This window comes from Leptolyngbya sp. BL0902 (assembly GCF_016403105.1).
Classification (GTDB): Bacteria; Cyanobacteriota; Cyanobacteriia; order Phormidesmidales; family Phormidesmidaceae; genus Nodosilinea.
The window spans coordinates 57,672-115,342 of record NZ_CP046156.1 but is presented as its reverse complement, the minus strand read 5'-3'; the positions used below and the strand labels follow the sequence as shown (position 1 = coordinate 115,342).

The 57,671-nt window shown below is 55.1% G+C and carries 47 protein-coding genes, 1 pseudogene and 1 CRISPR repeat array (2 of these 49 cut by a window edge); of the genes and pseudogenes, 39 read left to right on the top strand and 9 right to left on the bottom strand.

The genetic code is table 11. The annotated features are described in order from the left end of the window. From GFS31_RS19585 to GFS31_RS19570, 4 genes are all read left to right on the top strand, one after another. Nucleotides 1-103 carry the end of a hypothetical protein gene (locus GFS31_RS19585; RefSeq protein ID WP_198808358.1) on the top strand. The gene continues 236 nt to the left of window position 1, outside the view, so 103 of the gene's 339 nt are visible here — the last part of the coding sequence; the start codon falls outside the window, past its left edge; it ends in the stop codon at nt 101-103. Nucleotides 104-235: 132 nt separating this feature from the next. Then, nucleotides 236-379 (top strand): hypothetical protein, encoded by a 144-nt coding sequence (locus GFS31_RS19580; RefSeq protein WP_198808357.1) that lies wholly within the window; start codon nt 236-238, stop codon nt 377-379. Between the two features lie 147 nt (nt 380-526). Further along, nucleotides 527-883, top strand: a complete 357-nt coding sequence (locus GFS31_RS19575) for a hypothetical protein (RefSeq protein WP_198808356.1) — start codon at nt 527-529, stop codon at nt 881-883. Nucleotides 884-1,006: 123 nt separating this feature from the next. Beyond that, nucleotides 1,007-1,198: a hypothetical protein gene (locus GFS31_RS19570; protein WP_198808355.1), complete on the top strand. Its 192-nt coding sequence runs from the start codon at nt 1,007-1,009 to the stop codon at nt 1,196-1,198. 443 nt (nt 1,199-1,641) lie between these two features. Here GFS31_RS19570 and GFS31_RS19565 read toward each other — a convergent pair whose 3' ends face one another. Then, a complete protein-coding gene (locus GFS31_RS19565) occupies nt 1,642-1,782 on the bottom strand; it encodes a hypothetical protein (protein ID WP_198808354.1) in 141 nt (46 codons plus the stop codon). Nucleotides 1,783-2,165: 383 nt separating this feature from the next. On the opposite strand from GFS31_RS19565, the gene GFS31_RS19560 reads away from it, so the two are divergent. From GFS31_RS19560 to GFS31_RS19480, 17 genes are all read left to right on the top strand, one after another. After that, entirely contained in the window at nt 2,166-2,792 is a 627-nt protein-coding gene (locus GFS31_RS19560) for a hypothetical protein (protein ID WP_198808353.1), read from the top strand. A gap of 175 nt (nt 2,793-2,967) precedes the next feature. Further along, nucleotides 2,968-3,384, top strand: a complete 417-nt coding sequence (locus GFS31_RS19555) for a hypothetical protein (protein ID WP_198808352.1) — start codon at nt 2,968-2,970, stop codon at nt 3,382-3,384. Further along, nucleotides 3,374-4,435 carry a relaxase/mobilization nuclease domain-containing protein gene (locus GFS31_RS19550; protein ID WP_198808351.1) on the top strand — a complete coding sequence of 354 codons (1,062 nt, stop codon included), beginning with the start codon at nt 3,374-3,376 and terminating at the stop codon, nt 4,433-4,435. Before GFS31_RS19555 ends, GFS31_RS19550 begins: the two co-directional genes overlap by 11 nt. A 49-nt stretch (nt 4,436-4,484) precedes the next feature. Beyond that, nucleotides 4,485-5,897 carry a hypothetical protein gene (locus tag GFS31_RS19545; RefSeq protein ID WP_198808350.1) on the top strand — a complete coding sequence of 471 codons (1,413 nt, stop codon included), beginning with the start codon at nt 4,485-4,487 and terminating at the stop codon, nt 5,895-5,897. Beyond that, entirely contained in the window at nt 5,884-7,437 is a 1,554-nt protein-coding gene (locus GFS31_RS19540) for a DEAD/DEAH box helicase family protein (protein WP_198808349.1), read from the top strand. The genes GFS31_RS19545 and GFS31_RS19540 overlap by 14 nt, the downstream gene beginning before the upstream one ends. A gap of 124 nt (nt 7,438-7,561) precedes the next feature. Further along, on the top strand, nt 7,562-8,494 hold the full coding sequence (locus tag GFS31_RS19535) for a DUF3560 domain-containing protein (RefSeq protein WP_198808348.1): 933 nt from the start codon (nt 7,562-7,564) through the stop codon (nt 8,492-8,494). Between the two features lie 46 nt (nt 8,495-8,540). Beyond that, nucleotides 8,541-10,625, top strand: a complete 2,085-nt coding sequence (gene recG / locus GFS31_RS19530; RefSeq protein ID WP_198808347.1) for an ATP-dependent DNA helicase RecG — start codon at nt 8,541-8,543, stop codon at nt 10,623-10,625. Between the two features lie 75 nt (nt 10,626-10,700). Beyond that, complete coding sequence (locus tag GFS31_RS19525; RefSeq protein WP_198808346.1) at nt 10,701-10,961, top strand: hypothetical protein; 261 nt, start codon at nt 10,701-10,703, stop codon at nt 10,959-10,961. A gap of 3 nt (nt 10,962-10,964) precedes the next feature. After that, a complete protein-coding gene (locus tag GFS31_RS19520) occupies nt 10,965-12,554 on the top strand; it encodes a hypothetical protein (protein ID WP_198808345.1) in 1,590 nt (529 codons plus the stop codon). Between the two features lie 64 nt (nt 12,555-12,618). After that, nucleotides 12,619-13,263 (top strand): siphovirus Gp157 family protein, encoded by a 645-nt coding sequence (locus GFS31_RS19515; protein ID WP_198808344.1) that lies wholly within the window; start codon nt 12,619-12,621, stop codon nt 13,261-13,263. 70 nt (nt 13,264-13,333) lie between these two features. Next, complete coding sequence (locus GFS31_RS19510; RefSeq protein ID WP_198808343.1) at nt 13,334-13,696, top strand: hypothetical protein; 363 nt, start codon at nt 13,334-13,336, stop codon at nt 13,694-13,696. A 2-nt stretch (nt 13,697-13,698) separates the two neighbouring features. Beyond that, nucleotides 13,699-14,115, top strand: a complete 417-nt coding sequence (locus GFS31_RS19505) for a hypothetical protein (RefSeq protein WP_198808342.1) — start codon at nt 13,699-13,701, stop codon at nt 14,113-14,115. A gap of 2 nt (nt 14,116-14,117) precedes the next feature. Then, nucleotides 14,118-14,969, top strand: coding sequence for a hypothetical protein (locus GFS31_RS19500; RefSeq protein ID WP_198808341.1), 852 nt, complete (start codon nt 14,118-14,120; stop codon nt 14,967-14,969). Beyond that, entirely contained in the window at nt 14,957-15,712 is a 756-nt protein-coding gene (locus tag GFS31_RS19495) for a hypothetical protein (protein ID WP_198808340.1), read from the top strand. Before GFS31_RS19500 ends, GFS31_RS19495 begins: the two co-directional genes overlap by 13 nt. Continuing rightward, complete coding sequence (locus GFS31_RS19490) at nt 15,709-16,377, top strand: Mov34/MPN/PAD-1 family protein (protein ID WP_198808339.1); 669 nt, start codon at nt 15,709-15,711, stop codon at nt 16,375-16,377. Before GFS31_RS19495 ends, GFS31_RS19490 begins: the two co-directional genes overlap by 4 nt. Beyond that, entirely contained in the window at nt 16,361-17,206 is an 846-nt protein-coding gene (locus tag GFS31_RS19485; protein ID WP_198808338.1) for a ThiF family adenylyltransferase, read from the top strand. The genes GFS31_RS19490 and GFS31_RS19485 overlap by 17 nt, the downstream gene beginning before the upstream one ends. A gap of 113 nt (nt 17,207-17,319) precedes the next feature. Beyond that, nucleotides 17,320-20,658, top strand: coding sequence for a hypothetical protein (locus GFS31_RS19480; protein ID WP_198808337.1), 3,339 nt, complete (start codon nt 17,320-17,322; stop codon nt 20,656-20,658). Nucleotides 20,659-20,831: 173 nt separating this feature from the next. Here the strand turns inward: GFS31_RS19480 and GFS31_RS19475 are convergent, their stop codons facing one another. Then, nucleotides 20,832-22,238 carry an amidase gene (locus tag GFS31_RS19475; RefSeq protein ID WP_198808336.1) on the bottom strand — a complete coding sequence of 469 codons (1,407 nt, stop codon included), beginning with the start codon at nt 22,236-22,238 and terminating at the stop codon, nt 20,832-20,834. Nucleotides 22,239-22,449: 211 nt separating this feature from the next. Here GFS31_RS19475 and GFS31_RS19470 point away from each other — a divergent pair, with 211 nt between their 5' ends. The 3 genes from GFS31_RS19470 (at nt 22,450) to GFS31_RS19460 (ending at nt 30,986) form a co-directional block, all read left to right on the top strand. Continuing rightward, the gene (locus GFS31_RS19470; RefSeq protein ID WP_198808335.1) at nt 22,450-23,178 is read left to right on the top strand and encodes an aspartate/glutamate racemase family protein; all 729 of its coding nucleotides are present in this window, start codon (nt 22,450-22,452) and stop codon (nt 23,176-23,178) included. A gap of 15 nt (nt 23,179-23,193) precedes the next feature. After that, the gene (locus GFS31_RS19465) at nt 23,194-24,738 is read left to right on the top strand and encodes an amidohydrolase family protein (protein WP_198808334.1); all 1,545 of its coding nucleotides are present in this window, start codon (nt 23,194-23,196) and stop codon (nt 24,736-24,738) included. A 521-nt stretch (nt 24,739-25,259) separates the two neighbouring features. Beyond that, nucleotides 25,260-30,986 carry a PAS domain-containing protein gene (locus GFS31_RS19460; protein ID WP_198808333.1) on the top strand — a complete coding sequence of 1,909 codons (5,727 nt, stop codon included), beginning with the start codon at nt 25,260-25,262 and terminating at the stop codon, nt 30,984-30,986. 9 nt (nt 30,987-30,995) lie between these two features. Here GFS31_RS19460 and GFS31_RS19455 read toward each other — a convergent pair whose 3' ends face one another. Genes GFS31_RS19455 through GFS31_RS19430 form a run of 6 tightly spaced genes read right to left on the bottom strand, consistent with a single transcriptional unit; the run spans nt 30,996 to nt 36,823 of the window. Next, complete coding sequence (locus GFS31_RS19455; RefSeq protein ID WP_198808332.1) at nt 30,996-31,748, bottom strand: hypothetical protein; 753 nt, start codon at nt 31,746-31,748, stop codon at nt 30,996-30,998. A 58-nt stretch (nt 31,749-31,806) separates the two neighbouring features. Continuing rightward, complete coding sequence (locus tag GFS31_RS19450) at nt 31,807-32,436, bottom strand: ABC transporter ATP-binding protein (protein ID WP_198808331.1); 630 nt, start codon at nt 32,434-32,436, stop codon at nt 31,807-31,809. Then, a complete protein-coding gene (locus tag GFS31_RS19445; RefSeq protein WP_198808330.1) occupies nt 32,423-33,352 on the bottom strand; it encodes an ABC transporter ATP-binding protein in 930 nt (309 codons plus the stop codon). Before GFS31_RS19445 ends, GFS31_RS19450 begins: the two co-directional genes overlap by 14 nt. 2 nt (nt 33,353-33,354) lie before the next feature. After that, nucleotides 33,355-34,215, bottom strand: coding sequence for an ABC transporter permease (locus GFS31_RS19440; protein WP_198808329.1), 861 nt, complete (start codon nt 34,213-34,215; stop codon nt 33,355-33,357). Further along, on the bottom strand, nt 34,212-35,213 hold the full coding sequence (locus GFS31_RS19435) for an ABC transporter permease (protein ID WP_198808328.1): 1,002 nt from the start codon (nt 35,211-35,213) through the stop codon (nt 34,212-34,214). Before GFS31_RS19435 ends, GFS31_RS19440 begins: the two co-directional genes overlap by 4 nt. After that, entirely contained in the window at nt 35,198-36,823 is a 1,626-nt protein-coding gene (locus tag GFS31_RS19430) for an ABC transporter substrate-binding protein (protein WP_198808476.1), read from the bottom strand. Before GFS31_RS19430 ends, GFS31_RS19435 begins: the two co-directional genes overlap by 16 nt. 972 nt (nt 36,824-37,795) lie before the next feature. Between GFS31_RS19430 and GFS31_RS19425 the strand changes: the two genes are divergently transcribed. After that, nucleotides 37,796-38,542, top strand: a complete 747-nt coding sequence (locus tag GFS31_RS19425) for an SIMPL domain-containing protein (RefSeq protein WP_198808475.1) — start codon at nt 37,796-37,798, stop codon at nt 38,540-38,542. After that, nucleotides 38,542-38,628 (top strand): annotated as a pseudogene (locus GFS31_RS19420) (histidine kinase dimerization/phospho-acceptor domain-containing protein); the annotation flags it as partial. The gene GFS31_RS19425 and the pseudogene GFS31_RS19420, both read left to right, overlap by 1 nt. A 116-nt stretch (nt 38,629-38,744) precedes the next feature. Here GFS31_RS19420 and GFS31_RS19415 read toward each other — a convergent pair. Further along, entirely contained in the window at nt 38,745-40,811 is a 2,067-nt protein-coding gene (locus GFS31_RS19415) for an ATP-binding protein (RefSeq protein WP_198808474.1), read from the bottom strand. Between the two features lie 315 nt (nt 40,812-41,126). Between GFS31_RS19415 and cas10 the strand changes: the two genes are divergently transcribed. From cas10 to cas2, 13 genes are all read left to right on the top strand, one after another. Continuing rightward, nucleotides 41,127-44,312, top strand: coding sequence for a type III-B CRISPR-associated protein Cas10/Cmr2 (gene cas10, locus GFS31_RS19410; RefSeq protein ID WP_198808473.1), 3,186 nt, complete (start codon nt 41,127-41,129; stop codon nt 44,310-44,312). Between the two features lie 41 nt (nt 44,313-44,353). Beyond that, nucleotides 44,354-45,499, top strand: coding sequence for a type III-B CRISPR module-associated Cmr3 family protein (locus tag GFS31_RS19405; RefSeq protein WP_225907734.1), 1,146 nt, complete (start codon nt 44,354-44,356; stop codon nt 45,497-45,499). Next, nucleotides 45,492-46,295 (top strand): type III-B CRISPR module RAMP protein Cmr4, encoded by an 804-nt coding sequence (gene cmr4 / locus GFS31_RS19400; RefSeq protein ID WP_198808471.1) that lies wholly within the window; start codon nt 45,492-45,494, stop codon nt 46,293-46,295. Before GFS31_RS19405 ends, cmr4 begins: the two co-directional genes overlap by 8 nt. Before the next feature lie 26 nt (nt 46,296-46,321). Further along, entirely contained in the window at nt 46,322-46,534 is a 213-nt protein-coding gene (locus GFS31_RS19395) for a hypothetical protein (protein ID WP_198808470.1), read from the top strand. Next, nucleotides 46,531-46,785: a type II toxin-antitoxin system RelE family toxin gene (locus tag GFS31_RS19390; RefSeq protein WP_198808469.1), complete on the top strand. Its 255-nt coding sequence runs from the start codon at nt 46,531-46,533 to the stop codon at nt 46,783-46,785. Before GFS31_RS19395 ends, GFS31_RS19390 begins: the two co-directional genes overlap by 4 nt. A gap of 23 nt (nt 46,786-46,808) precedes the next feature. Next, on the top strand, nt 46,809-47,201 hold the full coding sequence (locus GFS31_RS19385) for a hypothetical protein (RefSeq protein ID WP_198808468.1): 393 nt from the start codon (nt 46,809-46,811) through the stop codon (nt 47,199-47,201). 6 nt (nt 47,202-47,207) lie between these two features. Continuing rightward, nucleotides 47,208-49,214: an RAMP superfamily CRISPR-associated protein gene (locus tag GFS31_RS19380; RefSeq protein WP_198808467.1), complete on the top strand. Its 2,007-nt coding sequence runs from the start codon at nt 47,208-47,210 to the stop codon at nt 49,212-49,214. Between the two features lie 89 nt (nt 49,215-49,303). Continuing rightward, nucleotides 49,304-50,839 carry a hypothetical protein gene (locus GFS31_RS19375; RefSeq protein WP_198808466.1) on the top strand — a complete coding sequence of 512 codons (1,536 nt, stop codon included), beginning with the start codon at nt 49,304-49,306 and terminating at the stop codon, nt 50,837-50,839. Between the two features lie 39 nt (nt 50,840-50,878). After that, nucleotides 50,879-51,310, top strand: coding sequence for a hypothetical protein (locus GFS31_RS19370; RefSeq protein WP_198808465.1), 432 nt, complete (start codon nt 50,879-50,881; stop codon nt 51,308-51,310). 41 nt (nt 51,311-51,351) lie between these two features. After that, nucleotides 51,352-52,641 (top strand): hypothetical protein, encoded by a 1,290-nt coding sequence (locus GFS31_RS19365; protein WP_198808464.1) that lies wholly within the window; start codon nt 51,352-51,354, stop codon nt 52,639-52,641. 104 nt (nt 52,642-52,745) lie between these two features. Then, a complete protein-coding gene (gene csx18 / locus GFS31_RS19360) occupies nt 52,746-53,030 on the top strand; it encodes a CRISPR-associated protein Csx18 (protein ID WP_225907735.1) in 285 nt (94 codons plus the stop codon). Beyond that, nucleotides 53,030-54,025: a CRISPR-associated endonuclease Cas1 gene (gene cas1 / locus GFS31_RS19355; protein WP_198808462.1), complete on the top strand. Its 996-nt coding sequence runs from the start codon at nt 53,030-53,032 to the stop codon at nt 54,023-54,025. Before csx18 ends, cas1 begins: the two co-directional genes overlap by 1 nt. Before the next feature lie 6 nt (nt 54,026-54,031). Beyond that, nucleotides 54,032-54,310, top strand: a complete 279-nt coding sequence (gene cas2 / locus GFS31_RS19350) for a CRISPR-associated endonuclease Cas2 (RefSeq protein WP_198808461.1) — start codon at nt 54,032-54,034, stop codon at nt 54,308-54,310. Between the two features lie 203 nt (nt 54,311-54,513). Beyond that, nucleotides 54,514-57,671: a CRISPR direct-repeat array (repeat unit 36 nt; unit sequence CTCTCTACTCGCTAGAGAACTCATTTGAATGGAAAC) (it continues 543 nt past the right edge of the window).

The window sequence follows — 57,671 nt, the reverse complement described above, 5'->3', positions numbered from 1 at the left end:
CCTGAAGACCTACTACGGATTCAGCAACGCTCAGGACGTGGCCGATGCCTACGACAAGATGCAGGAATTGCGACGGGCTCGCCAAGCCCAACGCGGCTACTAAGGCCGAAGGCTGACCCAGACCCTAAACGGGAGTTGGGTTGGCCTTTGGCCTTAGCCCACCCACCGTCCCCCAAGCCCAGCGTGGTATCAACCGCTTGCGCTGGGCCGGGGTGATGCATTCAAGGGTTACATCGTGGTCAATCTCATCGAACAACTGAAACAGTTTGACGGACGTGAGACAACCAATCCACAGTTCGAGCGTTTGGTAGACCAACTGTCAACGCTCATCGAAGCGGCCAACCTGTCGGTGGACGACATTCTCGACGCCATCGACTAGCGTAACGGACTCTGCTTAGCCCCCTGGGGTTGGGCAGAGTGCCTGTTAAGCCCACCCACCGCACCCAAGCTCCACCCACCTGAGCCTGGACGGATGCGACTGACGCCAACGTTCGTTGGGCCAGGGGGATGAATCGTGTGAACTGGCATGGAATTCAAACCCTACGGAAACCTGGATATTGCCAGGGTCAAGCGGCCCAGCCTGCATGGATGTCCGCCCACGGTCTCGGCTATCGTGCTGACCCGTGGTGCGGCAGACGCCCTGGCCCAGGTCATGCGCGATTGGCCCGATGCATGGCACCAGCGCTGGCAGGAGGCGTTGCTGGATCTGGTCTATGACTGTCCGTTCAACGTATGGGCAAAGCGGGTTGAGGTCGAGCATCCTGAGTTGGCTCCGGCGGTGGACGTTCTGAATGATTATCGGCTCCCCACCCTGGGCCTGGTCTTTGATGCGGCTGAACTCTCATTGATGCAGCAAATCACCGAAGCCCTTCGCTCTGCCTAACGATTTCTGGCCCGTACCTTGAGGGGTATGGGCCGGGGTCTTTTCCCCACCCACCGCACCCCAACTGGCACATACCCCTTAGTGACCTCACCTTGGCCCCATCGCATTCCCGGACAGAGCACCTTGACTTCAACAGACTCCATCCTCGACCGTCATGTTCAAGTCATCACGGACGCTGACCCCAACCTAAACCCAACCTTGAGTGAAGCCCAACCTAAGCCCGACCTGTCAGCGCACCGTCAGGCCCAACCTGGTACTCCCTTAGCCCCCACCCTGACCCTAGATGGCCCCCAGCTTGCACCTCACGTTCTGTGACTGAACCGTGGATGGCCCTAAGCGTACCGATGCGGGACTGAGTGGGTCAGACCTGAGTCGGGTCGGGACAGTACGGTTCCGCCAACGTACCCTTCGATGCGCTTCTGAGATGAAACGATTTTCAAAGGCCCTTTTCAAGCCAAAATCTGCCTCAAAGTGAGGCCAAAACGAGGCCAAAGTGAGGCCAAGGTGAGGCAGGTCAACCTCAGTGCTAGGCCCAAATCAGGCCCAAATCAGGCCATTTTCGCCATGGGGGTAGGGGTCAAAACCCTGCAAGCCATTTTCTAGGCAAGCAATGCGTTCCTGTGACACCCCCACCCCAAGGGTGCCCCAAGACATGAAAATTCCATTCGAGATCCATTCCGTACCGATAAGTACTGCATAGGAACCCGTTAGGGACAATCCCGACCCCCTAGGGGCAGGCTAGGAACGCTCTCGAACCGCTAGGGGCCATCCTGGGACAGGCTGAGAACGTACTGGGTGAAGCGAGGGGCTGACTCAGGGAGGGTGGGACTGACAATGTCGCTCATCGGGTCTGGGTTGAGTCGGTGGTGATGACCCTCTAGGCCATGGGTTAGCGTCATAGGTCTGGTGCTAACGCTGACTATGGCCAAGACCAGGTGGCGGCAAGAGGGTGCTTTGGCCCTGGCCCTAGTCGAGGTGATGCTGTTGGTGATGATCCGCTTCGACTCGGCCCAGACTCGATGGAGCAGAACAAGGTTCGTTTGGGTCAACTGTCACATCGTACAGAGGTTCGCTTGAGTCGTGCATGACGGCACTCCGCCTCGACCTGGATGAGCCGAATCTGAGGGTAATCTCATTCAACTTGAATGAAATAGAACCCCTATCGGGGTTTGGAGGTGTGGAGTGTTGCTCCACCCTAGACCCAGAGCGTGACCTGACGGGGGCTTGAACCCGGTCAGGGGCGTGGGTCTAGGCTCAATCTGTCCTTAACCCTTGGAACCCTATGCCAACGAAAACGACAACACGGAGTGCCCGTACCGCTACGGCCTCGCCTAAAGACCGGGTGAAGGCCTACTGCAAAAAGCAAGGCTTTGCTGCCCTAGGCGGTAAGCGAGTGGTGCTGGTGCAAGCCTATTACGCTCTGCGGGAACTGCTGGGCCAGCAACTCCAGTCCCAAGCCTACCTGTCGAAAAACAAGCAGGCCAACCTGGACTGGGGCACCTGGAACAAGAGCGCCTTTGACCAGATGATTGGCGGCAACCCGGTCACTGCCGCTGCCGATACCCTCGACGCTATCGGTGAGGCGATGACGGAGATTGCCAGCTTCTACCTCGCGCCCCACTTTAGCAAGGAGGTGAATGCCTGCTTGAAGGAACTGGCGGCGAAGAACCTGGAGAGCGTGCAGTCTCGTAACAACGCTCGGCGCGACCAGGCCGCTCTTGCTGAAGCCGTCACCCAAGCCATGGGTGCAACCGACTCGCTGGAAGCGGATGATGACCTGAGCGATGAGGACGACGACGACTTCACCACGCTAGACGATGACGAATCGGAGGACGACCTGGACGACGAGGAAGCGGCTGAGGCCAGCGAATCGGAGGACGACCTGGACGACGACGACCTCGACGACTAATCGCTTGGACTGAACGCTCTACGAATCGCTCCCACCGAAGGGGCTTAGCTTGCCAGCAGGCAGGTTAAGCCTTTTTTTTGTGCGGCGCAGGCCGTCTCAAAATCTCACTTCAGACAGAGTCAGCCTCTTGAGCCCATTTGCCAAGATTCGAGTAACGTGAACCGACAGCGTAGCGATGTCTAGTACTCATCAACTCAGAATTAGGCTTCCAGAACCCACCTACGCCAGGGTGATGGCAGAGGCCGAACGCAGAGAGACGGATCCGAGTTCGGTGATTGAGAGCTGTCTCAACACCGTTCGGATTGCCGAACGCGGGTCAGAGCGGATCTATGGTGCGGTCTTAGCGATGAAGACACTCCTCAATCGCATGGAAGCCCAGGCTCGCCTTCAAGGAATTGACCTCAAGGCGATGGGCCTGCCCGTAGCATCCCTAGCAGACCAACTTAATGCCCTTCACCGCCTGATCTTGGAACTGAACGACGTTGACCTAGATCTTGACCCCCAGGCCGACCTAGAGCCGCTGACGTTGGAGCGAGAACTGAGGCTCGAAATCGAACATGAACGGTTTCTAGGCCAAGACGATGTTGGTTAAGCACAGCAAACGCCACGACCCCCTCGGTATCGTCCAGTACGTTCTCGGTAAGCCAGGGGCCGAGGTGATTGGTAGCACCTTGGCCTGTCCCGATGACCCCCACGCCATTGCGGCTGAGATTCGCTTTAGCTGTGCCGCGTCGAAGCGCCTCAGGCTTACCACCTACCATGCCTCTCTAGCGGTTGCCCCACCCGAACGGCTTTCAGATGCCCTGTGGCATCAGATTGCTCAGGATTACCTAGCCAAAATGCAGTACGGCCTGTGCCCCTATCTGGTGGTGCGCCATACCGATGCTGACCATGATCACATTCATATTGTGGCGGGTCGGTTGGATCTGAATCGAGGGAAGCGGGTGCCCGATAGCTGGGATCATTACAAAGCGGAAACGGCGGCCCGAGAACTGGAAGTCGAGTATGGCCTGACCCCAACCCTCTCAAGCTGGCAGACGGAACGAAAACCGCCCACCGTCGGCATGATTCGCCATGAACGAGAGACAGGCCAACCTGCCGTTAAGCCTGAACTTCAGGATTTGATTGACGACCTCTCAGGCCAAGTCGATAGCCTGGACGAGTTTATGGATCATCTAGAAGAAGCTGGGGTTGAGCTGAGTCTTAAACCCATCAACGAGACCACGGTTGGCTTGACCTATCACTTCAAAGGACTCTATTTCAGTGCTTCTCAGCTCGGTCGTGCCTACACCCTGAATGGTCTTCACCAGTTTCGAGGGATTGAGTCACCCCAGGACAGCGCCGCCGTGATGGCTTGGTGGGAGCAACGGCAGCGGGGGCAGGAATCTGTACAGGTTGAGCCAGAGCTAGCCCAAGTTCAGGATGAGGATCACGGTCAACCTGAATCCGAACCTGAAGCCCAGGCCCAGGGCAAACCTGAACGTGAACCTGTGCCTCAACCTAAAGCTCAGGATCCGAAGCCCGTAGACGTTGACCCAGCCCTAAACCTACGTGAAGCCCAGCCGCACCCAGCCCAGGACGCTGAAGACCGGACACGGAAACCGCAGCGGCAGAAGCGACGCCATCGTCAGATGGAGCGATGAGCTATCGCCCCCAGGGGCGGCACTGTGACCCTCAGGAGTTCATGAACCCATGGTTTGTCATCCCCAGCCCAGCCCACCCCTGACCCTAGGCGACCTGCGCCGCTCAACGGTTCAGTTCTTGAAACGCATTGGTTTTGAACGGGGTCAACGCATCTGGCTGAAGCTCAGCTGGGACTTACCCCTAGACCTGGCCCCAGACTGGGAGTGCTATCTCCGCAAAGGCCAGCGAATTCCTAAGCACAGAGTCTTGCAAGGCACGATCACCCACCTCGGATTCAAGTTGAGGCGGTGTCGGCCCAAAGGCAAACGTCGCAACCGGACGCGCTGGGTGCCTGACGGCCCGGTCTATCAAGACGGGTGGAAATGGGTCTACCGATGGTCACAGCAAGGCGCAACGGTGTCGTTCTATCCCAACCAACCCCAGGCGGGCATCAGCAACCTCGACGTGAAACGGTGTCGCTGTCTGTTCTATGAGATTGACGATGCTAGCTTTAAGGAGCAAAAAGCACGACTGCGTCGGTTGTGCCGCACCTTGAAGGTCAAACCTGCGGCGGCCCTATTTAGCGGCAACAAGTCGCTCCATGTTTATTTCAGAATCAGCCATGACCTGGAACCGGAGGACTGGATTCGGCTGAACCGAAAGCTGTGCATTGTCCAAAACGCTGACCCCCAGATCTGTAACCTGGGACGGGCGATGCGCCTACCGGGAATGCTCAGACGAAGCGTGGTTGATGGCGAACTGTCTAGGCCCAAGATGATTAAGGTCATGTCTACCTTTGGTGAGTCGTACAGCGCCATGGACTTCGAGGCCAAACTGGATAGCACGGGCTTGTTTCCCTACGGTCTCGACGATGCCCGGTGGCGGCAATGGTTCAAGCTGCGTCTGAAAGCCAGTGCGGGAGAAGCGGTTGACCCCAATGCGGCCCTGCTGGAAGCGCCCCGGCCAGCCCAAGCCAGAGCAACCAGTACAGGTTCAAGCTATCGACTACGTCCTGTCTCGAGAGTCCATCACGCCCATCGCCGCGACAGTACCCCCCTGATTGAATGTCTGACCCAAGATGATGCGGCGCTGATTCGTCAGGGCGTGCCGGAAGGATTTCGGCATCTCTCGGGGTATAAACTGGCCTGCAACTTAGTGGGCACCGCCGGGTTTTTAGAGCGCGAAAATGCCCGCTACTATCCGGCTCCTGAAGCGCTATTTAGAGACTACTGCGCCCGCTGCTCTCCTCCCTTAGATGCCCTAGAGGCGGACTTAATCTGGGCTGATGCCAATCGTGGCTTCCGACAACCGAGCCGTAGCGAAGCTTCCATTCGCAAGACCGTGGACTACTACTACGGCATCGCCCATTCCAATCCCTACGCCCAAGCCGCTCAGACCGATGATTCCGTCGCCCATCCTGAACTCAAGACCCTGATTCGTACCGTCAGACACAAGGTCAAGACCGCCCATGACGCTCTATGACTACCAAGCCCAACTCTGTGACGACCTTCGAGAGGCCATCCGAGCGGGGCACCGTCGGATTCTGGCCTACCTGCCGACGGGGGGCGGGAAAACCTTTGTGGCGGGCAACCTGGCCGCTGGAGCCGTCGGTAAGGGCAACCCGACCTTGTTTCTGGCCCACCGTGACCCCTTAATTGACCAAGCCTACCGCACGTTTAGTCAGGTGTTTGGGCTACGTACCGGAAGGATTAAGTCAGGCATCACCCCCGACCTGAGTGCGCCCGCTCAAATTGCCCAGGTGCAGAGCTTAGCCAGCCAGAATCATACCGTTCCGCCCTGGCGACTGTGCCTGATTGATGAGGCCCACAGCACCACCTTTTTTAAGGTCGTCCAAGCCCTGATTCAAGCGAACCCCACGGGCATCGTGATTGGCCTCACCGCCACCCCCTTCCGCCTGGGCCAGTCATACTTGGCTGACCACTACACCGCTCTGGTGCAGGGGCCATCTCCGGCTCAACTGATTCGGAGGGGTAAGCTGGTGCCGCCTCGCTACTTTGGCTACGACGACCTCGACTTGAGTAAGGTGACGATTTCTAGCCGTACCGGAGACTTCGATGCTCGACAACTTCAGCAGGCCGTCAACCAGAAACCGCTCAACCAGAAGCTGGTGCGGGAATATCAAAAGCTGGCAGGCCATCGCAAAGGGATTGTCTTTGCCACAGGCATCGCTGACTCGAAGGCCATTGCCGAGACCTTCAATGAGGCGGGCATCCCAGCGGCCCATCTGGATGGCTCGGTGCCCACCCGCAAGCGCAAGCAAATCTACCGAGACCATGAATCGGGTCGTATCCAAGTGGTCGTCAATGTCGGTACCCTCACCGAAGGCTATGACTGTCGCTCGATAGAATGCGTGGTGCTGAGGCGACCCAGTATGAGTCGCGCCCTGGTGATTCAGATGATAGGGCGGGGCTTGCGGATCAGTCCTGAAACGGGCAAGACCGACTGCATCATCATCGACTTCGGGACAGGCAACCTGAAGCGCTTTGGCCGCATCGAGGACGAGTTAGACCTGAGCCTAGACAAGCCCCCAGACCCCAAAACCGAAGTCAAACTCGTGCCCTGTCCCCAATGTCGAGCGATGGTGACGGTCTTTCATCACACCTGCCCGGAGTGCAGCTTTAAGCTCAAACCGGAAGCACCCCACCAACCGAAGGTGCTAGAGCCGATTCCCCATGAATGGGCCACAGAACACCTCAGCCCCGAGGAGTTAAAGCAGCAAGCCTACTACCGACGCCAGCTCGCCCTAGCCTACCGTCGTGGCCATAAACCGGGGTTGGCCGTAGTCAAGTTCAAGGCAATGTACCGCATCTATCCCCCGGCCTGGTGGAGCCAGGGCGCGGTGTTTGGGTCTGAACCAACGCCAATGCAACAGGCTGAATACCTCGAACGCATGGTGAGGATTGCTGAACAGGATGGCCTCGATGATGCCTGGATTGCTCGCCAGATTCAGCTTGAGTTTGGCGATGGCTTTCAGGTCGATTCCATTGCCAAGGTGATCTAGGCCAGGGGTCTACCCTACGCCGCTATCGCGGGTCATCTGGGACGCACTTTACACACCGATGACCGAATCCAATCCCCCCCTTCCAACCCCCCAAGACACTCAGGACGATCCAACCGATGCAACCATGACCCTAAAGCAGGCCCAAGCCCTGCTCCACCAGCATGGCCTCACCGTTACGGAATCCATGACCACACCTAAGCGAGCCCATAAGCCGCCCCGTCCCGTCTGGCTGGTATCAGGTCGCCTAGATCCGTTCCGAGCCCTGCTGTATGACCTGGGTGGAAGAACCCGGTATTCAGGCCGCAATACGTTCAGCTTTTGGGACGATCCAACCATCGACATTGCTGAGGGCATCGAAGAACAGGGCGAAGCAACCCTCGAAGCACAAGTGGCGCTCAAAGATGAACGGTCAGCCGAACGCGCTGAGCGCTATAGCCAGCGGGCACAGACTAAGCGCCAACAGCGAGACCAGGCCTATCATCGCTCCCATGCCGCTGTGGCAGGCATCGAACCCGGCCAACCTGTTCTCGTGGGCCACCATAGCGAGACCCATCACCGTCGTGCCCTGGAGCGGTCTCACCGAGCGATGGGCCAATCGGTTCAGGCCGACCGTGCGGCGACCCGACTGAGCGAAAAGGCGGCTGGCAGCCAAGCTCAGGTACAAAAGCGACAGTCCAAAGCCTATCTGGGGAATCGCCTGCGGGACGCCGAAGCCAAGAAACGACAGGCTGAGCGGGATTTGGCTCAGTTCCCTGACCACCCAACCTACCTGCTCAACCTACAAGACGCCGAGGCCGCCATTGCCCATTGGAGCCAGGAACTGGACTCTGCGGGAGTCCTGACCCCAGATGACATGGCTAAGGGCGACTTCATTCGGTTCATTGGGCGCTGGTATGAGGTGGTGCGCGTCAACCCCAAGTCTGTGACCATCACCCGCTGGCTCGACATTGAGGGCTGGACGTATCGGGTGCCCTATAGCGAGATCCAAGCCCACAAACCCAAGGCTGAAGCCAAGGCCGAGGCTCAGACCGAGGGTGAAGGGCCACCGCAAGGCTAGGTTCCTCGCTATCGCGTTGAGGGGGAGAACCGTATCCCCCCACGCCATGACCTCAACGCAAACCCAACGCAAAACGCCCACCCCCGACGCAGCCCTGGCCAAACTGGGCCTGACCACGGATCTTGACCTGCTGCACCACTACCCCAAGCAGCACCAGGTGATTCACCGCCGGAAGCTCGCCGACCTCCAGCCCGGAGAGACCGTCATAACGATGGGTCGGGTGGTTCGCCACAGTATCAAAGACGCCAAGGGTGGCCAGCTCATCGTGCAGACGTGGGTCATCCGTGACAAGACAGGTCGCCATCGCCTGGTCTGCACCCAGTTCCACAAAGCCCGTCTGCCCTACACCTCAGCCCAGTGGCGACAGCAGCAGGGCCAAACCTATGCCCAGGGCCAGTTAGTGACGGTCACAGGCCCCGTCCACCACGATAGCTATGTCGGTGGTCTGACTATCAAGGGCGATGTGGTGCCCATCCGGCCCAAGTCGATATCAACCATTCCCAAGCGAGTGCTGAACCCGGTCTACCGTCTCAGCAAAGGACTGGACATGCAGACTCTACAAGGCCGCATCCGAGAGGCACTCCAGCGCACACCCCTTCACGACCCCATCCCGGCCAAGTTTCGGCAGCGACACCACCTGATGGAACTGTCCGAAGCGCTGGCTCACATCCACTTTCCGCCTGACGATGGGCAGCTCGAAGCGGCCCGCCGTCGGCTGGTCTTTGACGAGTTCTTCTACCTCCAGATGGCATTGCTGCTGCGTCGGGGCCAAGTGCCGCAGCGGGTCAAGCCTCAAAACCTATCGCGCTCTCTTGTGGAGCGGTTCAAAGCCAACCTGCCCTTTGCCCTGACCGGAGCGCAACGGTGCACCTTGAGCCAAATCCTTGATGACTTGACCCAAACCTTCCCGATGAACCGTCTGGTGCAGGGCGATGTCGGTTCCGGTAAGACCGTGGTGGCGGTAGCGGCATGTCTGGCGGTGATTGAGCAGGGACACCAGGCGGCGCTGATGGTGCCCACCGAAACCCTGGCTCAGCAGCATTATGCCAAGGTCAAGGCGTGGCTAGAACCCTTGGGCCTCAAAACGGCTTTGCTGACAGGCCACACCTCGACCAAGGAACGACGCATCCTGTTGAGTGAGTTGTGGCTAGGCCGCATCCACCTGATGGTGGGTACCCATGCCCTGAGTAGCACAGCCGTCCAGTATGCCGACCTGGGCCTAGTGGTGATTGATGAACAGCATCGGTTTGGCGTCAAGCAACGCAACGCCCTGCTCAAAAAAGGCCCCAATCCGCACCTGCTGAGCCTGACCGCCACACCCATCCCCCGCACCCTGGCCCTGGCGATGCATCAGGATATGGACGTGAGCCTGATTGACGAGTTGCCCCCCGGTCGCCTGCCCATCGTCACGCAAGTCCTAACCCAAGACCAATCGCACCAGATCCATCGCCTGCTTGACAGTCAACTGGCCCAGGGATTTCAAGCCTACGTGGTGCTGCCCCTGGTCAAAGACACCGACAACAGCGAGATGCGCTCCGTGGAAACGGCTCTGGACACCTATCAGCGAGCCTTTCCTGAGTATCAGGTGGGAATGCTCCATGGCCAGATGAGTTCAGCGGCCCAGACCGAGGCGCTAGAAGCGTTCAGGACAGGGCAGACCGACATCCTCATCGCCACCAGCGTGATTGAGGTCGGGGTCGATGTGCCCAACGCCACGGTGATGGTAGTCGAACAAGCCGAACGGTTTGGCTTAGCCCAACTGCACCAACTGCGGGGCCGGGTGGGGCGGAGTGACCATCCTTCCTATTGCATCCTGGTGGATGGCGCGGAAACCGCTGCCAGTGCCGAACGGCTGCAAGTTCTGGTTCAGCACCAAGACGGCTTCACCATTGCCGAAGCCGACCTGAAACTGAGAGGGGCAGGTGACGTCCTAGGGCACAAGCAGGCCGGGGTTCCCAAGTTTGCCCTAGCTGACCTCATGCGTGACCAAGCCTTGCTCAAACTGGCCCATACCGCCGCCCGCTCTGCGGTCAACCAAGGGGCACGGCTTAAGGGCTGGAACCGGATGGTGACTGAAGCCCAGCGCCGGGAGCATCTCGAAAAAGCGCTTCGCCACACCCATCTGAACTAGGCCGTTATCCCGTCACTCAGAGCTATCCGCTATCGCGTTTGGCAGGGTGACGTTCATTCTCAGACCAGGAAAACCATGACCGACCCAGACCGCAAGTGGTACCTCCACTTCACCCTGTTTCAGCAGCGGGTGTATATCGCCATCCCGGAAGTGACGGGCCTGATTGGCGACAGCCACGACACCCTGACCTACCTGCGAGCCACCATAGGCGCGGCCCTCTACGGCCACGTAGAACCCGGCTCCATCGTGTCGCACCTCAATCACATCGAGGCCGATGCGATGTCCTACGCCAACGTCATTCAAACCCTGAACGAAATCGCCCCCCTCAAAGGCTGAACCATGACCCTCGCTCAACCTGGGGTCGTTCTGATGCACGGTCTTGGGTGTGACAGCACGACCCTTGCCCACCTCTGGGCTACCCAACCCGACACCCGACGACTGCCCAATGGCGACCCCTTTGACCTCAACCAACTGATTGTCCTGACCAGCCAAACCCTGGGGGAGTGGGCGCATACCGCCTACCTCAACGAGACCTATCTGTACCCCGTCTTGGCTGAGAAGGGGATTCGCACCGTACAGATTATGCGGGCAGGTCCCTCCACCCTCGACGGCTACCTCACCCTCGATGACACGCGACAGCCCCAGCGGTGCTGGATACGAGGACGACAAACTGACCTCACCCATGCCCTGCCACCCCTCGACCCACGGGTACTCGATTTCATCAGTGCTGAAGCCCTGGCTCAACGCTTTCCAGGGGTGACGGTGCAGCCGCCTAGTTCCGGTGGGTTTGGCTTGGCCGATGAACTGCTCCGAGGGGCTACCGTACCTCAGTTTGGAGAATCGAGGCGACAATGCTCCCCCAAATTCAAACACCAGGGCCAAGACCAATGGGTGATGGATCATGCGCTGGGCTATGGCCTCAGCCAAGAACTGATGCAGGTCGGGGGGGTGCCGCAGTTTAGTGGCAAGGGCCAACTTTGCCAAAACCACTTTAAGGCAGACCCCGCTAGCCAGTGGCTTGACCACCCTCCCGGCTATGGCCTAGCCCAAGACCTGATCGAGGGCGGCATCGTGCCGCAGTTCGTGCAGAACCGTCGTCGGTGCAGCGCCAAGTTCAAAACCAATGCCTGCGAGCAGTGGCTAGGCTCAGAGCATGGCCCTGTGCCTGAAATCTTTGTCGCCATCGGGTTCACGGTCGGTGAAGAGCGACGACGGGAGCGAGGCGACTTGGCTGACGCCAAACGGGCCAGCCAAGCCAAGCCGTCTTGGGTCAAGCGCACCAACTTCTATCCCCTGATTGACCAGTTCAAGCTCGACCGAACCGGAACCGAAGCCTATGCCCAAAACGTTGTGGCGAAGGGCATCGAACCCTGGTGGCGTTCAGCCTGTGTCTATTGCCCCTTCTCAGGCATCGCTGGCCCCAAGGAAGAGGTGCTGTTTAAGCATCGCCAATGCCCAGAGGAGGCGGGATTTGCGCTGTTGATTGAACATCTCGCTCGACGGCTGAACCCCAAACAGACCCTCTATCCCCAGGGCCGCAGCCTGTTCCAGATGCTCAAAGATGACGGCAATCAAGCGGCTCTAGACCACCTCCAGGCTCACCTTGAAGCCTTGCCCTGGGCTATCTACCGAGTTCAGCGGATCGTCGGCAGCGGCATCCCCTGGCGCAAGGTGGAACTGCTAGCGGTCGAGGGCCACGCTCACATCGAGACTGAGCTGTGGGAGCAAGCCAAGCGGCTAGGCGGTGAACTTTCAAGGGAACCGGACGGCTTCTTGAGAGCCTGGATTGAGCAGCGCCACACCGAGGATTATCGCATCGAAGACCTGCTGACCATGGCTCCGGCCCTGGCCAAGGAAAAGCACCGACCGGGCTGGGAGGCGATGTGGGCCAAGTTCCACGCCCCCTATACCCAGCCAACCTTGTTCTGACGATGCCCGCTATCGCTGGGGTGAGGCGACCCCCTTGACCTTGATCCCTCGGAAAGGAACCCCCATGCCAACGCCCAAACCCAGCCAACCCAAACCCAGCCCAAAACCCACTCCAGCCAAACCCAACCGGACTCGCGCCATCCCTGAGTCGGTGGTGCAACGCTCCCTATCCTTGTCGAGTCGGAAAGCCGCTCGACTTTGGATGCAGCTAGAGTCCGGGATGGCTGACCCCACTGACCTGCTGCCCGCCCTCCAACAGGCCCAAGGACACCAGGAAGATGCGGTTGATATCCATGTCGCCCTACGCCAGCACATTGATGCGGAGATTGCCGCAGCCCAAGCTCGCCTAGATGCCCTAGCAGCGGTGCATGAAGCGGACATTCAACGTCTGAAGCGGTGGGCCAACAGTCTAGACCAAGGCGTGCTTGACCTGCATGAGCAAGGTCTGATGGCCGATGAAGCGGTGGGTCAAACCTACCGCATTCGGGTGAAGCACAATCCGCCCAGTTGCATTGTCTTGGATGAGGCCATGATTCCAGAGCCGTACCTCAAGGCCAAAACGACCTATACGCCTGACAAGTCCGCCATCAAATCGGCCATTCAAGGGGGCGAAGCGGTGCCTGGGGCTGACCTGGTGCGCAAGCGCAAAGTGGTCTATGAAGCAGCCCCCACCAGCCTAGGACGGATGACGGATCAGGCCCAGGTTTAGTCCGTTCGTTCTGTAAATTCAGGGTGCTCGTCCCCTAGGGCTGGCACCCCTGTTGTGTTGCCCCAATGCCATGACTCAAGACTCAATCCAAGACACCTCAGACCGACGCTACGCGTGGGGCGAGGTGCCCATGCAGCTCACCCTCCACTGGTTTGCCCCAGAGCAACCCGGCCAACCCCGGCCCGTGATGCTTTCCGTCACCACCTATGACGATGCTCCCATTGCTCGCCTGGTTTCAGAAGAGCCCTTAGAAAATCTGCTGCCTCAGCTTCAAGCCCTGCTTACGGAACTAGAGCAATCCCTGGCCATCCGCCAGATGCAGTGGCAACAGCGCCGCAAAAAGCAGCAGCGCCAACCCGTTGCCCCTCGACCCCAGACCACCACCACCCACCCCACGCCCACCGTCTCCAGTACCCAAATCACGCTGTTTTAGCCATGTACCTTGTCATTCTTGAAGGCCAACAACATCAGATTCCCGATGAAATTGCCAGCGATGACCACAAACTTCTGACCCTGTTCAGTACGGTCAACCCTGCCCTGGCCAATGCTGAGATTAAACGAAACGGCACCCAGGTCGAACTGATGGCCCGCAAAGGCACGAAGGGCCATTCGCTGCCCGTCCTTGACCTGCTTCAGGCCGCTCTGCCCCATATCGACCCAGCGGTGGCGGTGTGTAATGCCCTCCAGAACCATGCGTTTCGAGTGGGCCTTGATGCTGAAAATGCCGACCGCATCACCCAACGCATTGAGCAGGCTCTAGCGGAAAGTGACCACCAGGCCAAGGCCCGAAAGGCGACGCTAGAAGCCTTGGCCAAAGCCAAGCCCCAGTCCGTTGTCGTGAGGGGATTTTAGCCATGATTGCCGACCTCGATGAGGCTAAGTTTCGCCTCCAGGCGTTGACCCAGGCTAAACCCTGCCTGAACGTGGGTGACGCCAGAGACTATCTGCGCCGCCAGCACTACCACTATGCCCTGCTGGATCTGTACCAGTGGACATTACCGGAGGCGTTTCGCCAACATCCGCACCGTGACCGTTATCGCCCTGCGCTTGAAGGTGAAGACCTCAGCCACAGCCTGCTGGAAGTGGGGTTTTTGACCCACCTCGACACCTTACTGCCCGCCGTGCCGTGGAACGAGGCGGGGGAGGTCGGCGACTTGAACGAACAAGGCGTGTTCAGGGACGGTCTGCCGCTCCTGGATTTGGGCATCAATCTCCACGCTGACGGTGTGCTGGAGCACCTGGAACCCTGGTTTCTCGTGCTAGCGGCCCTGAGCGAACCCGGTCAGTTCATCCTGTCTCAGAGCCTAGAGGACGTAGAAGACCTGCTCCAAGCACAGGATCTCTGGCCTGTGATGCAGCGAGCTTTGGACGGCCCCATTGCCACGCCACCCGCCCAACGAAATGCGATCCGGCGTCGCTTTAACCGAGAGCCTATGCCCGTCCGGTTTGTGCCGATGGCCGTCAATCTGATTGACAAAGCAACGGGTAACTACTGGCTCGACGCGGAATCCGACCCGGAACGCTTTCCGTCGGGGTCGTCCTATCACATGCCCTGGAACCGAGAAGCGTTCGCCATCGCCCAGCAGCATGGTAATCGAGTCGAAGGGTATCACCAAAAGGTGAGTGATCTGAACGAGTGGATTCAAGCCGACCCTCCAACCCGCCTTGACCACATCCTCGATATCTGGAACTCATGTTTGACCTAACGCCTGAGCAACACCATGATCTCCATGCCGCCATCCTCAGCCAAACGCCTGCCATCGGGCCAGATGGAACCCTGAACTGGGAGCAGCTTGACGGGGCCATTCTCCTCCACCGTGACCATTACCTGTACCAATACCGGGTCAGCCGTGGCCCGCTTCGGTTGGGCTACAAGTACCTGAGTCCGCAGACCTTGGCCCGTGCCTTCCATCTCGACACCCTCGATAGCGGTTGGATGCCTGACCGTATCCTTCGCACCGGAAGCACTAGTGCCGGAGACTGGGCCGTGCTGTGGATCCCTCGACAAAAGCACTGCCTGACGATAGCAGGGGCAGGCCCAGACGGAACCGACCTGACGCTGACTGTGCCCCTACCTGCGCTGGTTTGGGTAGGCCGAAATCAAGACTACTGGCTGTGGGCGGTGTCCAACCCCCCGTTTGACCCGAAATCCCAAGCGCTGAAGCCCCCCTTACCCAACGTCTATGGCCACAACGGCAAGATTTGCTGGGGTGCCAACGTACCCCCTATCGCTACGGCCCAGAGTCTGCCCCAGGCATGGCACACCTTCATCACCAGTCCGTTTTCGGGCCATGAAGTCTACGGCAAGTCTGGCCAGTATCCCAAAAACGTCATCCGCCAACTCAAAGCCGTCGCCGGACGCAGAACCTATCCAGTCAGCGACCTTCAGCCTTTGCGTTCCTACGACAACACGATTGACCGTTGTTTAACCCAAGCTCTCGACCTATGAACCCTCTCATCCAGCACCAGTTCTACACTGACCCCAGCCAACTCCAGTCCCCCCCGACCGCCGCCCTAACCTATTGGGTGGCCCAAAACGGCGTCTTTGTGCGAGGCCACCGACCTGAACTCGATGCCCTGCTGCCCGTCTCGCGCCATGAAGATCCGGTGTTGGGACTCGGCGTTCTCCAGCCTTTTGTCACCCTGACCAAGCTCAATGCGGCTTGGCTGGAACGGGTTGTGGGCATGGCTAAGGCGAACCTACCCAACGAAACCCTGTTCCACTGGACGCAGACGCCAGCGGGGGACTGGGAACTGGCCATTCCAGAGCAAACCCAGAGCGCCACCCACTGCCAACCGACCGAGACAGGTTATGACTCTTCGGCCCATCGCGCTGTGATTGAAATCCATAGCCATGGTCGTAGTCCGGCTTACTTCTCCTCTATCGACGACGCCGATGAAACGGGCGGCTTTCGCATCTATGGCGTCCTGGGCAAACTGCACCAGGCTAAACCTGAACTGCTGCTGCGGGTCGGTCTGTTTGGGCATTTCTGGATCATTCCGGTTGCTGCGGTCTTTGCGCCGTTCGAGTCGGGATGCCGCCTCATCGACATCGCGCCCCCAACGTTGCCCTACTACCGAGCCAAAGAACCGAATCATGTCCCTATCACCTAACTTTGAGGCCATCCATGCCAAACCCGTCGTGCTGGCCCCCACCCAAACCCTTGAACTCTGGATCATTGGTTGTGGCGGCACGGGGTCATTTCTGGTGCAGCTCTTGTGCCGAGTCGCCCTAGCCCTCACCGCCCAGGGCCGAACCACCCAACTCGTCCTGGTTGACCCAGACCGGGTTGAAGCCAAGAACGTCACCCGGCAATGCTTCTGCGAAGCCGAGATTGGCCTCAACAAAGCTCAGACCTTGGCCCTCCGCTACAGTGCCGCCTTCGGAGTGGCCATCGACGCCATTGCCGAACCCTTTAGACCGTCCATGCTCCTAGAGAGTCGATACGAGACCCTGCAAATCCTCTGTGGCTGTGTCGATAATGCCGCCGCTCGACAGAGCATCGCTGAGGCCATCGAGGCTCCTCGGTACCACCGCCTTGCCTCGCCCTGGTGGATTGATGGCGGCAACAGTCAGCACCACGGCCAGGTGTTGGTCGGGAACTGTCGCTCCACTGACTCCAAGGATTATGTGATAGACACGGTCTGTCGTGCCTTGCCCATGCCCAGCGTCCAAGCGCCTGACCTGCTGGTGCCCCGGCCAGAGGAGCAAGGCCCAGATTCATCGGGATTGTCCTGTGCCGAACTCGCTCTAGCGAATGCCCAAAGCCTGCTGGTGAACCCTCAAGTGGCGACGCTCATGGGTCGGTACGTGGTCGATTTGTTGAACAACACCCTCACTACATTCGCTACCCACTTCGACCAGCAGACTGGAACCATGGTCTCTCAGTACACCACCAAGGCCAGTATCGCCGCAGCCTTGTCCCGCTACGCACCGTCCTAAGTTCAGACCTCAGACAGACGTTGCTTCAAATCGCCAGCCGCTAGAACGGACATAGCGTTCAGACCCTAGCGGCTCGCCCCTGGATTGTTGCCCCAGCCCTTCCTGCAAAACCCATGTACAAAACGAAGCTTTCCGCCGACGGACGCACCCTACGCATTCCCGTTGTCCTTTCGGTTCCGGCGTCCGGTGAACAGCGCCGACTTAAACGGAGTGAACCCGGTGCGGGTGCGATAGAAGGGGGAACCTGCGACTACCAAACCGTCGAGAATGCGCCCATCTCCGCCCTGTTTCCGACCCAGCTACTCAAGTCCTTGATGGTGGTCAAAATCGACCCCCAGGCCAACGATGACCACAAAGGCCCGCACCTACTCGCCGACATCACCCAAGGTAACGACACCCGCACCCACCTGTTTAGTTCCGGCAAAACCCACTACTTCGGCAGTCCTGAGTTGAAGCAGGAGTTGGCGACGTTCTTTCGCTCCGAGCCCGATGCCGCCGTTCGCTATGGGTCACTGTTCACCTCCAACTGCTATGAAGGACTTGAAACCCTTGGGCCACAGAATCCGGTGAGTCCCGATGATGTCAGCGCCATCAAGCTCAAGGTGGTGAGCTACAAGGTGGCTGAAGACCAGAAATTCAACACCGATGACTGTTTTGGCTTCTGTAACTCAGCACTAGCCGAGAAGCTCGGTGCCCCCAAAGACCGACCCTTTCAGTTTCGCTTGATGTGGAACGAAACCTGGGCTGACCCCGACCAGCCTTTCTTGCCCAGCTTTCTCAGCAAAGGGGTGCTGGCGGTGGATGATGTCTTGGCCCCTGAGCCTAACCAAATCATCCTCGACCAGACCTCCATCAAGGGCATTCACAAAAGCGTCCTAGATACATTTGTGCCGCGAGGCGACTATGACCTGCCCCAAGTGGTGATGGGCAATCGGGAGAATGCCCGCCATCGGCAGTACCGCAACAGTTGGCAGTTCACGACCAGCTTTAGTGCCGAAGCGATTGAGCGAGACTTTGGCCCCGTCACGCAAGCTGCTGCTGAACGACTTAGGGTCATCCAAAGCGACCCGGTGATGCTCAAGCGCCATGTCATTCAGCTGTACCACCAAAGCCAACACATGCTCGACAGTCGTGATGAGGGCAGCGACACCTACGCTGACCCAGATCTCGATGAAGGTCAAGGTTCTGAGCGAGAAGATCCGGTGATGATCCAACTGCTGCGCCAGGATAAGCTCGGTATCCTCAACGCCACGCCTAAAGTCCAAGACTACCAACGGTCTCGCCTCCAGCGGGCCTGGAAAGAACTGGCCATCAATGGGGGTCACAAACATCAGTCCTCTAGAGCCGTGCCGTCGCGGGAGTTGGCCCGTGGTGAGGTCTGCCTTCCGGGATTGCCCAATGGCGAAGTGATCATCGTCACCCGCTCGCCCATCCCCAGCCGAGACAACATCCGCAAGTACGTCAACAACGCCACCGTCGAGCGTCTGCAACGCTACACAGGCTGCATCTGGATGAACGCCACCGATGCCGCTGAGTACCACCAGGGCGACTTTGATGGCGACCAGATGCAGTGGGATTTGGCCCAAGACCTGCCCCACATTGCCCAAGAAGTCAAATGGGCTGGGGAACCAGGGGACTTCAAGGGCATCCAGCAACGGCCCAAACAGCCCTACGTCACCACCGACTTGAGCGTTTACACCGACGACCGTGACTCGCTTAAACAGATGGCCCCAATCCTCCGTGGCTCTGTCCTTGAAGGTGCCCTGGGCGGAGAGCAGAACAAAGTGGGTCTGGTGGCTAACTTAATTGGTCGGGTTCAGTCCGCCCAACCGAATGAGCAAGACCGACTCACCCACGAATCTATGAAGGCGTTCCACACCGAAAAGCATGACCTCTTGGAGCGCTTGATGGGCGCACTCCAGGTTGAAGTGGACTACGGCAAAAGTGCCGAACGGCTGGAAGACATCGAAGAAATTGGTGGCGAGACCCTGATTGCTGATGCTCAGGACTGGACGGAAGCCCACCCGGTACCGTTCTTTGACCACAAAAAAGACCCCGACCTGTATAAGCACGTCCTATTGCCCGATACGGGCTCTGGGTCTGCCGTTGAAGTGCTGCCGCGCATCACCAACCAAGCCTGGGAAGCGCTGCCCGTGGGCCAGAAGGAACGACGCTACTTTCAAGCCGTCCTACACAGCGACGAAGAACGGCAGGCGGCGATGGCCCATCCCCTGTATCCCATCATTGAAGAATCGGCCCTGGCCTACAAAGAGCAGTTCAACGCCCTTGTGTCCCGCAATCTTAAAGAACATCTCACCGCCCAAGAATCGGCTAAGCGGATTGGGGCGTTCTACCAGCAGTGTGACGAGTTTGTGGCTCAAGGACTGGGAATTGAGGGTCTAGATGCTGAAGGCATTGAGGAGGTCAAAGACCTGTTTCACCTCGCCCTCTGGAAAGTCTGCCATACCTCGGAGACCCACCACGATAAGCGGCCCCTCGAACCCGGTGGCGAGATTGATGAGTGGAGCCAACGACAGCCGATTACCTTTGGCCCTAAACCCCTTCAACTGCACAAACAACCGGGCCTGAGTGAGGTGGATGTCGTCACCGCCCCCTTCGGTGCCAAGACCGAGTCTGTCAAACGCTATCTCGACCAAAACAACGTCACCTACACCGCCTACCAACAGGCCAAGGCTCCGATGATGGACTTTGTGCTGGCCCCATCCACCCCCCAATCGGTGATCCATTACCTGGAAAACCAACACCCCGACCATCGTTCCGTGCGCTTTGAGGGACAGGTGAACCGACCCGCTGACTATGACAAGTGGTCGATTCCACGAAGTCGTTCTGGCACAGGCTCTTTGGCCTACAACGTCTGTGTGCCGCAACTGCTCGCCGCTGTGGAGCGTCAACAGCACCTCCGAGAGGGCATTCAAGCCATTGGATTGCGCCATGGCGACTTCAAGACTCAATCACCGGGCACCAGAGCGAACATCGTCCTACGGGTGGGTCAGTTTCCCCATGACCATCCCGACAAAAGCCTCGCTGGACAGCCCTGCCTGATGTCCAACGACAACATCCTGGGAGCCTTCCCTCAAAACCAGAAAATCCCCATCGTCGGCACCGTCTTTCGGGCTCCTGAATTGACCCTCACTGCCAATAAACAGGGCATCGTCAATGCGGTCGCAGGGAATGTCGAGCAACCCTCGATCTACGTGCCGATTCAGTCGTCTAGAGAAACTGAAGGATGGGCCGATGACCAGACCCTCGCCAGCGTCAAAGCGGTGCGAGCGGCCAAAGAGTCAGTCCGTCATGGCGTTCCCTACCAGCCCGTCAAAGCGATTGAGCCTCCAGCCAAGGTGACACAAAAGACGCGATCTAGGCGGCAGGCTCAACTTCCAAAACCTGCTCGGACTCCAGCAAGAGTGAAAGCGGATAGGCAGATAGACTGATTTACAGCACCCCGCTAGGCTTCAATTTCGGTGGGGTGTGACTAGACGATTCGTGCAGTTGCTGCTTAGCCAGTCGCCATAACGAGCAATCCTGCATCACCAAGCTTCATGCTCCTCTCCCATCGGAAAGGGCTTCCGGGGGCGAGGGCTATCAAGCTTAACCCGAACGGCATTTAGGTAGGCCATCGGTGACGGAACTGGAGGTCTTCTTGCAGCAGATAGGCAAACTGAAGCAGAGCCATTTCACCCTGGGGCGGGCCAACGAGTTGTAGCCCAATCGGTAGGCCTGTCTCTGTCCAACCGCAGGGGATGGAGAGAGCCGGAAGCCCCGTGAGGGAGATGGTGTAGGTAATTTTGAGGTAGTCCAGGATGGTGTTGAGTGGGGTGCCATCCACCGTCAGCACCTCTGGTTGGTCATGGGGGAAGGGGGGCACGCAGGCGCTGACTGTGGCCAGGATGTCGTGGCTTTCAAAGAAGCGGAGGAAGTTGCGATACAGCTGATCGCGGTGGCCAGCGGCGGTTAGAAGCTCGGCGGCGGTGAGCCCTTGGCCACGGGCCACATTCCACCGCACGGTGGGGGTGAGCTGGTCGAAATGTTGGTCGTAGTGGCGTTGGTGTTTGTGGGAAAGTAGCCCCGCTCGCAGGGGTTCAAAGGCCGCTGAAGCCAGGGTGCAATCGGGATAGACCGGATCCACTTGGCGGCAGATCGGGGTCATCTTGACGATGGCCGCCTCAAACACCAACCGCACTTCGGCATCGATGGGTGTAATCCCTAGATCGGCGCTAAAGCCAACCCTCACCTTGCCCCGCACCTGGTCGCGCACCGATTCATCCAAGATGGGGCAGGGCCAGGGGGCCGAAATGGAAATGGGGTCTTGGGCGTCCCATCCAGCCATCACCGACAGCATCAGGGCCGCATCTTCTACGGTGCGGGCCATCACGCCATCGGTATCCAGGTCGTCCCACCGCATCCGTCGCCGTGGAATGCGCCCAACGGCAGGCCGTAGCCCCACCACGCCGCAAAAACTTGCGGGAGTTCGCACCGAACCGCCCATATCGGTACCGTGGGCCAAGGGGCACATGCCCATCGCCACCGAAACCGCTGCCCCGCCACTGGATCCGCCAGAGGTGCGGCTGGGGTCGTAGGGGGTGGCCGTTGGCCCATAGAGGGGGTTGGTGACGTGGGCTCCGAGGCCAAATTCCGGCGTGTTGGTTTTGCCAATCACAATCGCCCCGGCCTGCTTCAGCCGCGCCACGCAAAGATCGTCCTGCGTCGGAATCCAATCCTGGTAAATCAAAGAGCCCTGGGTTGTCCGCACCCCTGCCGTTGCGGTGAGATCCTTCACGGAGATGGGAATTCCCGCCAGTGGCCCCAGGAGTTCACCTCGGTCGCGGGCGGCATCCACCGCCTGAGCCTCCGCCAAGGCTTGCTCTGAGCAGAGGGTGATAAACGCCTTCAGCCGATCATTGTCCTGGCAAATTTGCTGAAAACAACTTTCTACAACGTCGGTGGCTCTAATCGCACCCTTGGCTAGAGCGCGTTGCAGTTCGGTGGCAGACCATTGGTAGAGCGGTTTCATCGGGTTTCAGGAGGGATGGGCAAAAGGGGAATATCTCCCGCTGCGTCGTTAGACGGCAACACCCTACTTTATGGCCGATCCCAGCCAGCTATCGAAAGGGCATGGCAGACCCATGAAACACGCTAGAGCCCTTCGCCATTTTTGCATCATGTACACTGTATACGGTTGTAGGCCATCATGATTGTAGCCAATGTCTTCCACAACACCTGCCATGGCAAAACGGATTCGGCTGGGAATGTTAACCCCCTCCTCCAACACGGTGCTGGAACCCGTGACGATGGCTCTGTTGGCGGATTTGCCGGAGGTATCGGCCCATTTCAGCCGCTTTTCAGTCACGGAAATTGCCCTCAGTGACCGCGCCTTGGGGCAATTTAACTTAGAACCTCTGTTGGCAGCGGCCCAACTCCTCGCCGATGCCAAGGTGGATGTGATCGCCTGGAACGGCACCTCGGCAGGCTGGTTGGGGTTGGAAACCGACCGAGAACTCTGTCGGCAGATCACCGCCAAAACGGGCATCCCGGCCACCACCTCAGTCCTGGCCCTCACCGAACAATTTTGGGCGAGAGGCTTCACCCGCTTTGGCCTCGTCACCCCCTACCTGCCAGCGGTGCAGGAGCGCATCCTCCAAAACTACGCCCAGGAAGGGTTTGACTGCGTCGCCGAGCACCACCTCAGTCTCCAGGATAATTTCTCCTTTGCAGAGGTCAGCCCCGACCAACTGCGGGCCATGGTGCGTCAGGTCACGGTCGCCAATCCTCAAGTAATCACCACCTTTTGCACCAACCTAGCCGCCGCCCCCCTGGTGGCAGAACTGGAACAGGAATTAGGCATCCCTATCTTCGATACCATTGCCGTGGTGGTGTGGCAATCGCTACGGATAGCGGGGGTCGATCCAACGCGGATTCAGGGCTGGGGACGGTTGTTTAGCGAAGTTGGATAGCCAGGTAAACCAACCATGTCAATCAGCTTAATTCGAGGTAAAGCCGTTATTTGTCGAGCCTTAGACAACGAAACGGTGGAGGTGATTGAGGACGGAGCTGTCGTTCAGCAAGACGGCACGATTTTGGCCATCGGCCCCTATGAAGACCTGATCACGCAGTATCAGCCCGATCACATCCTCGGTTCTCCCCACCACATCATCTTGCCGGGGTTTGTGAATGGCCACCACCACGTCGGCCTCACCCCGTTTCAGTTGGGTTCGCTAGATTACCCCCTAGAACTTTGGTTTGCTACGCGGCTGGGGGCGCGACGGGTGGATCCCTATCTGGACACGCTCTATTCCGCCTTTGAGATGATCGCCTCCGGCATTACCACCGTGCAGCACATCCACACCTGGCGCAACGGCCCCGCCGCCACCTGGCCCGCCCTGGCCGAACAGGTGATCCAGGCTTATCAAGACATTGGGATGCGGGTCTCCTACAGCTTTGCCGCCCGCGACCAAAACCGCCTCGTCTACGAAGCCGACGATGTCTTTCTTCAGCGCCTACCCGCCGATCTTGCCGCCGCCGTAGACGACCTTCTCAAGGATCAGCGGGTGCCCTTCCCGGAATATCTCAACCTGTTTGCCCATCTGTGGCAGCGGTGGCAACACCATCCCAGTGGCCGCGTTAACATTCAATTGGCCCCAGCCAATTTGCACTGGTGTTCCGACCAGGCGCTACAGCTTCAGCAAGACTACGCCCAAAAATACCAGGTGCCCGTGCATCTGCATTTGGTGGAAACCATTTACCAAAAAATCTACGCCCAACGCCGCACCGGAAAAACTGCCGTCCAACACCTGCAAGACCTCGGCCTGTTGGGGCCACACCTCACCCTGGGCCACGGGGTTTGGCTCACCGAGGGCGATATCGACATCCTAGCCGACACCGGAACCCACATTTGCCACAACGCCAGTTCCAACCTGCGCCTCCAGAGCGGCATTGCCCCCCTCAACGCCTTTACCCAAAAGGGCATTTCCGTGGCCATCGGTCTCGACGAAGCAGGCCTCAATGACGACCGGGATATGCTGCAAGAAATGCGCCTGGTGCTGAAGCTACATCGGGTTCCCGGCCTTGATGCCCTGGTGCCCAAGGCAGCCCAGGTCTTTCGTATGGCGACGGAACAGGGCGCAAAAACCACCGGATTTGGCGACAGCATCGGCACCCTCGCCCCAGGCAAAGCCGCCGACCTGGTGCTGATGGACTGGCGCAAACTGGCCTACCCCTACCTCGATGCCGACATTCCCCTGATCGAAGCCGTACTCCACCGAGGCCGCAGCACCGCCATTGATATGGTGATGATTAACGGCAACGTCGTGCTTGAGAATGGGCGCTTTACCGGGGTCGATCGTGATGCCGTGCTTGCCACCCTAGCCGAGCAGCTTCAAGCCCCTCTCACCGAAGCTGAAGAACACCGCCGCCGCCTTGCCAAGACCATTTTCCCCTACATGAAGCAGGTCTACGATGGCTGGCTCTCGGAGACGAACGGCCAGCCCTTCTACGGTCAGAATTGTCGGCATTAACCGCTTGTCCAACACGAGGGCCTAAGCCATCCTTTTTGATCTGTGTCCAGCGCTCAACTCTCTCAGGTCACGTCCCACCATTAGATTCAGAGAAAATCCGAACCCCATACCTCCGACGGCTAACCCACTAGATCTCCGTAGAGGCAAGGTTTCCTTGACCTACCAAGCAGAGTTAACCCGCGAATGCAGGCCCACGGTAAATGTATACTCGCGTTTTTTCTCAATAAGGAGCCTGAAAAGCCAGCTTGTTGAGGATCCTGGGGCTACCTTGATGGCTTCCAGCCTAATTCTTTCGTTGAGACCGATTTTGGATGCGTTTGCTCTGCGATATCTTTAGTTTGACTATCATCTTTCCTGAGATATGCTCGTTATATGCCGATCTTCCAGCCTCGTCGGAGTTGTATTGGCTAATACATTATCATCGTTCTCAAATTTGCTGAAAGCCTTACTGGGTATAGGCTTTCGCTTGCCTTATCCCCCTGAACCCAGAAAAGCGATATATCCCTAATGAGTAGAGCCGTATGCCTCAAGAACAGGGGCTGCTAGAGCAATTAGCCGCAGCCCAAGCCCAAATTCAAGATCTTAAGGAACAATTCGCGACTGCACGCGAGACGGCTCAGCAGCTTGAACAACGGGTTGAACAACAACGGGAGTGTTTGGCACAGGGCGAAGCTCAGAATCATCGCCTTCAGCGGCTGCTTGAGGCCAGTCCAGCCACCACCTACAGCTATCAGGCGGATCCGCCCTATACCTGTACCTACATTAGCCGGAACATTGAAACCATTTTGGGCTATAGCCCAGCGGAATTTACCGCCGAGCCGAATTTCTGTGTGCAGCACGTCCATCCTGATGATGCCGCCCAGGTTTTGGAGGTGATTCCTCAGCTCTTGACCCAGGGCAAACTCCAGCGTGATTATCGCGTGCGCCATCGCGACGGGCACTATGTTTGGATTCGTGATGACATGGTGCTGCTGCGGGATGCCCAGGGCGTTCCCCAGGAAGTGGTGGGTTATTTCACGGATATTACGGATCGCAAAACCGAACTGCAACACCGCCAAAGGACTGAAGCGGTTTTGCAGCAGCAGTTAGGGGCGATTGAGGCGGCGGTGGATGGCATTGCTATCCTTCAGGATGAGCAGTATGTTTATCTGAACTCGGCCCATGGGCAGTTCTTTGGCTATGAAACGGCCTCAGAACTGATTGGCCAAAGCTGGAAAATCCTTTACTCTCCAGAGATGCTGGTGTACTTCGAGCAAACGGTTTTTCCCAGTTTACAACAGCAAAAATACTGGCAAGGGGAAGCCGTAGCTACCCGTAAAGACGGCACAACATTCCCACAATTTTTGTCTCTAACGCTGTTAGATGACAATATGTTGGTCTGTATTTGTCGAGACATTACCCAACAAAAACAGGTCGAAGATCAGCTTAAAAAGACCCAAGATAAGATGATGGCAATTCTGAATGAGTTGCCTGCGGTGGTTTATACCAAAGATTTGTTGGGGCGACATACGTTTGTCAATAAAGCCTTCTTAGAACTCTTTGGTTGCGAATCATCAGCCATCATTGGCAAGACTAATCACGAGTTTTTTGACTTTGAAACAGCGAACCGTATCCAAGTCAATGACGAAACCTTGTTAGCCCATGGCACCGCTAAGCCCTTTGAGGAAACGGTGGGCGTTGGCGATACGCAGAGAACGTTTATCTCGAACAAGTTTTTATTGTATGATTCGCAGGAACAGCCCTACGCTATTTGTGGCATTTCGACGGATATTAGTGATCGAAAACAGGCTGAATTAACACTCCAATATCAGAAAAAATTTATTGAAAGCGCCATCCAAACTAATCCAACACTCCTGGTTTATCTGTTTGATGTGCCCAGTCGGAGCATGAGTTTTGTCAGTGAATCGGTCGCCAATTTATTGGACTACACCGCCGCCGAAATTTTGGACATGGGGCCAGATCTAGTGCCTAGACTGGTACATCCCGACGATCATGATCGGTTTGCGGCTTATGTTGATCAGCTCGACCAAAGCCAGCCAGGGGAAAGCCTAACCTTTGAATATCGAGTGCGCCACCGCGATGGTCGATGGCTGGATTTGTTGCTGCGGGGGCAAGTCCATCGCCGTGATGAACAGGGGCATGTGCAGCAGTTTTTAGGCTCGGTAACAGATAGTACCCGCTATAAACGAACGGAAGCCCATCTCCAAGCCTCCGAAGCCCGTTTTGAGGCCATTGCCAACCTCGTTCCCGATTTCCTCTGGGAAAGCGAACCCGATGGCTTCAACACCTGGTGCAACCAACGCTGGCTCGACTACACCGGACAAACCCTAGAGCAATCCTTGGGCCGAGGCTGGTTAGAGGCTGTTCATCCCGAGGATCGCGCCCCATCGGTGCTGATTCAGCGAGACGCCGTTGAAACGGGAGAACCACGGCGCGAAGAGCGCCGCATCCGTCGCCATGATGGAGAGTACCGTTGGTTTGTCTCGAATGTTTCCCCGATCAAAAATGCAGAAGGCCACGTGATCAAGGTATATGGTTCCGTCATCGACGTGCACGAAGAACGCATGGCTTTGGAAGCCTCGCAGGCAGCGGCGGCCATCGATGCTTTTCGGGTGCGGCTGTCGGATGTGCTGCGATCTCTCACCAATCCGATCCATATACAAGCCGAAGCCTGCCATTTGCTGGGCGACCATCTCGGCGTTGATCGCGTCTTTTATGTGGCCTTCGATGAAGTGGCGGGCACGTCCCACGTCTATCGCGAGTATCTGCGTGGCGATTCAGCTTCCCTCCTTGGCGAGTGTTCCGTAGCTAACTATGGCTGGAGTTTGCCCTATCTGCGTCGGGGCGAATCCGTCGTGATAGCCGATACCCAAGCCACCCCCATCCTCTCCGAGGCCGACCAGGCTAGGCTAGGGGCGGCTCAACTGATGAGAATTTTGGCTATCCCTCTGCTCGAAGACGGTGTTTTGGTGGGTGCCCTGGTTGCCAGCGAATCGGTGGCGCGTGAATGGACCGCAGCAGAGGTTGACCTGGTGCGCGAAACCGCCGAACGGCTTTGGACAACGATGCAACGAGCCGAAGCCGAAGCCGCCGTGAAAGACCTTTCGGAACGCCTATCCCTAGCGCTGCAAGCCGGGGCCATTGGCACCTGGGATTGGGATTGCGTTAATGAGGTGAACTGGGATGATCAGATGTATGCGCTCTACGGTCTGCAAGATCTGAGGGAGCGGGCGATCTATCCGACCTGGCGCAATAGCCTACATCCCGACGACCGTGACCGGGTAGAGGCGCTATTACAGGCGGCTCTGCGGGGTGCAGCCGTCTACGATACCGAATTTCGCATTCTGCGCCCCACCGGAGAATTGCGCTGGATTCAGGCGGTGGCCGAAGTGCAGACCGATCCCCAAGGCAACCCCATCCGGGTAGTGGGCATTAACCAAGACATTACGGCACGAAAACAGACCGCAATTGCCTTGCAAGAGCAAACCGACCGCCTCAGCCTCGCCCTAGAATCGGGAGCCTTTGGCCTTTGGGAGTGGGACTTGGGCGAAAATCGGGTTTGGGATGATCGCATCTATGAACTCTATGGGTTGCAAAACCTGGGTCGATTCGCCACCTCTGAAGATTGGCTGGCCTGTATCTATCCCGATGATCGGGATCGGCTTGAGGCTGACATTCAACGCTCGATAGCTGGCCTGTCGCCACTCAACATAGACTTTCGGATTGTGCGCCCCGATGGCGCATTGCGTTGGCTTCAGTCCTTTGCCCAGGTGCAACGAGATGCGGCAGGTCGGCCCATAGGAATGGTGGGCATTACCCGCGACATTACCGAGAAAAAAGAGGCTGAGGCAAAACTGCAACTTTTGGCAGACCGCCTGTCCTTGGCCCTGTTGGCGGGACAAATTGGCTTTTGGCTGTGGGATTTAGACCAAAGCCTGTTTTGGGATCCTTCCCTCTGCCGCATCTATGGTCTTTCGGGGAGCAACCAAGTCACCGATTGGCAAACCTGGCGAGACCTGGTTCATCCTGAGGATGTGGATGAGGTGGAGGCTTTGTTACAAGCCGCGATCCATGGCGCACCCTATCTAGGCACAGAGTTTCGCATTTATCGCCCCGATGGCGAACTGCGGTGGATTCAATCCTCGGCCCATGTGCAGCAGGATGAAAACGGCCAGCCCGTGCAGATGATTGGCGTTAACCAAGATATTACCGCCCGTAAACAGGCCGAGCTAGCCCTGAAAGAGCAAACCAACCGCCTCACCTTGGCCCTACAGGCTGGGGCCTACGGCATTTGGGAATGGGATTTGGTCGGTGATCCGATCTGGGATGAGCGCATTTATGCAGACTATGGCCTACAAGACCTAGGACGACCAATCACCTACCAAGACTGGCGCAATCGCATCCACCCCGGCGACCTCCATTGGGTGGAGGCGCAACTAGAGGCCGACTTGCGGGCCAGCATTCCCTTCAGTGCCGAATTTCGCATCTGCCGCCCTGATGGCGAACTACGGTGGATCTTGACCATCGCCAAGCTGTACTGCGATGGCCAAGGCCAACCCCTGCGGATGGTGGGGATTCACCAAGACATTACCCACCGCAAACTGGCCGAGCAGGAGATTCAGAAGAGTCGGGCTAAGTTTCAGCGCCTCGTGGATGACATCGGCGATAAATTCGTCGTCTTTAGCCACAGCGGAACCGTTCTCACCTACGTGAGCGGCGGGTTGCAGTCCGTTTTTGGGGTGCCGCCAGAGGCCGTGTTGGGCCAGTCCTGGGCTGATACCATCCAGTGGTTTCCAGAGTCCCTAGACTTGGCCCGGGCCGAAATTGAAAAACTGCTCACCAAGCAGGTGCCCACCCAGGAATTTGAGATGTCCTTTACCCGACCGGATGGAGCAGTTCGTACCATTCACGCTGTGCAACACTCCGTTTTAGATGAGGTGGGCAACCTCCTGGCCGTTGAAGGGGTTGTCGAAGACATCACCGACCGCAAAGCCGCCGAGGCCGAATTGCGCCGCACCAACGCCGAACTGGAACGTGCCACCCGCCTCAAAGACGAATTTCTGGCCAACATGAGCCACGAACTGCGCACCCCCCTCAACGCCATCCTCGGCATGACTGAAGGGCTACAGGAGGAAGTCTTTGGCCCCCTCACCGAACGCCAGGAGCGCAGCCTAGACACGATTTACCGCAGCAGTAGCCACCTACTAGCGCTGATTAACGACATTTTGGATCTCTCCAAAATTGAGGCGGGGCAGATTGAACTAGACTTCAGTGCTATCAAGGTCAGCCAGTTATGCCGCGCCAGCATCACCTTTGTGAAACAGCAAGCCCACAAGAAACGCCAGCAAATTAACACCCTCATTCCTGAAGGGCTCCCGGATCTCTATGGCGACGACCGCCGCCTGCACCAAGTGTTGATTAACCTGCTCACCAACGCCGTCAAATTTACCCCCGAAGGTGGACACATTACCCTCGCTGCCAGCTATACGGCCCTTTCCCCAGACTCCGCTGCGCAAATCCGCGACGTTGCTCACCCCCAGGCCAACCCTGATGAAACCTTTGGGCTTTTGTCTATCTCCATCACCGATACGGGTATTGGCATTAGCCCCGAAGACGCCCAACGCCTGTTTCAACCCTTTGTGCAGGTCAACACGGCCCTTAACCGTCAATACGAAGGGACAGGCCTTGGTCTTGCCCTCGTGAAACGCATTGTGGACGCCCATGGTGGCGAGATCACCCTCACCAGCGACGTGGGTATTGGCAGTTGCTTCACCGTGCGACTACCGATTATCGCGATGGCCAACGCCGATACCTTCCTCGGCGATTTCACAACCTCCATCGACGCCACTCCCTCGGTCGATCCAGCCAACGCCCCCCTCATTTTGCTGGCCGAAGACAACGAAGCCAATATCAGCACCACCAGATCCTACCTAGAAGCTAAGGGCTACAGGCTCATCATCGCCAGAAACGGGTTAGAAGCCATCAACCTAGCCACAACAGCTCAGCCCGATTTGATTTTGATGGACATCCAAATGCCTCGCCTCGACGGCCTAGAGGCAATCCGCCAGATTCGTCAACACCCTGCCCTGGCGACAGTGCCCATTATCGCCATCACCGCCCTCGCCATGCCCGCTGACCAAGAGCGATGCCTCGCCGCTGGAGCCAACCACTACCTCAGCAAGCCCATCCGCCTTAAGCAACTCGCCCAAGTGATCCCCACCTTCCTAGCCGATGATTCCCCTCCATAGTTGCGAGCCCTAGGCGAGAAAGACTCCCAGCCAACGCCTCCCTACCCTGGCTAGTCCCGTCCTCTGGGGCCAAGGTGTTGGGAAAATGGTCAGGAAGAAAAAGAGGGGTGTAGCTGAATGAATGGACGACCCTTTCTCAACCCAAATCGGCCTCGCGTAAAACTCACCCTCCCCAGGCGCTAGCCGAAATCCGCCCAGCAATAGCCCCAACCACACCTGCACCAAGGGCCAGCCCATCTGAGCTTGGATCTGCCGCACCTCCATCGCCTCTGGGTGAGCCACAAACCACGCTCGTAGCTGCTCAACCCAAACCCCCACAGCTTCATCGTGGGCTACCTCAATCGCCTGCTGCTTGGGCTCCATATCATCTACCATCGCCAGCAGCGTGGCCTTGTCCACGGGTGCCACCACTGAGCCATCATCGTCAACCGCCTCAGCCTGGGGGCGCTGTCGAGTGGGTGAGGCCACAAGGCTTTCCGTATCGAGTTGTTGACTGGAACGCACCAGACCCCGCAGCCAGTCTTGGGCCAGGGTCGGATCTTCCGGGTCATAGACCGCTTGCCATTGTTCAAAGAGGGCTTCAGCCTTGGCCTGGTGCAGGGTCGCCAGTCGGTCAATCACCGCCCCACCCACCGCCAGTTGCTCATGCAGAGCCAGACTGCCTAAGACGGGTTCAATCGTCTGCCAAAGCCGAGCTAGATTGATTGTCTCAGGATCAATCCAAGCGGCCTTGAGTGCTGTCACTAGCGTGGAATTCGTCATGGTGTCATCCCTCACTAGTCGAGACCTCACGGATGTATGCAGGAAGAGTACGCTGAGGCTAGGAAACCACGACCCTCGGCTGTGACTGGGTAGCCGCTAGGTTGATGCAGCGATGGCACAGTCGTTCCATGAGGCATAGGTCATGGCTGATGACCAAGACCCCGATGTGATGGGCTTGGGCATAGGTCAGCACAACCTGCCAAATTAGCGCCTGGGTATTGGCATCGAGCATGGCCGTCATTTCGTCGGCAATTAGGTATCGGGTTTTGGGGTTGAGGGTACGAGCAATGGCAATACGTTGCAGTTCTCCGCCGCTCAGCTCGTGGGGATAGCGGCTGAGCCATCCAGAATGAATCCCCAAAGCATCGAGCTGGTGAATCTGAGGTGGATGTCCTTCGCACAATACTTGGTCGATGCGCCAGCGAGGGTTGATGGCCAAGTCAGGATGTTGAAAGACCAGCTGCACTGGACAGTATTGGCGTTTGGGCAGGGGCTGATGGTCTGCTCTCACGCGGCCTTGGCTAGGGGTTAAATAGCCCGCTAACAGTTTGGCGAGGGTGGTTTTGCCAAAGCCGGAGGGAGCCATGATCCCTACGACCTCGCCGGGTTCTACCATGACGGTCTGGGCCTGTACGACCCATGGCAAACGAGCTCCGTAGCGAAACCAAAGTCCTTCACCGCTCAGCATGAATACACCTCACAAAACCACCTCGCACCGCCCGCAGTGCTGGACGCTCTGGCAAGCAAGCCTCGGTCATCCAGGGGCAGCGCTCGCTAAACAGACAGCCGACGGGCAGTGCCTCAGGACTGGGCTGGTTCCCCGGTACGGGCACAAACTCATTTTGTGGCAGAGATCGCCATAGGGCTTGGGTGTAGGGATGGCGCAGATTTCCGGTACTAAAGTCCTGGGCCGAGGCGATTTCCACCGTTGTTCCGGCATAAAAAACGGCCACCCGGTCGGCGACTCGCAGCGCCGCATCAATGTCGTGGGTAATGAGAATGACGCCCCGCCCCTCCTGAGCCAGTTCGCGTAAATGGGTAAGGGTTTCGGCGACTACGTCTGGGTGGAGGCCGGGAGTCGGTTCGTCTGCAATCACCAGAGTCGCTTGGCTGACCACTGCCGTAGACACCAGCACCCGTCGCGCCATGCCGCCCGATAGCTGGAAAGGGTAGCGACGTTCTGTCTGGGGTGGCAGGTCATAGCGGGCGAAGGTGCGGGCCATGGCCTTGCGTGCAGTGACGGGAGTGGCCCCGTTGAGCCGTGCCACCCGCTGCACCTGTTGGCCCACCCGCATCAGCGGATCGAGATAGCCGACGGATTGGGGAATCAAGGCAATGGCCTTGCCACGGAGCTGTTGGCAGCGCTGGGGCGTTAGGGGTTGCCCCTGAAATCGCATGGTGCCGCCCAGGGTGGCGTTCTCTGGCAAAATGCCCAAAATAGCGTGGGCCAGTAGGCTTTTGCCCGATCCGCTGGCTCCCACTACCGCCACCACTTCCCCAGCATTGACTTCTAGGTCTAGATCGGTGATTACGGTGAGCTGTCGGCGGCGCAGACCTTGCTCGTACTGGCTGAAGGTGACGCTGAGATTGGAAACGGTCAGCATAATTACCCCTGACTGGTGCGTGGATCGAGCAAGGCCCGCAGATTTTCGCCCAGCCAGTCAAAGGCTTTGACCGATAGCAACAATAGTAGACCGGGCATCACCCCCAGCCACCAATAGCCCGTGGACAGATGGCGCATGGACTCCGCCAGAATAATCCCGATAGCAGGCAGGTGGGGTGAAATGCCGATGCCAATGAATGAGAGCGCGGCCTCGTGCAAAATGGCGTGGGGAAACAGCAAAATCAGCCCTACTAATAGCTGGGGCACCATGTGGGGCACCATATGGTGACGGGCAATCCAGGCGGGAGAGCGGCCTAAGCGATGGGACAGCTGAACATAGTCGGAGCTGTTGATCTGGAGCACTTCGGCCCGCACGACACGAGCAAGACTGGGCCAGTGGGTGAGGGCAACGGCGATGATGACGCCCTGGGTGCCGCCGCCAACGGCAAAGGCGACTAAAATCAGCAGCACCAGGTGAGGCAAGCTAAAACAGACGTCAATCATCCAGCAGATAGCGGCATCGACCCAGCCCCCCAGGGTGCCCGCCGTCAGGCCCAAAATAGCCGCAATCAAGGCGCTGACCGTGGCCGACAATAGCCCCACTTGCAGACTGAGGGACATGCCATGGAGGGAGCGCGTCAGCATATCGCGCCCCAGCCAGTCAGTGCCAAAAGGGTGGGCCAGGGAGGGAGGAAGGTTGCGCTGGGTGAGTACCGGGCTGAGGCCAGCATCGCCCATGAAGGTGGCACTGAGGATAATGGTCAACAAGAAACAGATGCATAGGCCAATCGTCCACAGGGTTTGCTGCCGTCGATTCTGGGGTACTTTTGAGGCCACCCTTGGCGGAGATGAAAGGGTCGTCATAAAGTTCTCCCCCCTAGGCGAATACGCGGGTCAATGATCTGGTAAGACAAGTCAGCTAGGGTATTTCCGGTGTAGACAAACAGGGCGCTAAAAAATACGATCCCCACCAGCAGCGGGACATCGCTCCGTAGAGCCGCCTGCACAGTGGCCTGTCCTAGACCCGGATAGGCAAACACCTGCTCCACCAAGACCGAGCCGCCAAACAACTCACTGAGGGAGGCAAATTGGAGGGTGAGGGCGGGCAGCAGAATATTTCTCAGACCATGGTGCCGCAGGATTCCCCCCAGCCGTTCCCCCTGGGCGCGGGCAAACAGCACATAGTCGCTGTGCAGCACATCGATCAGCTTCTGGCGGGTGTGCAGGGCGATGTTGGCAATGCCGATAATGCCGAGGGTGAGGGCGGGGAGCAGCAGGTGGTGCAAATGCTGCCAGACCGTGACATCTTGGGCCAACACCCCCGGCGGGGCCGCGCAGCAGATCGGCGTGACCCGCAACGATACGGAAAACAGAATCAGCAGCAGCAGGGCCACCCAAAACGTTGGTGACGAGGCCAGGGTATAAGCATAGAGACGAATGCCTCGGTCAATCCAAGTGCCTTCAAAGGCTCCAGCCAGCACCCCCAAACCGAGCCCCAGCAGGCCTGAAAACACCCAGGCAATCGTCAACAGTTGCAGCGATACCCAAAACCGCTGGCTAATGACCTGAAGCACAGGCTGGTTAAACACCATGGAGGTGCCCCAGTTACCCTGAATAATCTGCCCCAACCAATCCCAAAACCGCAGAATCATGGGCTGATCGAGTCCCCAGCGCTGAGCGATCAGGTCTCGCTGGGCGGCGCTAATTTGCAGCATATCGGCCCCCACATAGGCCTGCACCGGGTCAATGGGGGACAGACTCATGAGCCCAAAGGTGAGCACCGCCACGGCCAGCAGCAGCAGTGCCAGCCGCACCAGTTTGTAGCCAAAAAATACCAGAATGGATCTTAGTTGCATGTCCATGTCCAGCTTGCGATGTTGGCGGTAATCGGCCAGCCGTGGCCATGGGGCTGCACCTGGGGCTGGCCAATATTGAGGCATTCATCGACAAAGTAGGTGTGATCGAGGTTCACTAACCAGGCCCAGGCCGCATCGCCCTGGGCGGTAAAGCCCTGCTCGCCATCCCACTGGGCCGCCTGCCAAAAGACGATGGCCTCAGCTTCCGACGGTGCTCCCATGGCCAGGTCAAGCATTTGATCCACGAACGGACTGGCATAGAATCCGGCATTGAAAAAATCGCCCTGGGCGGCCTGACTGTGGTGAAGGTTGTACATTTCCGTTTGGTCGTGGCTGCCCCAGCCAAACAGCACCACGTTGCTGTGCATCAGAGGAGTAATGGCATCCCAGCTTTTGCCCTCCACATTGGCCTGAATGCCCACGGGGCGCAGCATTTCCGCCACAGACAGGGCCAGGGCCTGCCGGGTGCTGTCGTGGGCCGGATAGAGCACCGTAAACTCCGCCCGTAATCCGTCCTTTTCTACTACCCCATCGCCGTTGCTGTCGATCCAGCCCCCCTCCTCCAGAATTTGGCGGGCGAGGTCTGGGTTGTTGTCGTCAATGCTGGCCCTCGGTTCCTCCCAGGCCAGACCGCTGACCGGGCCAAAGGCGGGTGAGCCAAAGCCCTCCAGGACGCCATCCACCAAGGCTTGCCGATCAATCGCCACGTTAACCGCCTGCCGAATCGCCCGATCTGCGGTAACGTCGTTGCCGATGGGATGTCCGTCAGGAGTGGTTGCGCCAGTGGCAGCAGGAAAGGGAAACATCAGTCCTCGGTTGTCTACGCTAGCAATGTCGTAGAGCTGCATCCCCTCGATACTCTGTACGGCAAGAGACTGAGGCACACTGGCCACCTGCACTTGTCCTGCCTGTGCCGCTGCAAAGGCCACATCCTCTTCGGTAAAGAGAAAGACCAGTCGCTGAATGCCGGGGGCTTCGCCGTAGTAGTTTGGATTGGCCTCCACAATGAGCTGTTGCCCCTCATCCCACTGCACTAGCTTATAGGGGCCAGAGCCAATAGGATTGCGGGCATAGTCGAGGCCATGGGCGTGTTCCGGCACAATGCCCAGAGTAATCAGACGGTTCACAAAGGTGCTCTGGGGTTCCCGCAGCCGCAGCTCTACCCTGTAATCATCGATGGCCACCGCTTCGTCCAGTACCGTCACATCGGTCAGGCCACCGCTCTGGGCCGCCTGGTTGAAGGTGTAGGCCACGTCCGCCGCCGTCAACGGCACCCCGTCCGAAAACACCGCATCCTCGCGCAGCGTCACCGTCCAGATAAGACCGTCGTCGCTAACGGTGTAGTCGGTCGCTAAGTCCTTCACAATCTCAAGGTTCTCATCCCGCCGCAGCAACGTGCTTTGGAACAGGGGCGAACCGTAGCGTCCCCAGCCCAAGGTAGGATCGAAGCCCTCGTTGCTCTCCCCTCCAATGGCTAACACAATTTGCTCAGCAGACCCCCCCCGGGCTACCGTAGCGTTCCCTGGAGCCGAGGCATTTTGAGCACACCCCGCCAACCCCTGTCCCAGCAAGAATAGGCCCACAGACCATGCTGGTACCTTCAACCCTGATGCCATAGCAGACCTTCTCACACCTTAGATAATGGGTAGAACAACTCCTCCAACTGGACAATGCTTTGAGCCGCTGGGAACGTTGTTCAGACCCAAAGGCTATCACCGCCGGGGCGGGCCAACAATGCGGGGGGACGGGATATGAAATAGGTTTCTACTTCTCAACTTAACCGAACTCTCTACTCGTTAGAAAGCGCCGTTCTAATCATGATTGAGGGCATACTGAGGCGACGTTGGTCCTCCTCCATTTATGTTGTGTAAGTTGTAGTGTAAGCTTGTGCGGTGTGCCAGTAGCCTGATTTAAGACGCCTTGAGTCTAGCCATGAGAATCGCTGAACCCCTTGAAAACTCGTTGATTGTGCATGAGTAGTTGCGATGACCGCAAATACTCAAGGTCTTGAAAATATTGACATATAAAGATTTTATAGCTTAGTAAAAAGCTTTAGACTAAGACTGGACTAGATTGGCCTAGCTCAACTGTGACGGTGCAATGTGCCAATCTTAGGTGAGACTGAGCCGGACGTGAGACAGTGAGGGCTGAAACGGGGGTTTTAGCTTAAAATCTCAGACTTTTTGGAGTACCGGATGCGGTCTATCAAGGGCCACTACCGCTTGGTGGAGCGTTTCGTGGCTCATGGGGAGTCTTGCGAATATGGGATTTTCCCTTCGGCCAAAAGTTGACGAATAAAGGGCCGGGTGCGGTTGATCCTATGCAAGGCTTTCAGCGGTGGGCTCAAGCCCAAAACACCGAATTGTTATGTCTTGTGGCATTGTGCCTATGGGCAAAAATTCTGTTTTTACAATAGAGGGTGAGACGTTTGTCGCACAGTCTGGGGCGCACGCTGAGACGCTGGGTGCAGAGGCGATGGTGATAGAGCCAGACCAAAGGTTGGTCGTGCCTTTCCTCTAGGAACGTCCAAGATAAATTCAACGCGATTGTGACTAATTGGGACTGATTTCTTCGCTGCGGAGGCTCCCATGAAAGACTTTTCCCCAAAATCTTTTCCAGAATTGTTTGCTGGTTTAGTGGCCTTATCTCTGGCGCTCGTCGTCAGTTCCTTGATTGGGGGTCAGGCCATTCGCGATTTTAAGCGGGCCAACGATGTGCTGGTGGTCACGGGATCGGCCAAAAGGCCCATTCGCTCAGACGCCATGATCTGGCGGGTGTCGGTGTCTAGTCAGCGCCCGACAGCCCAGGAGGCTTACCAAGATTTAACGCGCCAGACCGATCGCCTGGGGGGGTACTTTCAAGCCCAGCAGGTCCCCGAAGCCGCGATTACGCCAGGGGCGATCGAGTCCTACGCTATTCCAGCGGTGGATGCCAACGGTCGCGATACCGGACAAATTGTGGCCTATCGGTTAACCCAGCGGTTTGAGGTGCGTGCCGAGGATGTCGATCGCTACACTCAACTCGCTCAGCAGTCGGCGGAGTTGCTCAATGAGAATATCAATATTGTGTCTGAGCCGCCCCAGTACCTCTACACGCAGTTGAGCCAGGTGCGGATTGAGATGGTGGCCGAGGCTACGAAGGATGCTAAGGCCAGGGCAGAGGCGATTGCCGACAGCACCGGAGCCAGGGTGGGTGAGGTGCGCAGCGCCAATACGGGGGTGTTTCAAATTACCTCGCGCAACTCCACCGATGTCAGCGACTACGGCATCTACGACACTAGCTCTATCGACAAAGATATCACCGCCGTAGTGTCGGTGACCTTTACCCTGGAATGAAGCGTTGGCGGAAGCTGATCGAAGACCTGACCCACGAGCTGAGAACGCCCCTGACCATTGTGCGGGGCTACCTGGAGGAGTCGGCGTTGCTGAATCGCCGTATGATTTCGCGGAATCTCGAATGAAGTTGAAAGACTGGCAAAATTGTTCATCCCTTGAGTCAGCACCGCCTGCACTCCTAACCTATGGACTGTTCATGCCATTAGGGGTGAGGATTGTATAGCTGAACCAGCGCCTGACTGAGATGCGCCATTTCAGCCACCATTGCGGCTGGGGCCACCAGTTTGACCTCAGCGCCAAAGCCTAGAATCCAGCGGCGTAGGTCTCGATCCTGCTCCGCCCAGCGGGGAAGCATGACCTGAAGGCGATTCGGGTAAATGGGGTCTGGACTAGGGGGCAGGCTAAACAGGGCATCGGAGGAGGCTGTGGGGTTAGGTGGCCTGGTCTTGGATCGCTTCGGCGACATCTTCATGGCTGCGATGGGAAACCGCTGGGTACCCTCGCTGATAAAAGCAAACAAGGCATCGGTGAACCAGAGTTCTAGCATGAGGGAGGCTTGGGCCTGGGTGTCGGGCCGAGGGCTGAGAAATTGGCGCTGCATCTTGGCGCTGTGGCCCAGATAAAGTCCACTGCTGGCTTGATAGAGCCGCTGTAACCGCTGGAGGGCTTGGCGTTGGACGGCTCCATTCCGTGTTTGAGGTTGGAGTCGGCCTCGAAACAGGCGATCTAGACGCTCAAACTGCAATAGTCCCATCTCTGGGCCATCGGCACGTTCGTAGGCTAGGTACCAGGCAATGTTGTGGAAGACAATCTGCAAGGGCCATGCCTGAAAGAACCCGTCATCGGTGGTCTCAAACCGCCCCACTCCCGCAAACCGATTGAGCTCTAGCAACTGCCCCACCTCAATTTCATGCTCTAGCTGAGTCAGGGTTCTGGCGAGGGCTGTGGCGGGCAGTCGTTCAAGGTCAATGATGCTACGGTTGCCAATGGCCCGCACCGGGTAGAGATCCGCTAGGTCGTGCTGGCTGCGTTGGAGACGGTCGCGCAGGGTGTCCAGCAGCGCCAGGGCGGTGGGGTCTTCGATATTTTTGGCCTGGGCCTGGAGAACGCTGGCCACCTTCAGCAACTCCGACTCCGACAAAATGCCGCTGCCCAAAAAATAGCCCCGTCGTAGCCGTGCCGCCGGGAGTAATCCAAAGGGCTTGAGCACTTGTTCGATATCTTTCCGCAACGCCGCCTGCCCCTCTCCCACCAGTAGCCCATGGGCCTGCATGGCTACCGCTACACTCGCCAAGCTGCTTTGAAGCTCCGGTTGCCAGCAGAGGGGATGATGGGCCACGAATCGAATGAACGTCATCACCCGCTGAAAGGCCACCCAATCGCTGTAGGGATGGGGAGTCTCGACAGGCTGCTCCAGCTCTGGCCAGGTTAAGGCCGCCACGGTGGGCCGAGGGCTGAGAAAGCCATTCGCCTCCAGCCACGCCAAATCCTGGGCCAGCGCCGTCGAGTCCGCATACAACTCCCCCCGTTGACGGGCCATCACGGCGCAGATTTCCGCCATCGCATCGGGAAAGGTGGGAGGAGAACCCGCTGACAATAGCCGTTGCAAACCACTGGGATCTCGATCCTGAAGATGGCCTAGCCCTGGATAATGCACCAGCAGGCTGAGTAGATGCAGCAGGCGATCAAAATCGAGCAAGGTGGAATAACGGTGGCTTTGCAGGCGGCTATGGCGGTTGCGGCGGTTGATGCGACCCCGTTCTAAGCCCTGGAGCCGTGATTGGATGTAATCAATGCTGGCCTCAGCCTCTAGGGCATACACCGCCCAAAACCCCTCGGCGGCCAGGGGCGGAAACTGTCGCAGAGCCAAATGAGCCGCCTCAATGACCCCAGCGGGCACCTGGCGTTCTCGTTTCTGGTTCCATTGGTGACAGGTGGCCAAGGGTGTCTTAAGATGCCAGCCGATCCAATCGACTCCCAAGGGTTTTAGCCGCTGCAACAGGGCCATGCGCCAAGGCCGTCGCGCATTTGTGGCGTCATAAATCACACTCTGGCCCTGATCCACCTCTTCCCCAATGCGGCGCATCACCTCCGACTCAATCTCCGGCCACGACCCCTGCTCCGCCGCGCAGCCATAAAGCTCCTGGCGAATCTGATCCGTAGACACGATGCAACTGTGAGATAAAACAGCCTGCATGCGCTGAGCCAAGGTGCTTTTGCCGCTGCCCGGTGGCCCAATCAACAGGTGGCAATATAACGGAACGACCATACCCGTCCTCCCTGGAAGGAATAGGCCCATTGTAGGAGCGCAGATCTAGCGCTGCCGCTGCCCAGCGCGAAGGACGAACTCAGGGCCACGCCTAACGTAACGGTTGGTATCCCTAGGTAACGTCCTGCAAAGTCTTCTAAAGAGATGTCGAGTCCCCGTTATTCCTCTCGCGTCCTTGGGTATTCAAGGATAGGTGGGTCGTTTCGTCGTTCGCGTTAAAACCATTTTCTTTTCCAAAAAGCTCAGCCATACTGGGCCTATGGTTCGCTGGCTATCCACTCCGTATAGCCCTATCCCACCGCACAGGCATGTTCTATGACACAACTCTTCTGGCAGGCCAAAATCTGGGGCCTATTACATGACCCAGCCCTGAAAGCGCTGCACGATAACTCTGGGCGAGGAGGCAATAGCTTTTGGGAAAAACTGACTGTCATGCAAGACTGGGTGAATCAGGGCTGGGATCCTGAAAGTAAGTCTGGCAAGGGCTGGCAACATATTCGCCTTGCAGACTATATTGCATCGGCAAGTGATCGTGGTGCCGTTGGTAGCCTATCCATACCTATCAACTACAACGATCAAGGCTTAGAAACGCACCACTTACTTTCTGGTGAGCCCCGTCAACTCAAACTCAGTAGCAGTGCCCATCAAAAGGTAATGCAACCAAAGCGAGGAGACTTTTTAGCCCGTTTAGAAGATACTTTGCTACCGCCTGAAATTCAAGCAGAAACCGATGCTCGCAAGGTGTTTTGGTGGCTATGGCGTTGCTTACCTGTAGCCACTTTTAAGGCATTTGATAATGATGAGTCTTTGCTACTAATGCCTGCGGAAACTCGTTTGCCAGATAGTTCTATTTGGGATCATGCCAGCATTACTGCGGCCCTTGCCGGGGCACTGACAGGCCCAAGTCTGACCCCACAAGACCTGGAACGCTGGAATAAGGATAGTCAAAAAGAGTTACCTCACCTGGTTTCTTTTACTTTTACACCGATTCAAGAATTGATCAAAGCGAGTCGAAAGATGCGCGATTTTTGGGCAGGTTCCTGGATTTTGCACTATCTCTCGGCACGAGTGTGCTGGGCGCTGGCCTGGAAGTATGGGCCGGATAGTGTGCTATATCCCAGCCTATTTCAGCAGCCCTTGATTGATCATTGGCTGCTGAACGGTTTACCAAACAGCGACTTTAATGGGTGGGCGAGCGGTAAAAACGGTCAAGGATCTGCCTTTCAAGACTATATTGCATCCCCACAAGAAGCTCAGCTATTAACAGCAGGATTTCCTAATGTAATCGTCATGCTGCTGCCAGAGTCTAAGGTTCAGGCTGCCATGCAGCAGGCTAAAGCTGTTCTGAAGGAGGAGTGGCTACGACTGGGTAACTTGGTTTTTAAGAATCTACATACAGAGTGTCACTGGATGCCGGGATTAACCGAGGAACACAAAACCTGGTCAGGCTGGCTAGATAGCCAATGGCAAACCTACTGGAGTGCCGTACCTATTGGTTATGACGCCAATAAGTTAAAGATTGCTGCCTTGGGAGAGAATAGCGCCCAGGAGCTTGAGGAGTGGCGGGAAGAACTCTACCAGCTCTATCGAATCCCTGGCCAAAAAGAGAAGGATGGAAAAGAAGACGATGACAGGCTGAAAACTTTACCACCCTTCACTCCAGAAGAACTCAATTTTCTCCGAGAAGCCTATCAACATCGTCTAGACAAGCAAGGCAGAAGCTTTAGTGTCAACGTGGGTTCCTGGTGGCCTTATGCCTTTAGCAGCACACGAACAGCCCTGGCTGGGGTGAAAAATGCCCGGAACTGGACATTGCCCACCGCCTTTGGCACCCGGTCAACGATTTCAGGCATTGGGCCAGTAGTTCACCCCCACGCTGACAAGGAGGCATCCGAGCAGACCATCAAGCAACTGTGGCAACGTCGGGCTGGAGTATTTGACGGTAGCGAGCAGTTAAATGCAACTGAGGTTCTCAAGCGTGGATTACACCATGTCTTAGAGGAATTATTCGGCCTCGATGAAGACAAGATGACGGCTTTCTATCCCGATCTCACCGCTGGGGTGGCAGGCTATTTGCGGCATCACCAAGGTAAAGAAGCCCATCTTCGGCAGTTTCGGAAAGTTGGACAAGAGGTTGATTGTGAGATTCAAAATTTAGGAGGTCGGTTAAGACGGTCTCTAGGACAGGCTTGGGGCATTCCCTGGATTGACGCTGATCCGCAGGCTGATTTACGACCCTATCATGCTCGACTACTCAATGCGGGTTGGTTGCTAGAAGAAATTGAGAGTGACGAGATTGACCAACTAGAAAAACAGATTGAACAGGAGAAAGACCCACAGATTCAGCAGAGCTATCGACAACAACTATCAGAGGTTAGACAAGGACTTCGCCAAGCAATACAGCAAGTTATTGATAGTAATTATCCCGGCAACTCTCCTGCTGATTGGTATGTGCTGGCAGCGGGAGATGGCGATGATATGAATGGCTGGCTGAAGGGCAATCGTATGAAACCCTATAAAGACTATATGCCCACTGAACTAGCCAAGAAAGTAGATCAGTATCAGTTTCCTGACGAACTAAAATCAGCCTTTTATGAATTCTGTACTAAGGTTAAAAAGCGAATGGGGCCAGCGACCTATAACGCACTCTCTAGGGCACTCCTAGATTTCTCTAACCAGCTTGTCCCTTACCTAACCGAAAAACGCTATGCCGGACGCTTAATCTACGGCGGTGGCGATGATGTACTGGCCTACACTAACCTCTGGGAGTGGGATAACTGGTTGTGGGATATTCGCCAATGCTTTAAGGGAGCCAAAGATCCAGAAGAAGAGCGGATTGCAGCAAAAAAAGGACAACGGGCGCTAGATGAACCATACTTTAAGGGTGTTGGTGACTATTGGGAATGGCAGGGCAAAACGGCAACCGCAACGCTACCTCAGCGACCCCTCTTTACCTTAGGACAAGATGCCACTATTAGCTTTGGGGTGGTGATTGCCCATCATTCGGTACCATTGGCCATTGCTCTTGAAGCCCTTTGGAAAGCCGAAGAAGGCGCTAAAGAGCACTCCTACATGGACGGTAGTGTTAAGACCGCTAAGGATGCGGTACAAGTTCAAGTGCTCTATGGCAATGGCAACAAGCTGACGGCCACCAGCAAGTTTGAGGTGTTCCACCAGTGGCAGGCACTACTGAGTCTGATTGAGAACTTGGAACCTTCTCTGTTTGAGCAAGCGGCTAGTCTATGGGATCAACATCCTGCGCCTGTTCAGGGGGCTATTCCAGCCTGGGTGACGGCTTTTTGTTTGCGTCGAGACTTCTTTGCTGGGAAAGATAGTGATAGAGAAGCATTTTCAAAAGCTCTTACAGCATGGCTAGAGACTCTGTGGCAAAAAACTCAGGATAACCCTGATGAACGTAAGAAAACCATCATGAACTGGCTGAAGCTAGCGGCCTTTGTCCTACGAAAACGGCATATTAAATTGCCAGGAGGTGCCCAATGATAGCGACTGACCCAGCGTCAATTTCAGCTACAGCAGAAGCATTGCATCCACGTTATTGGTATACCCTCACCCCCTTAGATATCTTGCTATTTCGGGATGCTAAGCCCTTTAGTCCTGGTGAACGGGCCTGGGCCAAGAGCGTATTTCCTCCCAATGGTCACACCCTGGCCGGAGCGATTCGGGGACTGTTGCAGCAGGATATTCACATTAACTTAACGGGGCCATTTCTTTGTCATGGTGGTCAGTTACAGTTCCCTAGGCCAATGAACTTTGTGGGTGAGCGGCAGCTTGTTCCAGTTGAATGGATTTCGCCGTTACCTCGCCTGATGTGGGATCGGCAGATGCCCATGCCCTTGATGACGGAAACCGGGGACGATAGTTTTAATGAGGACAAATCCAAAAAAGACAAACTGCGTCAATTTCTGAGCGTTGAGTCCATTCAAAAACTTTTGAATGGAGAGTCTTTGAGTGGAGAGGATTGGCTATGCCCTAAAGGCGAGTTTCCAGAACCCTGGGAGGAAGAATCTCGCCCCCACAATACCCTGGAAGCAGGGCATCGCACGGTTAAAACCAGCGATGGCTATTTTGTTGAAAATGCTATTCGGATGCACCAAGGATGGAGCATTGCCCTGGCGGTGGATGACCAGACTCACCAGGCACTCCAGGCGCAAGGTATTCCCGCTGTCTTACAGCTAGGGGGCGAAGGACATCGGGTCTTGATTGAGCGGTGTCAGCCTTTGGATGAGCAGTGGGACAGCCTACAAGCCAAGTCCAAGGAAAACTATCAACAGGCCGAGGCCGTACTCGCCCAAGATCCTGCAAAGGCGAAATCATTAGCCTACCTGGTTACGGCTGGTGTCTTTGAGCGGACTTCCAATGGCGTAGCGACTTGCCAAGCTTGGCCCTGGGAATGGAAATTGGCCCATGCCCCCAACAAAAATCAAACCCCTGGCCCTTTGGTGAGTGTGGCAACCGCTAGCCCAGTCCCGATTAGCGGACGACGACGACAGAATGAGGAAAGCGTCCCAGCTCCTCAGGTGTTTGCGGCTCCACCGGGCAGCGTGTATTACCTACAACGGCCAGAGCCACTACACCAAGAAGACCCAGCCCAGAAAGCCCATAAATGGCGGAAACTAGGCTACTCAGAACTACTTTGGATTCCCTTTGGAGTAAATAAAAATGATTGAAGATTTGGTCTATCTCTACCTGTTGTCTCCCCTGCATACAGGAGGTACGACCCAGGAAGGTAATTTGCTAGGTATTGCCCGCGAGTCGCATACAGCACTACCCTATATCCCTTCAAGTTCTATTCGAGGGCGGTTGAGGGCTGCTACACCCGCAGACAATCGATCAGCACTTTGGGGTAACACGATTGAAGATGTTACTAAAGGAAGTGACAGCAATCTAACTCAAGGCAATCTTTGGATTGGTGATGGCTCAATTCTTTGGATTCCGGTTCCGTCTCTCAGTCATGGGGTGGTATGGGTGAGTAGCCCCTTGTTGCTGCGCCGCTGGGCTAGGCTACATGGTGTTGAAGCGGAGATTCCTGTCGATTACAGCACTAATCTGGGCAACCAAAAGCCTGTTTATCTAAAGGATGCCATCCTAAAACCAACGGAGTTAAAGGACTGGGATACCTGGAAAATCTTTGTGCCTCAGACAGAGCAAGCTAACGGAATTCAATCAGTCCTAGTTCTGCCTGATAAGCATTGTGCCACGCTGATTCAGATGACGCTATGGCGGCAGGTCAAGGTAAAACTAGATGAGCATAAAACGGTAGATGGGGGATTCCGATATGAAGAAGCTATCCCCCCGGATACGTTGATGTATTTTCCTTGGGGCGTGACGGCCCAAGCTAATGGTAAAGGGGGTGATGCTAAGCAAGACTTTAAGAATCTCCTCGCTAGCCATGAGCTGCTGCAAATTGGTGGGCAAGAAAGCCTAGGTCGAGGTTTTGTACAAACTTGGCTAGCATCTAACTAACCCATTCGCTAAGGAACAGTGGCCCTATGGACAGCTTGCAGGAACGTTATCTCACTGATGACCAGGGCAACCGCATTGGCGTGTTGCTGGATATTGCCGCCTATCAGCAGTTGCTCGACAAGCTGGAGGAGTTGGAATCGCTTTATGCCTTTGATCAGGCAGTAGCATCCGAGGATGAATCTATGCCTCTGGAAGATGCGATCATGGAAATCGAAGCTCAGCGGACCTCATCCCCATGAGCTATCAGGTCTCCATTTTACGACGAGCTCAAAAGGAACTGGGAAATTTGCCCCCCGGTGTCTTTGAGCGGGTTCGGGATGCCCTTAGAGCCTTGGCTGAGGAACCCCGTCCTGCTGGGTGTAAAAAGCTCCAAGGTCGAGAAGGTTGGCGCATTCGAGTAGGAGATTATCGAGTGCTTTACACCATTGATGATGCTCAGAAAACTGTCGAGGTAGTTCACATTGGGCATCGTCGAGATATTTACCGTTAATCGCTTTCAAAGGGAAAAGGGCTATGGGATTTGATCCGCGCACAATGGGAAAGCCTGTCTATGAGGCACTAAATAAATTGAGCCTAGATCACCAAGGTGATAACTCAACACTTAAGGATCAGAAAAATCAGGCTGTTGAGCTATATACCTATCTTTCGACCTGGGGACTGATGCGCTTGAAGGCAGAGGAAAAAGCTCTTAGTCAGGAAGGTAAAAAGCAGATTGTCAAAACGTTTTTTGAATGTCTAGAAAAAATCTCAGAAACAAAGAATCTGTCAAGTTCTGACGGATTAGAGATTTTAAAGAAACTAGACGCTGATGACTACTTGGGACTTACTGGCCTAGGTTTAATAATTGCTCAGGAATTTAGCTTTTGGGCTACGGCTGTGTATGTTGGGATTGAACTAGGAGAGTAATTAATTATGGTTGATCCATTAAAAAAGCCTCAATGGTCAGAAAAGTCCAAGTCAGTATCTAGATCATCTCAGCAGTCAAATTCTAATAATCCCAAAAGGATAATTCCATCACCTAAACGCAAAGGTTCTGACGGTGGAAGTAATGGAGGTAGTGGCGGCAATGGTGGACGAGGCGGCGGTAACGGTGGTGAACCTTCGCCTTGGCTCATTACCCCAGATGCGACCCCAGATCCGACAGCCAGCTTTGTGGAGTATCTGCGGTGGATGCGAGCTTATCAGAAGGAGGATGGTACCAAAGACGCGACTAAGGTGCAGATTCTCCAGATGGCGGAGGAGAAGGCTAATTATCGGGATCGCCTCAATACCTTGACCAACCGCACTAAGCTCATTGCCGGGGAGGGGAATACCTTTCAGGTTAAATGTCTGTGGCGCATTCGGGTGGGTGGGCACCGGGGGCCGGAGAGCATCTTGCTACCTGCCTTTGACGCTCTAGGAATGCCCTATATTCCGGCCAGTACATTACGTGGTGTCGCTAGAACCCAGGCGATCCGGGAACGGATGGAGCAAGAAGGATTATCTTGGAAACAGGCGGAAGAGAAAATTTCTCGGCAATATTTTGGCTATCTGGACAGCAAATGGAGTGAAGAACGATCTGGTAAAGTTGTTTTTCTCGATGCCTACCCTCTACCCCAACAATCGGGTAAAGGCGGGGGCTTAACCGTTGATATGGCTAACAACATTTGGTCGTGGGATGCCGCAGGGCGAGATTTGCTCTATTCTCCGAACCCCAATCCCTTCTACTCGCTGAATGAGGCGACCTTTTTAATTGGGTTGCGCTCTACAAGTGCTGGTGATCCAGAAATCCTAGAACAGGTTAAGCAATGGCTTAGCCGTGGCCTAGCTTCAGGTATTGGCTCTCAAGTCAATACGGGCTATGGAAGCTTAGTCCGGGCAGGTCAGAAAGCTTTAGATGATGCTTTCTTTAGCCTAGATTTCACCTTAGAAGGCCAACTCATTCATGGTCGGCAAAAGTTCACTCAGTGGGGAAAGAATAAACGCGATGAGTGGCAGATGCGGGGAAATCCTGATGCTGAGGTACGCCCGGTGGCGTTCAAGTCGATGTTGCGCTATTGGTTCAGAGCCTTTGCCCTGGGGGTGTTACCATCGCGGGAGGTACAGCAACTAGAGGGGCAGCTTTTTGGGGCGATTAACCCAAAACAGGTACGAGGATGGTTAAAATTTCGGACAATTGAATATGACTCCTTCAAAGAAACAAAAGATGATCCGGCGCAACAACAAGGAAATCTGACTATTTATCCATCAGATAGTTTTTTCTCAAGTGAACACAAAGATGTTCTCAAGACGTTAACCAAATCGCTAGTCTGGTTGGCCTTTCACTTAGGAGGAGTAGGACAAGGTGCAAGACGACCTTGTTATTCCCGTAATGGCAATCCACGCTGGCGAGGTTCAAGCTTTCTTTATGACGAGGCAGATGATTTCTGGGAACTGCCTGAATCCCTGAACGAATCTAAGAAAGTTTTTCAGATTCACTTTTCAAACTTTCATAAATCAATCGAAGATTTATTGAAACTTGAAAAGTTAGATCAGAGAATAAATGCCATCAATAAGCCCCTTTCTGCGTTAGATGTAGAGGCTCATACTTGGGTAGATGCAGTCGATAAAAATTGTGTCGTTTTGATTATTGACAAAAAATCTAACGGCAGAAAATCTTTTTCTCTAGATCTTTTACATCAACAACTGCATACCTTAGAAAACGACAAAAAGTGGAGAGATGCTAAAAGTCTTTGTGGAGGTGCAAAAACTGATAGAGTTCTAATGTATGGACGGGAAGTAGAACGGAAGGCTGTACCATCCCCTATCCTGATCTCAGAATTTGGAGACTACCAAATCGTTACAGTCTTTGGTGCAACTCAAAATCCACGGAGGTGCTATCTCGACGAGCTTAAGCGTCAAGCTCGTGGCAACTATGTACAAATCTTTCCGTTTGCTTAGGTCATCAGCGACTTTGACATCCTAACCCACAAGCAAACTTGCATCACTTGCTTGGCGATTCTTTATGCTCTGAAAAAGGAACAGGCTTTATGAAAACGCTCATCATCACCGTTGGAACGCGCCAAGTGGGTTGGCGGTGCAAGGATGGTGTTGTTCGCAGCCTGGGGGCTGATGGCAGCAAAAGCGACCCTGCCCATATTGATGAACTGTATCAAGATGAGCTGGGGTTAGAACGAGGGCACCACCAAGACGAGGGGAGTGCTCGCCCCTATCCCTGGAGCGTTTGGGATTTGGGCCACCGCCTTTATCAGCACTGCCAGGGGAGTGGCTTTCAAAACGTCGAGCTACTGCTGGATCAGGTCATCCTTAACCAGTATTTACCCCAGGGACTAAGCCATGTCGTTTTGTGGGGCACCCAGCAACCCGAAAGCGTGTCCTGGAACTATCGCCGCATGGATACGGCTTGGCTATCTGAGCTAATGGCTGGGAAGCTACGGGAAAGGTATCCAGAGTTGTCGGTCAAGGTCTTTCGGCCTACGGTGGGGGCCGTGGATGCAGAGGTAATTCGCGACGTACTGGAAAGCGAACTTCTGCCCTTTGCTCTGGGTACTCGCCAGCTAGGGGATGACGACTTTACTCTGCTGATTGAAAACAAGGGCGCAACCCCTGCCATGTCTGAGGGGCTGAGCATCTGTGCAGCAGCCCTAGTGCGGGATTGCCAGGTGGTGACGGTCAGCCCCATTGAGGCTCGTCCGCTCTATCCCCAGTTGAGTGATGCGGTAAAGACGGTAACTACTGCCCAAGAATGTCGTGCGGTGAATCTTGGACAATACTTTTGGCCTTTGGAAAGAGAGCGTATTCTCTCCGCTTGGAAACGAGGAGACTTTGCAGAAGCTAGAGTTTGGCTTTCGGCACATCGAGATCGCTATCAAGCCTTGTATGACTTAGCCGAATACTTAGCCTTAGCAAGTAATTGGCAGCTATTGGACGCATTGCAAGGACTACAGATATGGCTAAACCAAACACCTACCAAACGCAAAGTCCTGCCTGACGTTCGCAAGCAATGGCTAAAGGATATTGAAATTCTTTGCAAGTCTAAACAAAAGCAAACTCCAGAGAGCCGTTATTTTAGTATTTGGGAGTCGCGTCTAGCCATCTATGTAAACCTTCATCGTCATAGTTACACTTCAGCATTCTTGCAATTTGTCCAAGTCATAGAAAGATTGCTATTTTGGCGATATCAAAATGAAGATTGGATTGAGAAAGGCTATGTAACACCACCAGAAAGTAAGAAAAATTGGGGCGTAAAATACAAAGCTACTTTTTGGGATTTGCGAAATGCCTGGAAAATCATTTGTGACTTACAAGACAATAATTCATTAGTCAAGACTCTGGCTTGGATGAATGATATGCGTAACGATATTGTTCATAAAAATGAGCCGCTTCACTTTGATGTTTTTGTTAGCCATCTGAATTTATCTGGGGAGACTGATTTGTCAGACGAAAAGCTATATCAAGCTATCGAGATATTCATCCAGCAGTTCTGTCAACCCGACTGTCCTATACCAGATCGCTCTCTGCTGCAAGACCTTTACCATTGGGGTATTGAGCAACTTCAGTCTTAATGATTCTGCTTCCACCTACCTATACCAGGAGAACCGACCATGTTTGGCGCACCCCAAGGCGACCCCCGCGTTAAGCGAATGCTTGATGCTCTAGAGCTTAACTATTCCGTTGATGGCGATGGTGACTTTAAGATTGGTGTTAAGTTTGATGATGGCCGATCACAGTTGGCCTATATCAACTCGGATACCCAGTTTATTAACGACTTTGAGATTCGTGAATTGTGGTCGGTGGCCTATGTGTCTAAGGGCTATTTAGATATTGATACGGCCAATACGCTGCTGATGAAGAACCATGATTTAAAGATTGGTTCTTGGCGATTGATGGATGTGGGAGACAATACCTATTTGGTGACGTTCTGCATTCAAATTGCGGCGAATTGCGATCCTAAATCCTTTGCACAGAGTCTTTCGTTAGTATTGCGTATAGCGGATGACATGGAAGAGGTTCTGACTGGAAAGGATGATCTCTAGTTTCGTGCTGTAGCTATCCCTGAGTTGGACGTCTTATTGTCATGGCGAGTGTTCTGATTTCTTTTGTAGGTAATCAAGATCCGGTTTCGGATGGAACCCGTGAAGATGGCTCAATTATTAGTTTGGTGCGCCATTTAATGGCAAATCAGCAGGCGGTTCAGCGGGTAATATTGCTCTACACAACGGGGGCGAGTGGGACGGCAGAGCGGGCGGAATTGACCCAGGGTTGGCTCACGGATGCGCCTTTTCACTTTGCGCCGAGTGCGGTTGATCTGATTTCGGTGGGGGAAGAGTTGTCCCATGATCCGGTAAATTTGTGGTTGGCGGTGCAGGTGGCTCAGCGGGGGTTGGGGGTGGCCTTGGCGGCGGCGGATCGCCTGGAGATTAATGGGTCTTCGGGCACTCCGGTGATGAAGTCGGCCTGGAGTATTTTGCAGGCGGCGGGCTATGCGCCTAAGAGTCGTTTGTGGCAGGTGCGGAATCCGAAGGAACAGCAGCCCGGTCAGGCGCGGGTGTTTGAGAGCAACATTCAGGTGTTGCGGCAGGCGTTTGATATTCGGGCGATTCGGCAACAGTTGCAGGATTATAACTACGTGGGCGGGCTGACAACGCTGAGGACGGCGGGGCTGGCGACGCCTACTCTGGAAGCCCTATTGACCTATGGTCATCGGCGATTGTCGTTGGATTTTGGTGGGGCGAAGGATGCTTTGAAGGGGCTGGGTACGGCTTCTATGCAACCCTGGCGGTCTTCGGTGGAGGTGTTACTTCAACGCGATGCTCTGGCGCTGATGCAGGAGGCTTATTTTAATGGCGTGGTGGAGTTAAAAAATCGTCAGTTTTCAGATTTTTTGGTGCGGGTATCACAGTTCTTGGAGATGGCGCTGGAGCACTTTGTTTCGCAGCAATTGGATCAACGGCCTAGCTTACCCAAGGGTTTTGATGAGACGGAAGCATTCTGGCGTCATCTCAGCCAAAACCGACCTCAGCTCTATCAATTTCTCCAAGACTCTAAGTTTAAGAGTTATCCCCTTCGGCTAGATGGCTTTCCAAATCGTCCAACGCTTTTAGCGATTCTGAGATATGGGCAATTTCCTCAACTTGCGGATCTTGAGTTTCTGGGGGCTTGTTGCGAACAGCGTAATCGCTATATTCACCAATTTGAAGGAATCTCTGACTTGAGCGATGCTAATGCGATTCTTCAGGCTTTACGTCGGATTCTAGAACATCTTGGATTACAGGAACTGACTAATCCCTTTAATCAGCTTAATGATGCGATTAGTCAGTTGTTAGAGAGTACTTTTCCTGCCGCGAATCAGCCACTTTTGGGTTAAACCCTGGGAATCCAGCTTCCTTTCGTCGTTCGCGTTGAAACCCTTCTCACTGGCCTGTGCCTTGGCTAGGGTTGAGGAAGTTGTTTCTTCCTGGAGTTGGGATGATGTATGTAACGATGCGGGCGGCGCTGGTACGGAATGCGGTGGTGTCGGTGTTTAACGGCGGCATTACCTTGGCGATTTTGTTGATTGCACCCTTGGGGCTGGCGGCGGTGATCGCTAATACGCTCTTGGTGGCGGCGTCTACGCTGGTGATGACGACGGCGGGGGATGGGGTGGTCTATTTCCTCCAGGGCGGGCGGGCCTCGGTAGAGAGTTTGCCTGGTCGGCCCAATAACCGCTCTATTCAGCGGCGGGATGATGTGGATCCGCCTTCCCGGTATCGCTAATGCGGACGCTTTATATTTCCCAGCAGGGCTGCTATGTCTGCCTTCAGCAGGAGTCGCTGTTGGTGAAGCAACGGAATGAGGTGGTTCAGCAGGTGGCGTTGCCGTTACTGGAGCAGGTGTTGGTGTTTGGGCAGTCGCAGTTGACGACCCAGGCGATTCGGGCCTGTCTATGGCGGGATATTCCGGTGGCCTACCTATCGCGGATGGGCTATTGCTATGGTCGGCTAGTGGCGATTGAGCGGGGCTATCGGCAACTGGCCCGCTACCAGCAAACCCTTGAGGGGGTACATCGGCTGGTGGTGGCGCGACGGATTGTGCAAACAAAGCTCCACAATAGCCGGGTGTTGCTGATGCGTCAGCAGCGGCGGCAGGGCGGCGACGGTCTACCGTTGATTTTGGATACGCTGCAACACTTGGCGGAGCAGGCCGGACGGGCGGACAATGTGGATCGCCTGATGGGCTTAGAGGGAGCAGGGGCCGCAGCCTACTTTGAAGGGTTTGGCCAATGCCTACGCCAGCCGGAGTTTACCTTTGTATCGCGCAGCCGTCGGCCACCGGGCAATCCGGTGAATGCCATGCTCAGTTTTGGCTATCAAGTGCTCTGGAATCACCTGCTCAGTCTGATTGAACTCCAGGGGCTCGACCCTTACTATGGTTGTCTCCATGAGGGCAATTATCGCCATGCGGCCCTAGCGTCTGACCTGGTGGAGGAGTTTCGGGCTCCGTTGGTGGATTCGCTGGTGTTGTGGTTGGTGAATACGCGGGTGATGGATGTGGAGGAGGACTTTAAACCCCACAATGGTGGATGTTATTTGAATAATCAGGGTCGGCGTAAGTTTTTGAAGGCGTGGCTACAGCGCATGGAGGAATCGTTGCAAACAGAATCGGAGGATGAGGCTCAACCTCGCTGGGATTTACTCAATCGCCAGGTGAAAGCCTATAAGCAGTTTGTCTATGCTCCGGTGGAGGTGTATACACCCTATCGCATTCGGTAAATGGCGATGTTTCTCTATCTTGTGACCTACGATATTCCATCGAATAAACGTCGTAAAAAGGTGTCAGACTTGTTGGAAGGTTATGGTAAACGAGTACAGTATAGTGTGTTTGAATGTGTGCTAGAACCTCACAAGTTCGCTGAGCTAAAACAACGGATGAAAAAACGAGTCAATCTCGATGAAGATTCGGTACGATTTTATCCTCTCTCTAAGCACACGCTGAATCAGGTAGAAACCTGGGGAGGGGTGCCCCTAACGCCAATTCCAGGATCGTTTATCGTATGATTTCCTCTGTTTTGATAATTTTTGCGACGGGGTCACAGATTACCCAAAAGCCCCATTCTCTCGTTGAGGCCGTCGATGCCATACTACATAAGGGTTTCAGTCCTTGCCAGAGGCCAAAAAACGGGCTGCTGGCTGACCCAAAACAGACCCCGTCGATCCAGGGGATTGAAATCCTTGCCCCCTATGGGTTTCAATAGGGGGGACTCTCTACTCGCTAGAGAACTCATTTGAATGGAAACGTCACAAACCGGGCGGAAAATTCATCATTGAGTGACTCTCTACTCGCTAGAGAACTCATTTGAATGGAAACTCCCTTGCCTGGTTACGTTCGTGCGAACGTTGATCGGCTCTCTACTCGCTAGAGAACTCATTTGAATGGAAACTTATGTAGCAATAACGCCTTAGTAACTGCTGATACGCCTCTCTACTCGCTAGAGAACTCATTTGAATGGAAACTTCAGTAGGTACAGGCTCAAGTTGATGACAAGATTCACTCTCTACTCGCTAGAGAACTCATTTGAATGGAAACATGAAAGCATAAAACCGCCTGATAGAATTCCGTTGACTCTCTACTCGCTAGAGAACTCATTTGAATGGAAACCATTCTGAAAAGCTATAGTTGTCAGTAGTTCTATGTACTCTCTACTCGCTAGAGAACTCATTTGAATGGAAACATGATTTTTGGTACGATGAAGACATTTACTACGGTGAACTCTCTACTCGCTAGAGAACTCATTTGAATGGAAACTTGTTTTTCATCGTCTAATACAGGATAATCTGATAACTCTCTACTCGCTAGAGAACTCATTTGAATGGAAACTGCGAATCTATAGGCATTATAAGCCTGTTTATCTTGTCGTCTCTCTACTCGCTAGAGAACTCATTTGAATGGAAACGTTATCCCAGGGGTTACAACCTCATAGGCCGTTTTACTCTCTACTCGCTAGAGAACTCATTTGAATGGAAACTTTCGGATTTGCTTGTCGGTGGAAAGTCCAATCAAGGCTCTCTACTCGCTAGAGAACTCATTTGAATGGAAACTGTAGCAAGGTAGCTTCAAGGCATTCTGTAGCAGTCTCTCTACTCGCTAGAGAACTCATTTGAATGGAAACCGTGGCCTTTTTTGCTGTTTAGTCTGCGTAGTACGGACTCTCTACTCGCTAGAGAACTCATTTGAATGGAAACGCGGACTACCAGGACAAGCCCGTTAGCCACACCTAGAAACACTCTCTACTCGCTAGAGAACTCATTTGAATGGAAACAATTGGTACATACCTAAAAACCTCAGCAGTGAATTCTCTCTACTCGCTAGAGAACTCATTTGAATGGAAACGACATTTTTAAGAATCTCAGAAACAGATTTGGAGCTCTCTCTACTCGCTAGAGAACTCATTTGAATGGAAACAGAGCATCACCTAGAACCTCAAAACAAAACTGATAAATCTCTCTACTCGCTAGAGAACTCATTTGAATGGAAACATATTCTTTGTTTTCCTAATGCCAAGCTAGGAATTTTCAGGGCACACTCTCTACTCGCTAGAGAACTCATTTGAATGGAAACCATGTTCATTCCTTTTGTTTCAATAAAATCAGTATAGCTCTCTACTCGCTAGAGAACTCATTTGAATGGAAACCACCAATTTTGTTATCTTCTGTTAGTAGCACTTTTACCTCTCTACTCGCTAGAGAACTCATTTGAATGGAAACATATGATCGCCGTTAGTCGATAACTCCTGATACCTAACTCTCTACTCGCTAGAGAACTCATTTGAATGGAAACACTTTGCTTCTAAGGGCTGGTTCACGCTTAATTAGCTCTCTCTACTCGCTAGAGAACTCATTTGAATGGAAACCCTTTGAAACTGTGGATAGACCCTAGAATCACAGTAGCCTCTCTACTCGCTAGAGAACTCATTTGAATGGAAACTATCCTTTTCAGGGTGATAAATGATATCCCAGTTAGCTCTCTACTCGCTAGAGAACTCATTTGAATGGAAACAATTAGATTACCTTGTAAACGTCTACATCTTGAGAACTCTCTACTCGCTAGAGAACTCATTTGAATGGAAACTAAAATCCCGCTAACCTATCTTTTAATTCGTTTACAGCCCTCTCTACTCGCTAGAGAACTCATTTGAATGGAAACTCCATACGTTCCGTTCGATGATCTCTGGGGATACGCCTCTCTACTCGCTAGAGAACTCATTTGAATGGAAACTCTCGTTCATCAAAGGCATCTCGATAGATTACCTCTAACTCTCTACTCGCTAGAGAACTCATTTGAATGGAAACTATGTGGATACTATGGTTCGACCAGCCCCGAAGCGACTCTCTACTCGCTAGAGAACTCATTTGAATGGAAACTCTGGTTCCCACGATTCGGGAGGAAGGCTCGGAAATTCTCTCTACTCGCTAGAGAACTCATTTGAATGGAAACTGGGTGTGACGTAGTGAATGCCCATCCACTAATTTACTCTCTACTCGCTAGAGAACTCATTTGAATGGAAACAAGGTAAGTTTCCTGTAATCTAGCCCAAATTCCCTTAGAACTCTCTACTCGCTAGAGAACTCATTTGAATGGAAACGGCACGCAGGCGTCAGCAGGAAGGGGCTGGGGTTTGTCGCTCTCTACTCGCTAGAGAACTCATTTGAATGGAAACAGGAACAATGACCAAGCTAGGTCGGCCCAGTTTTTGCTCTCTACTCGCTAGAGAACTCATTTGAATGGAAACAAGAAATGATTTCCATGGTGAGAATTACCAATTAGGACTCTCTACTCGCTAGAGAACTCATTTGAATGGAAACTTGTTACAAATTGTAAGACTACCTTGACAAGACCACACTCTCTCTGCTCGCTAGAGAACTCATTTGAATGGAAACTGCTAGGCTGAATCGCCTTCAAGCCCATAATCAGCGCCTCTCTACTCGCTAGAGAACTCATTTGAATGGAAACCTCACGATGCTAAACAGCCGCCCCAAAATGCGCGAAACCTCTCTACTCGCTAGAGAACTCATTTGAATGGAAACTGATAGTGTGTGGTGGGATAGCGGTCTAGAGCATTCAATCTCTCTACTCGCTAGAGAACTCATTTGAATGGAAACGATGGTCGGATGGACAATGGGATAAGGGTGGACGGCTCCCTCTCTACTCGCTAGAGAACTCATTTGAATGGAAACAGCAAACGGGTGGAAAACCAACATTCTCGTGAACGTCTCTCTACTCGCTAGAGAACTCATTTGAATGGAAACGACAACAAAGGGCTATATAGCAATTTACTTTCTATTGTGGCTCTCTACTCGCTAGAGAACTCATTTGAATGGAAACGCTGTTCTAAATGGTCATCCTTGACGCCTAGTCGCT

Excerpts from the sequence above, each read along its gene's own strand:
- GFS31_RS19575 (WP_198808356.1), top strand. The coding sequence starts at position 527 with ATGGAATTCAAACCCTACGGAAACCTGGATATTGCCAGGGTCAAGCGG.
- GFS31_RS19565 (WP_198808354.1), bottom strand. The coding sequence starts at position 1,782 with ATGACGCTAACCCATGGCCTAGAGGGTCATCACCACCGACTCAACCCA.
- GFS31_RS19560 (WP_198808353.1), top strand. The coding sequence starts at position 2,166 with ATGCCAACGAAAACGACAACACGGAGTGCCCGTACCGCTACGGCCTCG.
- GFS31_RS19555 (WP_198808352.1), top strand. The coding sequence starts at position 2,968 with ATGTCTAGTACTCATCAACTCAGAATTAGGCTTCCAGAACCCACCTAC.
- GFS31_RS19550 (WP_198808351.1), top strand. The coding sequence starts at position 3,374 with ATGTTGGTTAAGCACAGCAAACGCCACGACCCCCTCGGTATCGTCCAG.
- GFS31_RS19545 (WP_198808350.1), top strand. The coding sequence starts at position 4,485 with ATGGTTTGTCATCCCCAGCCCAGCCCACCCCTGACCCTAGGCGACCTG.
- GFS31_RS19540 (WP_198808349.1), top strand. The coding sequence starts at position 5,884 with ATGACGCTCTATGACTACCAAGCCCAACTCTGTGACGACCTTCGAGAG.
- GFS31_RS19535 (WP_198808348.1), top strand. The coding sequence starts at position 7,562 with ATGACCCTAAAGCAGGCCCAAGCCCTGCTCCACCAGCATGGCCTCACC.
- recG (WP_198808347.1), top strand. The coding sequence starts at position 8,541 with ATGACCTCAACGCAAACCCAACGCAAAACGCCCACCCCCGACGCAGCC.
- GFS31_RS19525 (WP_198808346.1), top strand. The coding sequence starts at position 10,701 with ATGACCGACCCAGACCGCAAGTGGTACCTCCACTTCACCCTGTTTCAG.
- GFS31_RS19520 (WP_198808345.1), top strand. The coding sequence starts at position 10,965 with ATGACCCTCGCTCAACCTGGGGTCGTTCTGATGCACGGTCTTGGGTGT.
- GFS31_RS19515 (WP_198808344.1), top strand. The coding sequence starts at position 12,619 with ATGCCAACGCCCAAACCCAGCCAACCCAAACCCAGCCCAAAACCCACT.
- GFS31_RS19510 (WP_198808343.1), top strand. The coding sequence starts at position 13,334 with ATGACTCAAGACTCAATCCAAGACACCTCAGACCGACGCTACGCGTGG.
- GFS31_RS19505 (WP_198808342.1), top strand. The coding sequence starts at position 13,699 with ATGTACCTTGTCATTCTTGAAGGCCAACAACATCAGATTCCCGATGAA.
- GFS31_RS19500 (WP_198808341.1), top strand. The coding sequence starts at position 14,118 with ATGATTGCCGACCTCGATGAGGCTAAGTTTCGCCTCCAGGCGTTGACC.
- GFS31_RS19495 (WP_198808340.1), top strand. The coding sequence starts at position 14,957 with ATGTTTGACCTAACGCCTGAGCAACACCATGATCTCCATGCCGCCATC.
- GFS31_RS19490 (WP_198808339.1), top strand. The coding sequence starts at position 15,709 with ATGAACCCTCTCATCCAGCACCAGTTCTACACTGACCCCAGCCAACTC.
- GFS31_RS19485 (WP_198808338.1), top strand. The coding sequence starts at position 16,361 with ATGTCCCTATCACCTAACTTTGAGGCCATCCATGCCAAACCCGTCGTG.
- GFS31_RS19480 (WP_198808337.1), top strand. The coding sequence starts at position 17,320 with ATGTACAAAACGAAGCTTTCCGCCGACGGACGCACCCTACGCATTCCC.
- GFS31_RS19475 (WP_198808336.1), bottom strand. The coding sequence starts at position 22,238 with ATGAAACCGCTCTACCAATGGTCTGCCACCGAACTGCAACGCGCTCTA.
- GFS31_RS19470 (WP_198808335.1), top strand. The coding sequence starts at position 22,450 with ATGGCAAAACGGATTCGGCTGGGAATGTTAACCCCCTCCTCCAACACG.
- GFS31_RS19465 (WP_198808334.1), top strand. The coding sequence starts at position 23,194 with ATGTCAATCAGCTTAATTCGAGGTAAAGCCGTTATTTGTCGAGCCTTA.
- GFS31_RS19460 (WP_198808333.1), top strand. The coding sequence starts at position 25,260 with ATGCCTCAAGAACAGGGGCTGCTAGAGCAATTAGCCGCAGCCCAAGCC.
- GFS31_RS19455 (WP_198808332.1), bottom strand. The coding sequence starts at position 31,748 with ATGACGAATTCCACGCTAGTGACAGCACTCAAGGCCGCTTGGATTGAT.
- GFS31_RS19450 (WP_198808331.1), bottom strand. The coding sequence starts at position 32,436 with ATGCTGAGCGGTGAAGGACTTTGGTTTCGCTACGGAGCTCGTTTGCCA.
- GFS31_RS19445 (WP_198808330.1), bottom strand. The coding sequence starts at position 33,352 with ATGCTGACCGTTTCCAATCTCAGCGTCACCTTCAGCCAGTACGAGCAA.
- GFS31_RS19440 (WP_198808329.1), bottom strand. The coding sequence starts at position 34,215 with ATGACGACCCTTTCATCTCCGCCAAGGGTGGCCTCAAAAGTACCCCAG.
- GFS31_RS19435 (WP_198808328.1), bottom strand. The coding sequence starts at position 35,213 with ATGGACATGCAACTAAGATCCATTCTGGTATTTTTTGGCTACAAACTG.
- GFS31_RS19430 (WP_198808476.1), bottom strand. The coding sequence starts at position 36,823 with ATGGCATCAGGGTTGAAGGTACCAGCATGGTCTGTGGGCCTATTCTTG.
- GFS31_RS19425 (WP_198808475.1), top strand. The coding sequence starts at position 37,796 with ATGAAAGACTTTTCCCCAAAATCTTTTCCAGAATTGTTTGCTGGTTTA.
- GFS31_RS19415 (WP_198808474.1), bottom strand. The coding sequence starts at position 40,811 with ATGGTCGTTCCGTTATATTGCCACCTGTTGATTGGGCCACCGGGCAGC.
- cas10 (WP_198808473.1), top strand. The coding sequence starts at position 41,127 with ATGACACAACTCTTCTGGCAGGCCAAAATCTGGGGCCTATTACATGAC.
- cmr4 (WP_198808471.1), top strand. The coding sequence starts at position 45,492 with ATGATTGAAGATTTGGTCTATCTCTACCTGTTGTCTCCCCTGCATACA.
- GFS31_RS19395 (WP_198808470.1), top strand. The coding sequence starts at position 46,322 with ATGGACAGCTTGCAGGAACGTTATCTCACTGATGACCAGGGCAACCGC.
- GFS31_RS19390 (WP_198808469.1), top strand. The coding sequence starts at position 46,531 with ATGAGCTATCAGGTCTCCATTTTACGACGAGCTCAAAAGGAACTGGGA.
- GFS31_RS19385 (WP_198808468.1), top strand. The coding sequence starts at position 46,809 with ATGGGATTTGATCCGCGCACAATGGGAAAGCCTGTCTATGAGGCACTA.
- GFS31_RS19380 (WP_198808467.1), top strand. The coding sequence starts at position 47,208 with ATGGTTGATCCATTAAAAAAGCCTCAATGGTCAGAAAAGTCCAAGTCA.
- GFS31_RS19375 (WP_198808466.1), top strand. The coding sequence starts at position 49,304 with ATGAAAACGCTCATCATCACCGTTGGAACGCGCCAAGTGGGTTGGCGG.
- GFS31_RS19370 (WP_198808465.1), top strand. The coding sequence starts at position 50,879 with ATGTTTGGCGCACCCCAAGGCGACCCCCGCGTTAAGCGAATGCTTGAT.
- GFS31_RS19365 (WP_198808464.1), top strand. The coding sequence starts at position 51,352 with ATGGCGAGTGTTCTGATTTCTTTTGTAGGTAATCAAGATCCGGTTTCG.
- csx18 (WP_225907735.1), top strand. The coding sequence starts at position 52,746 with ATGTATGTAACGATGCGGGCGGCGCTGGTACGGAATGCGGTGGTGTCG.
- cas1 (WP_198808462.1), top strand. The coding sequence starts at position 53,030 with ATGCGGACGCTTTATATTTCCCAGCAGGGCTGCTATGTCTGCCTTCAG.
- cas2 (WP_198808461.1), top strand. The coding sequence starts at position 54,032 with ATGTTTCTCTATCTTGTGACCTACGATATTCCATCGAATAAACGTCGT.